The organism is Pseudarthrobacter sp. SL88 (assembly GCF_026672455.1).
In the GTDB taxonomy this organism is placed as follows: domain Bacteria; phylum Actinomycetota; class Actinomycetes; order Actinomycetales; family Micrococcaceae; genus Arthrobacter.
Map to the genome: position 1 here is coordinate 2223759 of NZ_JAPPRD010000001.1, position 57671 is coordinate 2281429.

The following is a 57671-nucleotide window of genomic DNA, read 5'->3' on the forward strand; positions in this document are numbered from 1 at the left end:
ACCAGTCCTTGACGCCCTTCTTCATGGCGTGGAGGCTCTTGTAGGTAAACTGGCCCGCCGGGCCGCCGTTCTGGAGTTTCTTCTTCCACCAGTCCAGCGCCACCTCGTAGGCAGGTGCTGCACGGAAGGAGTCGATGGTGGGGCGCAGGGACGCGAGATAATCGGCGAAACCACCCACCGTGGGTGCGTAGGAGCGGCCGTTGTCGTTGACGACAATGACCACGCGGCGCTTCTTGTCGGCCGCGATGTTGTTGATGGCCTCCCAGGCCATCCCGCCGGTCAGCGCGCCATCCCCCACGACGGCGACGACGTGGCGGTCGCCTTCGCCGGTGAGCTGCCGGGCGCGGGAGATCCCGTCGGCCCAGGACAGTGACGAGGACGCGTGCGAGCTTTCCACGACGTCGTGCTCCGACTCGGCCCGCGACGGGTACCCGGAGAGGCCGCCCTGCTGGCGCAGGGTGCTGAAATCCTGCCGCCCGGTCAGCAGCTTATGGACATAGGACTGGTGTCCGGTGTCGAAGACGATGCTGTCACGCGGTGAGTCGAAGATGCGGTGCACGGCCAGCGTAAGTTCCACGACGCCGAGGTTGGGTCCGAGGTGGCCGCCCGTCTGGGAAACGTTGGTAATCAGGAATTCCCTGATCTCCGAGGCCAGCTGTTCCAGCTGCTCTTCGGATAGATCGTTCAGGTCCTGCGGATTCCGGATGGTGTCCAAGATTCCCAATGACCCCTCCTTCGGGTGGTAGACGTGCCGTTTAACTCTAACGCCTTGGTCCGCGGACAAGGCCCAGCCGGACGGCCGAAGCCCCGGCTGGTCGGTGACCGGCCGGGGCTTCGGAGAGGCTCTGCCTGCTGGCAGGCTCCGCTAGTTCGCGGAGATCTGGCGCAGCACGTACTGCAGGATGCCGCCGTTGCGGTAGTAGTCCGCTTCACCCGGCGTATCGATGCGAAGGACGGCGTCGAAGGTCTTCGAAGAGCCGTCTTCGGCAATTGCCGTGACCTTGAGGGTCTTGGGTGTGGTGCCTTCGTTCAGGGCGGTGACGCCCTCGACCGAGAAGGTTTCCGTGCCGGTGAGACCCAGGCTGGCAGCGTTTTCGCCGGCCGGGTACTGCAGCGGCAGGACACCCATGCCGATGAGGTTGGAGCGGTGGATGCGCTCGTAGCTCTCGGCGATGACAGCCTTGACGCCCAGCAGCGCGGTGCCCTTGGCCGCCCAGTCACGGGAGGAACCGGAACCGTATTCCTTGCCTGCCAGGACCACCAGCGGGGTGCCGGCCGCCTGGTAGTTCTGCGAGGCGTCGTAAACGTAGGCCTGCGGGCCGCCGTCCTGGGTGAAGTCGCGGGTGAAGCCACCTTCGACGCCGTCCAGGATCTGGTTCTTGATGCGGATGTTCGCGAACGTTCCGCGGATCATCACCTCGTGGTTGCCGCGGCGGGAACCGTAGGAGTTGAAGTCCTTGCGCTCCACACCGTTGGCCAGCAGGTACTGGCCGGCCGGGGTGTCCGACTTGAAGGAACCGGCCGGGGAGATGTGATCGGTGGTGACCGAATCGCCCAGCTTCAGGAGCACGCGGGCGCCCGTGATGTCCTTGACGGGCTCCGGCTGCGCCTGCATGCCCTCGAAGTACGGGGGTTTCCGGACGTAGGTGGAGCTCGGATCCCAGGCGAAGGTGTCACCGGCGGGAGTGTCGAGCGCCTTCCAGCGGTCGTCACCCTCGAAGACGCCTTCGTAGCCCTTGGCGAACATTTCCTTGTCGATCGAGGAATCGATGACCTGCTGGACTTCAACCGGGTTGGGCCAGATGTCCTTCAGGAAGACATCGTTGCCGGCCTGGTCCTGGCCCAGGGCGTCGGTTTCGAAGTCGAAGTCCATGGATCCGGCCAGGGCGTAGGCGATGACCAGCGGCGGGGACGCCAGGTAGTTCATCTTCACGTCCGGGTTGATGCGGCCTTCGAAGTTGCGGTTGCCCGAGAGGACAGCAGCGACGGCGAGGTCGTTGGCCTGGATGGCTTCCGAAACTTCGGTCTCCAGCGGACCGGAGTTGCCGATGCAGGTGGCGCAGCCGTAGCCCACGATGTAGAAGCCGAGCTTCTCCAGGTACGGGGTCAGGCCGGACTTTTCGTAGTAGTCCGTGACAACCTTCGAGCCGGGGGCGACGGAGGTCTTGACCCACGGCTTGGACGTCAGGCCCTTGTCCACGGCGTTGCGTGCCAGGACGGCGGCGGCCAGCATGACGGACGGGTTGGAGGTGTTGGTGCAGGAGGTGATGGAGGCGATGGTGACTGCACCGTGGTCCAGTTCGAACTCGCGGCCATCAGCCATCTTGACCGGGACCGGCTGGGAGAGGCGTCCTGCTCCCCCGTGGCCTGCCGAGTACTTCGGCGGTTCGCGGTCCGTATCCGAGACGTGGGTCGCTCCGCCGGTGAAGGACGGTGCGTCCGAGGCCGGGAAGGTTTCCTCGAGCGACTCGTCCAGGGTGCCGGCGTTGGCGTCGTGGGAGACGTAGTTCTTCAGGTCGTGGCGGAACTCGTCCTTGGCCTCGGTCAGTTCGATGCGGTCCTGCGGACGCTTGGGGCCGGCGATGGACGGAACAACCGTGGACAGGTCCAGTTCCAGGTACTCGGAGAACTTGATGTCGCGTGACGGATCGTGCCAGAGGCCCTGTTCCTTGGCGTAGGCCTCCACCAGGGCTACGTTCTGGTCAGCCCGGCCGGTGAGGCGCAGGTAGTCCAGGGTGACGTCATCAATGGGGAACATGGCGGCCGTGGAGCCGAACTCCGGGCTCATGTTTCCGATGGTGGCGCGGTTTGCCAGCGGGACGGCTGCAACGCCTTCGCCGTAGAACTCCACGAACTTGCCCACCACGCCGTGCTTGCGAAGCATTTCGGTGATGGTCAGCACAACGTCGGTGGCGGTGGCGCCGGCCGGGATGCTGCCGCTGAGCTTGAAGCCGACAACACGCGGGATGAGCATGGAGACCGGCTGGCCGAGCATGGCAGCCTCGGCCTCGATGCCGCCGACGCCCCAGCCGAGCACACCCAGGCCGTTGACCATGGTGGTGTGGGAGTCGGTGCCGACGCAGGTGTCCGGGTAGGCACGCAGGGCGCCTACTACTTCGCGGGTCATGACCGTGCGGGCCAGGTATTCGATGTTGACCTGGTGCACGATGCCGGTTCCCGGGGGGACAACCTTGAAGTCGTCAAACGCGGTCTGGCCCCACCGAAGGAACTGGTAGCGCTCACCATTGCGCTGGTATTCGATCTCCATGTTGCGCTCCAGCGCGCCGGAGTTGCCGAAGGCATCGATCTGCACCGAGTGGTCGATGACCATTTCGGCCGGTGCCAGCGGGTTGACGCGCTTGGGGTCGCCGCCAAGTTCCTTGACGGCTTCACGCATCGTCGCCAGGTCCACCACGCAGGGGACGCCGGTGAAGTCCTGCATGATCACGCGTGCCGGCGTGAACTGGATTTCTGTATCGGGTTCCGCGTTGGGATCCCAGCCTGCCAGGGCGCGGACGTGATCGGCAGTGATGTTCGCGCCGTCCTCGGTCCTCAGCAGGTTTTCAAGCAATACCTTGAGGCTGAACGGAAGGTTTTCTGCACCTTCAACGGAGTTCAACCGGAAAATTTCATACTCGGTTCCGGCTACATTAAGTTTGCCTTTTGAACCGAAGCTGTCCACAGTGCTCATCGCAGGACTCCTCTCGCAACAGTTTCATCTTTGTCGCGCGGTTGACCGCCTGCTAGTTAGGTGGTCCTAATTAGCTCAGGACCCGAAAATGGCACACAGCCGCCCGCGAATACGGGGCGCGACGTGGGACTACTACGGCCATCGTAGTCGAAAACGCCGTGGCCATCATGGATGGTGCCGTCAGGAACGGGGCGTCAGCAGCGCCACCGTCTCCAAGTGGTGCGTGTGCGGGTAGATGTCGAAGGCCCGCAGGTGGGCGAGCTCCCAGCCCGCGTCCCGGAAGTAGGACACGTCACGGGCGAACGACGCCGGATCGCAGGATACGTAGGCAATGGCCCGCGGGTGCGCGTCCGCCAGTTGCCGTACAACAGCCTTGCCGGCACCGGCGCGGGGCGGGTCCAGGACCAGGGCGTCGAAATTCCGCGGTTTCTGGCGGAGGACACGCTCCACCCGGCCCTGGACAATTTCCACCTGCGGGGCAGCGTGCAGGTTCTTGCGCGCATCCCTGCTGGTTCCCGGTGCGCCCTCAACGGAGAGGACCGAGCCGGTCTCCCCCACGGCGTCGGCCAGCACCGCGGTGAACAGTCCGGCGCCGGCGTAAAGGTCCGCAACCACGGCACCGCGGTGCAGGAACCCGCCACCATGCAGGAAATCTGTGACAGCCCCCACAAGTGTCCCGGGCGCGTCGCGGTGGATCTGCCAGAACCCGGCGCCGGTGACCCGGTAGTCGTGTCCGGCCGCGGATTCCTGTACCCACGAACGGCCGCGCAACCGGGTCACCTCCCCCGAGAGGGGGTCGAGCCCGGCTGCCGACACGTCATCCGGCAGGGCCGCTGCAACGGCTGCCAGGCGTTTGGGTTTCGTTCCCTCCGCCGGAGCCAGCAGCACCAGCGGGCGGGAACCGTTGGCCGGGGCCGCGACTTCCACCCGTTCGATGCCCTGCAGGTCGATGTTCCACAGCTGCAGGGCATTGATGGCGTCCGTGGCGAGCGGCATCTCCCGAACCGGGAGGACCTGCGTGGAGCGGTGCGCGTGCATGCCCAGCTTCCCCGAGGGTGTCACCGAGAAGCTGGCCCGCGTGCGCCACCCAAGGCCCGTCCCGCCGTCGGCCGCTTCCCCCACGGCCTCCACGGCGCCGCTCCAGCTGGCCGGAGGCTGTCCCGCCCCGCCCAACCGCCTGAGCTGTTCGTCCAGCACCTCGGCCTTGAGCCGGAGCTGCCTGTCAAGGCTGATGTGGCCGAACTCCGCACCGCCCACCGGAGGATGCCCGTGCGCCCAAGCCCGGGTGGAATCGGCTGCATGCCAAAAGTGGTTCACACGGTCGGGTGACGCGTCCACTACGTCCACGACGTCGGCGCGCCAGAACTTCGCGTTGTCTCCTGCGTCGGTGAGGCGCACCCGGACCTTTTCCCCGGGGATGCCGTGGCGGACGAAGATGACGCGTCCTTCGTGGCGGGCTACGCAGTGGCCGCCGTGGGCGACGGGTCCGACCTCGACGACGAGTTCCTCCCCGGAGCGCGGATCTGTTGTGGCGCCGGCGGCGGCGGTGGAAGTTCTGGGGGTCATTGCACGTCCTGGAGGTTCTTGGCTTCTTCGGATGATTTGAGCTGCCATGGCACGCTGGCCACCATGACTCCGGGTTCGAAGTGCAGCCTGGTCTTGATGCGCAGGGCCGTCTGGTTGTGGACCAGCTGCTCCCACCACTTGCCCACCACGTATTCGGGGATGTAGACCACCACCAGGTCGCGCGGTGAGTCGAGGCGCATCTGTTTGATGTATTCCATGATGGGCGTGACGGTTTCGCGGTAAGGGCTCGCCAGCACCGTCAGGGGAACGGGGATGTCCAGTTTCTCCCAGTCGTTGACGGTGTGCGCGGTTTCGGCGGCGTCGATGTCGACGGTGATGGCATCCAGCCGGGACGGGCGCGACGCGCGGGCGTAGGCCAGGGCGCGGAGCACCGGCTTGCGCACGTGGGACACCAGGAGGACGGCGTGGACGCGGGTGGGCAGCGCGCGGGGCGAAGAGTCCTCGTCCACGGCCAGTTCCTTGGCCACGTTGTCGTAGTGGGCCCGGATGCTCCACATGATGAGGAACAGGATGAACATGGCGAGCAGCGCAATCCAGGCTCCCTGTTCGAACTTGGTGATGAGCACGATCACGAGGACCAGCGCTGTCATGCCGAAGCCGATGGTGTTGATGGTGCGGGACTTCACCATCCTGCGCCGCACGGCCTTGTCCTTGGCGAGCTTCAGCTCCCGGCCCCAGTGCCGGATCATGCCGAGCTGGCTGGCCGTGAAGGAAATGAAGACGCCAACGATGTAGAGCTGGATGAGCTTGGTGACATCGGCGTTGAACGCGATGATCAGCACCAGGGCACCGGCAGCCAGGGCCAGGACACCGTTGCTGAAGGCCAACCGGTCACCCCTGGTGCGGAGCTGGCGCGGCAGGTACCCGTCCTGGGCGAGGATGGAACCCAAAACCGGAAACCCGTTGAACGCAGTGTTGGAGGCGAACACCAGGATGACGCCGGTGGCGGCCACCACAATGTAGAACGGAATCGAGCCCGGGCCGAAAATCGTCTGGGCAATCTGGCTGATGGCCGGGTTCTGGATGTAGTCCTCGGGCAGCGGACTGCCGTTGAGAAGGAACTCCCTGGCCGGGTCCAGGACAATGTGGACCTTTGTTGCCTGCGCCAGGAACATGATCCCGGCCAGCATCGACGCGCCGATAACGCCAAGCAGAAGCAGCGTGGTGGCGGCATTCTTGCTCTTGGGCGGACGGAAATTCGGCACGCCATTGCTGATCGCCTCGACGCCGGTGAGGGCCGCCGCCCCCGAGGAGAAGGCCCGCAGCAGGAGGAAGGCGCCGGCAAGTCCCACAAGGCCCTCGTCGAAGCCTGCCGCAGGGACGATCGTGAAGGCGGCGGAGGGGGCCTCGCCCAACTGCCCGGTGGCCACTTGGTAGACGCCCACCGCCGTCATGCCAAAGATGGAGGCCATGAAGATATACGTGGGGACGGCGAAGACGCTGCCGGCTTCCTTGATGCCGCGCAGGTTGACCAGGGCCAGGATGATCACACCGATGGTGGCAATGGCGGCCTGCTGGCCGTGGAGCGAGGGCACCGCCGTCGTCAAATAAGCCGCCGCCGAGGACATGGACACCGCCACGGTGAGGACATAGTCCACCAGGAGTGCTGAGGCGACAGTGAGCCCGGCGTACTTGCCCAGGTTCTCATTGGCGATCTCGTAATCGCCACCACCGGACGGGTAGGCGTGGACATTTTGCCGGTAGGACGCCACCACGGTCAGCAGGACCACCATGACGGCCAGGCCAACCCACGGGGAAAAGGCCACGGCACTGACACCGGCAAGGGCCAGGGTGAGCAGGATTTCGTCCGGCGCGTACGCGACGGAGGACAGTGCATCAGACGCGAAGATCGGAAGGGCGATCTTCTTCGGAAGCAGGGTATGGGCCATCCTGTCATTCCGGAACGGCCTGCCCACCAGAACGCGCTTAACCGCGTTGAATATTGTCAGCACTCCACAAAGCTAGTCTGATTCCCGGATGATGTCATGACGGCAGCCGGGCGGCAGGAAGCAGGGGCGCTGCCGGTAGAGTTCTAGCTGCAGAAGCTGGACCGGAATACAGAGGAGATACGGTGGCGCATTTCGTGATCATGGGATGTGGCCGGGTGGGGGCGACACTGGCGCACACGCTCGAAGATGCCGGGCACTCAGTGGCCATCATCGACCAGGACGACCGCGCGTTCCGCCGGCTCCGGCAGGGGTTCACCGGGCGGAAGGTCACCGGCGTCGGCTTCGACCGGGAAACGCTCAAACAGGCCGGCGTGGCAGAGGCCTACGCCTTCGCAGCTGTATCAAGCGGCGACAACTCGAACATCCTGGCCACCCGGGTGGCCCGCGAGACCTTCCATGTACCGCATGTGGTGGCGAGGATCTACGATCCCGGCCGCGCCGAGATCTATCAGCGCCTGGGCATCCCTACGGTAGCGGCGGTCCGCTGGAGCGCCGACCAGGTGCTCCGCCGGATCCTTCCGGAGCAGCATCTTGCCGGCGACTACCGCGAACCCTCCGGACGCCTGGTGCTGGCGGAGCTGGACCTGGACGCCGGGTGGGTGGGCCACAGGATCAGCAGCATCGAGAAGGCTGCCGGCGTTCGCGTGGCGTTCCTCACCCGTTTCGGAGAAGGGATGTTGCCGGATGCCGGCACGGCCTACCAGGACGGCGACACCGTGCACGCCATGCTCCAGGTGGACCGCACCTCCCAGGTCGCCCAGGTCCTGGCCAAAGCCCCCGCTAAGGAGTTGCAGTGAAAGTCGTGATCGTTGGCGCGGGCAGCGTCGGATCGTCCATTGCCAGGGAATTGCTGTCCCACAAGCACGAGATCCTCCTGATCGACCTTAAGCCCGAGGTCATCGGCCGCAGCGGCCTTCGGGGCGCGCATTGGATGGTGGGTGACGCCTGCGAGCTGAGCACACTCCAAGGGGCGAAGGTTGAGGAAGCCGACGTGGTGGTGTCCGCCACGGGCGATGACAAGGTCAACCTTGTGGTCTCGTTGCTGGCCAAAACCGAGTTCGGCGTAGGCCGTACGGTGGGCCGCGTCAACAACCCCAAGAACGACTGGATGTTCAACGACTCCTGGGGCGTGGACGTTGCTGTCAACACCCCGCAGCTGATGACTGCACTGGTGGAAGAGGCCGTGGAAATCGGCGACCTGGTCCGGCTCCTGACCCTCCAGACGGGCGTTGCCTCGCTGGTGGAGTTCACGGTTCCCCACGACTCGCATGTCATCGGGAGCACCGTGGGCGACATCGAGTGGCCCGATGATTCCACCCTGGTGGCAATCCTGCGGGACCATGCGCCCATCACGCCCAGCCGGGATGACGTCATCGACGGCGGCGACGAACTGTTCTTCGTGACCACCATCGCGGCGGAGGACGAGTTGCGTGCCCTCCTCTCCCCCGATGCTGCCGAATCAGCGGCGCAGCCGGAGGAAGGCGGAACACCCGGCGGTCAGGTGCCGTCAGGCGCAGGTACAGCATCTGCCGGCGGGGATCACGGCGGCGCCGTGAGTGGCGGTGCGGAGGACGCCGATGCTGCCCCCGGGAACGGTGACGCCGCACCGGCTGATGCTGGGCGTCCCGGTACGGCGCGGGATTCCCGGCAGGCCCGGCAGTCGTCCCTGGAGGACGACGGGTTCGACGGGTAGCCGGACCGGCGCCTGTGCGTGGCCCGGCCGGGCCACCGGTGCCGGCCTGGGCTGTGGCGGGGGAACCCCGGCGAGCCTAGCCCTTCGGCGCCGTTTCGCTGCCTGCTGCATCCGCGGCGGCAGCGGGACGGGTGACCAGCCAGGCTATCCAGACGCCCAGGATGTACAGCGGGGCGCCCATGATCAGGCGCGTGGTGGCCAGGGCTGCGAGTCCCTCCGGTCCCATCAGGTACAGCGGGACCTGCACCAGGAGCCGCAGTGCCAGGACGCCGACAATGATCCAGGTGCCCAGCTGGTAGGCACGCACACGGGTCGGTTCCTTGCGCCAGTCCAGCCCTTCGTTGCGGATGAAGCCGAACAGCAGCCCTGCAACCGGCCATTTCACGAAGATCGAGATCACCATCGCAATGATGTATGCCCCGTTGGTGAAGAACCCGGGCAGGTAGAAATCCTCGGCTTTGCCCGTGGTGTTGGCAAGCCACGCGGAAATCCCGACGCCGACTACGCCGGCGAGAGCCTGGGTCAGCGGCCGCCGCTGCACCAGCCGCACCACAGTGAACACCGCCGCCGAAGCCAGCGCCGCCACCAGAGAGGGGGTGAGGTCCTGGGTCACCGTGAAGGCAATGAGGAAGACCAGCCCGGGCAGGATGCTCTCGGCGATGCCCTGGACCCCGCCTGCGCTCTTCAGGACGTCGACGCGCCCGTCGTGGGTCCTGTGCAGCCCCGCTTTGGCGGCGTAGTCGGCGGCCATGCCTGCCATTGGCGAGGACTCCCCGCTGTTCCGCGGGCTGTTGTCCCGGGTGTCATCGGCCTGGAAGTCGCTGGCCTGGTCCCTGGTGGACCGTGACTGACCGTCCTGCCCGCCGTTAGCTGCGGAGTTGCCGGTGGTGTCCGGGTGGGCCGCGCCGGGCGACGGGTCTGGCTGGTGCGCGGTCATTCGTTCTCCTGATGGGAAAGTATCTCGTAGCGCGGGTTGAAAATGGTGGGCATCCCCTCGCTCCTGGACAGCATGCCTTCGAGCTTGAGTTCGTTCCCGGCTTCAATGCCGGGAACCCGGCGCCGGCCCAGCCACACCACCCGCAGGCGCGCCCTCTCGGCGCCGGCCCGGACGGACCCTGGACGGAGCGCACCGGAGTCGGAGACGATAGCGCTGAAGGCTGCTGTCCGGTCAGCGGGAACGTAGGTGACGGATTCGATGCGGCCCTGGCACAGGACGCGCCCCTTGTCCGGCAGTTGGTCCAGGGGAACAGGAGCCCTGCCATGCGACGCCGGCGATCCCCCACCCATGGCTTCAGCCAATCTGGGTGATTTCGGGGCCGCGTTCCGGCTCCGAGAGGTTCGGAGCGCCCGGAGGCGGTGTGGTGGTGGCATCCTTGGGGAGACGCAACTGGAGAAGGTCGCGTGGTGGCATGGGACTGTCACCCCGGACCACCACCACCTTCCGGAACAGTGCTTCGAGCGGTTCGGCCGCGTCACGTTCAAGCGCAGCAGGTCCGCCGAGCACGCCACGAAGGAACCAGCGGGGGCCGTCGACGCCGATGAAGCGCGCCACGCGGAATCCCTGGCTGCCGTCGGGAAGACCAGCAGGAAGCTTTGCCACGAGTTCTGTTCCGAAGGGGCCTTCGATGTCCTCCACCTGGCCGCCCTGCGCACCCACCGACTGGCCAATCTGGCTGCGGATCTCTTCCCAGAGCTCTTCGGTCTTGGGCGCGGCAAAGGCCTGCAGCTGCAGGCTGGACCCGTTGAGGTCCAGGGTGACTGCCACCACCCGCTGGGTGGCTTCCTCAACCTCGAGGCGGAGCTGGAGGCCCTCGCTTGGGGTGATCAGCAGGGCGCCGAGATCCACATAACCGTCGCGGCTGCTGATTTCAGACTCATCCAAGGGGCCATTGGCTCGCTGGTCGGCTGCCTCCGCTTCGCCGTCTGCGGGCGCATCGTCAGCGAGCAACCCGTCCGGTGCGTCCGGTTGCTCCGTCTTGGCTTTCCTGCCGAACCCAAAGGCCATGAGGATGTTTCTCCTTTAATGTGAATGTTCCGGTCCGGCCCTGGGAGGTACCGTCGCCGTACTGCGTTGGCCGTGGCACCAGCTGCCACGGGCCGAATCAGGCTCCGGGCAGATTGAATCCGCCGGTGGAGCCGAAGCCCCCGGTGCCGCGCACGGAGCCGCTCAATTCCGTGACTGGAACGAACTGTGCATGCTCGACGCGTTGGATGACCATCTGGGCAATTCTATCGCCGCGCCGCAGCTCGATGGCCTGGCTCACATCAGTGTTCAGGAGCGTGACCGAAATCTCGCCGCGGTAGCCGGCGTCGACCGTTCCCGGGGCGTTGACGATGGTGAGGCCGTGCTTGGTGGCGAGGCCGGAACGGGGGTGGATCAGGGCCACGAATCCCTCGGGAAGGGCGATGGCTACGCCCGTTGGAACGAGCCTGCGCTCACCGGGCTGCAGGGTAACGTCCTGCCGCGCGCGGAGGTCCGCGCCGGCGTCGCCGGGATGGGCGTAGGAGGGCGCTTCCAGTTCCGGATCCAGCATCTTCAGCTGGACCTGCAGGGTGGGAGCGGAGGCCGGAAGTTCCGGCGCTTCATCGAAAACGGTGCTTGCTGCGGCGGGTTGATCAGTCACAGTCACTCACTCTAACCCGCGCCTCAGGATCAGACCTAGGGTGGGCCCCTGAAGGGCGAAGGCCCATGGCCGGGGAGAACGGCACGTGCGGTTTGCACGCCAAGATGAAATAGCCCGGCAAAGGTGGAAAGCTTGGCCTATGCCCGAAACAAGCTCCCCAGCCCCCACGCCCAGCCCGTCTACAGGGTCTTCGGCCACTTATAGGGAGAAGCTTTGGCCCAACGTGTGGATCTGGATCATTGCGGCTGGAATCTCGGCGGCGGGAATCCTGGTGTTCGCGCCGATCAGCATGTTTGCCGGCATCACTGCGGCAGTGGTCCTTTTCGCCATCATGGCGGTGCTCCTGATCCTGTCGACACCGACCCTCCTGGTCACCCCGGAAACCTTCACCGTCGGCCGCGCCACCATCGAACGCAGGTTCGTCGGCGCCGTCGAACACTTCAGCGGCGGGGAAGCAACGGCGGAGCGGGGCACCAGGCTCAACGGCCTGGCCTACCTTTGCATCCGAGGGTGGATCGACCCCGTAGTCAAGGTGGAGATCACCGATCCTGCCGACAAGACGCCCTACTGGCTGACCTCGACGCGGCACCCGGAAGAACTCGCGGCGGCCCTCAGCCGCAACTGATACGTCGGTTAAAGCCCGTGCGGGCCAGGGAACGGAACGGTTAGCAACGCAGGGACCTTCGCTCTCGGATAGAAACGCGGTGGCATCGCCGGAAACGCCGGAATATCGCGGCGCGCCCTGCCCCTTGAGGCAATTAACGCCCACCGGGTGGCAGAGTTTCGATTGATAGTGATGCCAGGGTGGAGGATTTGTATGCAGGATCTACGGCTTGTAGGCGTGCACGACGACGGGACTCACCTCCTGTTGAGCGGGGCCGGCGGCGAGATGTTCCGGCTGCCGATCGATGAAGCGCTCCGAACAGCGGGCCGGTCGGCTCCGAAGCCGACGCTGGAACGGCCTGCCATTCCGATGTCCCCCCGGGACATCCAGGCGCGGATCCGCGCCGGCGCCACGGCCGCAGACGTCGCACAACTTTCCGGGCTGCCGCTTGCAAAAGTCGAGCGCTACGAAGGCCCGGTCCTTGCCGAACGGGAATACATTGCGCAGCAGGCCCGCAAGGTCGAAGTAGCCACGCCCTCCCCCGGCCATGACGTATACAGGTCCGCTTTCGGCGACAACCCCGCCACCCTGGATGAAATGGTCTCGCACCGGTTGACCGCTCACGGCATCGACCCCTCAGCAGTGGAATGGGATTCCTGGCGCAGGCAGGACGGAACCTGGACCGTTACCGCCAGTTTCATGGCAAAGACGGATGGCACTGCCGGAATCGGCGAGGAACCTCCGGCTACGTGGACTTTCAACCCCGTCCGGAAGGCACTCCAAAACGCCAACCGCTGGGCCCAGCAGCTTAGCGAACTGGAGCCCCTGGATGGACCCGTTCCGGCCCGCCGCCTGTCGGCCGTCTCTGACCGCCCGTTCGATTTCGAAACCGACGCCGATGCGGTGCGGACTGGCCCGCAGGGTGTCGTTGCAGGTCCCGGCAAGGAAGCCGATGGGCTGCTCGACATGCTCCGTTCCCGCCGCGGCCAGCGCCTGGGCGTCGACGAGGACTCCGATGATGCCCTCGCCATGCTCCTGACCCAGGGTGTGCCGGCGGCGCACCCGCGGCCTTCGGAGGTTGTCCCTGAACCCGTGGCGGACGTTGAGGCCGGTGTCGAAGAACCGGACAACGCGCAGCAGGACGATGAACCGGATGCTCCCGCAGCAAAGGGCGACTCCTTCATCCGACGCCGCGACGCCAGGCCCTCCATGCTGTCCCGCCTGAGCCTGATCCCGCATCACCGTGACGTTGAGGACGACGTCCTGAAACTGCACGACGGCGTCAGCACGGAAACGCGCGAAGTCACCATCGTCGCGTCCCCGCAGAACAGCGCACCCTCGCAGAACGGCCAGCCCGCTCCCGAACGCCCCGCCGAGACAACCTCCGACGAGGCTCCCTCCCGGCGTGACGGCAGCACCAATGCCGGCTTGGACGAACTGCTGGGCGGCGGCCAGCGCCGGTTCGCGTCGAGGAACGACGACGGCCAGTCAAGCGTGAAGGGGCAGTCGCCGGAGGCTGAGGCGCCCGAGCGTCAGCCTGCCCGCCCCAAGCGGTCCAGTGTCCCGTCCTGGGACGAGATTGTTTTCGGCACCCGCAGCGAATAGCGGCATGTCGCGCAGCTCCTGTCCACATCCGGGCCCTTCGCTGTGCACAAGAGAAAACCAAGCCTCTGCTATGCCTGGTCCTTGTGGAGTTGGCGGCTGCTAGGCGTGGAGCAACCAGTCTGTGCGGTTTCCCCATGGATCGGCGGGCAGTATGAAGGGTGTTGCGTAGAAGGCCTCCCACAGCGGATCGTCCGGGGAGAGATCGCCGGGTTCGATGAGGTCTTCACCGAGTAGTTCCCTGTCCACTGTTTCGTCGTGGGGTGGGTCCGCGAGCAGGTGTTCCGGACAGACGACAATACCGGCAAGTATCTGCTCCTCCAACGACCACGACGCATCATCTGATCCGTGGGCAGTTCTTTCCTCCGGCAGTTGCTTTGGACGCGTTTGTTTCGCCGGTTCCTGCGCTTGGCCTATTCTTTCGGGCGCATCCGTCCCGCCCGACAAGATCACATCGTTGCCCACGCGCACGTCTGCGGTCACGCCGGGCTCCCCGACCCCGCCTACGTCCCCGTTCGCTGCAGGGTCTCCCGCCAGCGCACAGTCGCCAGCCGCGATGAAGTATTCGGTCAGGGCCCTGTCCTGTTCGAGTTTGAGGAGTCCGGGTGGCCAGTGTGGTGGTTGTGGGTGGGGGTGTTGGGCTGGGTAGTGGCGGCCTGCGGGTGAGGTCCAGCCGGGTGGTTCAGTCTCGGTGGCTGGTGTGGGGGTCCAGCGGCTGTGGTGTTTGAGGCGGTGGTGTTTGGGGCAGAGCTGTGCCAGGTTGCTGACACCTGTTGTCCCGTGGTGGTGCCAGGCGGTGAGGTGGTCGGTGTCGTTGTCTGTGCTGGGGTTGGTGCAGCCGGGGAAGGTGCAGTGCCCGTCGCGCATCCTGATCCAGCGTTTCATCGCCTCCGTGAGCCGGTAGCTTGTCCGGCCGATCTCCAAGGGCGCACCGTCGCGGGGATCGACGAGGACCCGGTAAAACGAGGTCGCCCCGTCGGCGACGAGTTTCCGTGCCATGGCCGCCGGGATGGGCCCGTACCCGTCCAAATCTGCCGGTTCATCAGTGATGCCCACCAGTGCGAACAGCGGGACGGTCACCAGGACGTCGGCTTTGGGCGTCGCTGGTTGTGAGAGGTCGTTGCCTGGTTCGCCGAGGAGGAGTCTGGCGGCGGTGTCGGGGCGGAGCTGGGTGAGGGTGCGGGTCTCGCCGGGGCCTTGGAGACCGCGGGCGATCGCTGTGGTCTTGTTCCAGATGGCGCAGGCGGTGTCAGCGGGCAGGATCAGGGTAATCGATGTCATCCCGTCGGCGTCTGGGCGGTATTCCATCCGCCGGTCCGCCACACACCTCGTATGCCGGGTTGCGAGGGAGGCGGGGTAGGTGCGTTCGCGCCAGGTCCTGACTTTCCGGCGGAACAGGTGCGGCACGAGGTCACCGGGTGCCAACCCGCGGGCGCGGTTGGGGGCGTCGGGGTCGAAGAAGTGGGCGACCAGCGCGGCAGCACCTTCGGTGGCGAGGCAGTCGGTTTCGTCGGCGACGATCACCGCGTGCCGCCACGACATCGACCCCGCAGCCAGCGCACCCGCGACCGCCGGCATCGCACAGACTTTGCGTGACTGGCTGATGAACGCCGTAGCGGCGCCAGGGCTGAGCGTCAGGACCCCGGCGACTTCCGCCGTCGTGGACATCTCCACGAACGCCCGCTCGGAGTCTGTGGCGTCCGGCGGCGCCATCGCCTCCTGAAACTCCACGAAATCCGCAGTGTCCGCTGCCATTCCGGCCGCGACCTGCGCCGCCAACTGCTTCCAGAACGCCAGCCGCTGCAGCCGCAGCTCAGACTTCCGCTCCAACACATCAACCGTTTCAGAGTCCAGGGCATGAGGGCCAGCCCGGCGTCCCTCAGGAAGAGCGCGTCAAGACTGGCCACAGAAGCCCGAAGACCCTCCATCACCACTGCCCCAACCACTGCGTTTCCCATACAGGCATCATCGCGCGAGGGTCTGCCATTGCTGCCGGAACGTACAGCCACCCCGGACGGACCCCACTCAAGGCGGTCCCGGTTCCGCGTCCGGGAAGGGCAACGGAAGGAGCTAGGCCCCGGTCCCCGCGGCCGGTCCCCCGGATCCGTGCCAGAGGCATGCGTCAACGTCGAACGGCAGGAGCTGGTCCTGCTCAGCCATCAGGTTGGCCCCGTGGGCGGTGACACGCCGCATGAAGTGCCGCCTGCAGAGAGTCTCATACCCCACCACCGGGACGTGGTGGCCAGCGGCAGCAACGGCTCCGTCCACTGCCATGTCCACGTCTCCCACCACTACCTGGGCGCCCTCGGTGACCATGACGCCGTCGACCGTCCTGGCATTGTGTGTGGCGCGGCGCCCGCACCAGCACAAAGCCTCAACCTGCAGGACCTGGACGCGGTCAGCGAGTTCGATCAGCCGCTGCGAGCCCGGAAACAGCCTGGTCCGGAAGTCGGCCGTGATCCCGAACGCGAAAACATCCACGTCGATCTCATCCACCACTTTGGCGAGCTGCTCTACCTGCTCGGGCGTGTAGAACTGTGCTTCATCGCAGATCAGGTAGTCGACGCGCTGGCCGTGGGTGCGCCGGCGCATGACTTCCTCCCAGAAATCCGTGCCGTCCACCACCTCGACGGCGTCCGTTTCCAGGCCCAGGCGGCTGGAGATCCGTGACTCACCGGCACGGTCGTTCCGGCTGAACCGAACGCCGCCGCGGCCCCTGACCCGGTGGTTGTGGTCCATCTGCAACGCGAGGGTGGACTTGCCGCAGTCCATCGTGCCGGAGAAGAAGACAAGTTCAGCCACGGCGGCGGCCACCCTTGCCGCCGCCAGCGGTCAGGCAGAGCAGAGGAACCTCGCGTTCCGCCTTGGTCAGAGACCCGTGCTGGCCCACCACTTCCATGGCGGTGGGGCGGCTGCGCCGGGTATCGTAGAGCGCCAGGGAATCCCGGGCTGCGATCATCACGTCGCCAATCCTGCCTTCGACGGCAGGCCGCACCGCACCGAAGAGGCCGGCGGCCACGGCTTCGTCCCGGGTGAAAGCCCAGACCTTGCTGCCGAACCGGTTCCGCCATGCGGTCAGCAGCCGGTCCCGGCCCGCTGTTCCGGCCGTCTCCTCGAGGTAGAGGTGGACCATGCGGGGTTCGCCGGCGGTGTGCCGTACGCCTTCCACCAGTGCGGGCTCGGCGGAGTAATCTATCCGGTGCGGTTCCGGCACGTCCAGCATTCCGTGGTCAGCGGTCAGGAGAATGGTGGTCCCGGCCGGAAGCGAGGTGCTGAGCCGCTTGACGGTGGCGTCGAGTTCCTCGAGCTGGTGTTCCCACTGCTGGGACTGGCAGCCGTAGCGGTGCCCGGCTTTGTCCAGTTCGTTCAGGTAGAAGTACATCAGCGATGGCCCGCTGCCGGACATGGCATCCGCTGCGGCTGCGGTGCGCGCATGGGATGTGGTGCCGGAGATGAACCGCCCACCGCGCAGGGCTGCACGGGTCATGGGCGAATCCGCGAACTGCGGCAGGCTGATGGTGGTGACGTCGGCATGTTCGGCCGCCCGTTCGAGCACCGTGGGGTGGGGCTGCCAGTCGTTGGGGTCTACTCCCGGGTCCCAGTTCCCCAGCAGGTTGACCACCTTGTCCTGTTGCGGGTCGAGCACGTCGTAGCCCACCATGCCGTGCTGGCCGGGCGGCAGGCCGGTGCCAAGGCTGGACAGGGCTGCGGCGGTGGTGGAAGGAAACGCGGAGTCGAGCCAGACGGGCACCAAGCCCTGCCCGGCCTGGATGACCGAGCGTAGGAACGGGGTGTGGGCGGACTTCTGCTTGAGCAGGTTCCGGCCCAGGCCGTCGGCCACCACAACGCAAACCCGCTGCGACGGCGGCAGCTTCAGCGTGTTCTCAAACCCGCCGATTCCGAGGCTGGCGGCGGCGCTGGTCAGCACCTCGGCGACGGAACGGTGTCCGTAGGCCGGTGCCGGGGGAAGGTCCGACGCCGGTCCGGCCAGTGCGGCGGCATTTGCAGGGGCGGCTGGGGGTACCTGGGGGCGCTCTTCGGGCATCAGCGCTGCTGGTGGCCGCGGCTGAGGCGCGTGCCGAACACGCCGGCGCGCGGCCGGGGCGGCAGTGACTGCACGTGGGGTACGGGCGAAGTGGACCCGGTATTGACGGCCCGCAGGGCCCGGGCAAAGAGCTTCGCGTCCTGGACTGCCTGCAGCCCGTCGGCCTCCGCGCTGATCCGCAGGACGATGTCCTCCTGCGCAATCGTGCCGGTATAGCCGTGGTCTGCTTCGCATTGGGGATCGCCGCAGCTGGCAGGGCCCATATCCAGGCGCTGGCCACCGGACCAGGCGATGGACAGTGTCAGCTCCCGCACGGGATCGGACGGCTTGTAGTTCTGCGGCTGGGCATACATGTAGCTGAGGACCACCGAACGGATCTGGGCCACGGGAACGGACTCCGTGGAGATCTGGGCAACGATCTGCTCGCCTGCCTCATCCAGCTGCTGGTCGTCCACGTGCGTGATCACCAGCATGTCCGCCGTGAGGACCAGCACCGTGATGTGCCGGCGGACCTCCGCACGGTCAAAGTGGGTTTCCAGGTGCACCAGGTGCGCCACGCAGTCGCGGCCGTCCAGGGCGTCATCCACCACATCTGCCACGAGGCGCGGATAGAAACCTGCCTTTTGGAGGGCACCTTCCAGGCTTTGGCCCTGGGAACCGTGGCTGTGTGAGCTGTGGTGGCGGATGGCCTGGTCTTCGTTACCGGGCGTTTCAGGCGCCGAGGCGGGAGGCTGGGAGCTCATTCCTCCATTTTCACAGATGCGCTGCTTACTTTGCCAACCGCCCGCTCCCCGCAGCGGACAAACGAACAGCAATCACAGGAGAAGCGAAGGACAAGTTAGCAATGTGGCAGCGCATGGGGAAAGGGATGCGGCAGAGACAAACCGGCAGATGACGCGGCCGGCAAGCCCGTGGATCGACGCAGTGTCAGCCCCGCATTGCCCGCCGTGCGCTGTCCGTGCGTTGTGCGGCGTTCCCGATCCGGACGTCGGCCGCCAGGATGGTTGCCCCGCTCGTCCCGCAGAGCACCGGGTTGAACTCCACCAAAGCGATTTCGGGGTGGTTGTCCTTCATCCAGGCCAGCCGGCCTGCCAGGTCCTCCAGGGCGGAAACGTCGACGGCGGGAAGGCCCTGGTAGCCAAAAAGCTTCCGCGCCGCCCGGGGCGCCCGGATGAAGTCGTGGACGTCCGCGGCGGACAGCGGCGGTACCCGGTGCGACCAGTCGTCCAGGAGGTTCACAGCGTCGCCCGCCAGGCCGAAGGAGATGACCGGCCCCAGCAGCGGGTCCTCAATGGCCCGGAACGTGCACGCCTGGCCTACCGGTGCCATGGACTGCACCTCCAGGGCCGGGTCGCCGTAGAGGGCAAGGGCACGGCGCATCTGGAGCACATCCCGGCGCAGCGACTCGGCGTCCTGGATGTCCAGGCGGACGCCGCCCAGATCGAGCCTGTGCCGCAGGGCGGGGTCCGTCGTCTTCACCGCCACCGGCCAGCCAAGAGCCTCGGCGGCTTCCACCGCTTCGTCAGGGGTGTCAAAGGCCGCAGACGGCAGTACGGAAATGCCGTAGTGCCCCAGCAGGGACGCGGCCGCTGCGGGGTCCAGCTGCTTGAGCTGCTCCCCCCTGACGTCGCGGAGCTGGACTTCGAGCTCGGCGCGGGCACGGGCGGGATCGCAGCCCGAAGGTTCCACGAAGTGGCCGTGGTCCCGTGACACCCATTCCGAGTACCTCACCACGGCGGCGAGCGCTGCCACGGCCGCGCCGGGGTTGGAGAAGCACGGTACGGCCTTGTCCGCGGCCCCCACCATGCCTTCAACGTAGACGGAGTCGTCAAGGATGCCGGTGAATGCCGCCACCACGGGCTTGCCGGCCTCGGCGGAGACGTCCGCCAGCGATTCCGCGATGCTGTCCACTGTGAGTCCGCGGGCCGGCAGGAGTGCTGCGACGGCGGCATGGACGTGCGCCGGGCGCAGCGCCTCGAGAAGCGCTGCGCGCAGGGCGGGCAAGGCCACCGAGCGGCCGGCATCGAGGTCTACCCCCGTCACCAGCTGCTCCACGCTGAGGCCGTGGTCTGCTGCACTGTCCGCCACTACCTTGCCCAGCGCCTGGGAGTTGCTGAGGATGGCCAGGCCGGGCCCGGCTGGCAACGGCTGGCCCGCGACGACCTGGGCCACGTCCGCCAGCTGCTCGATGGTTTCGACGCGGATGACGCCGGACTGGCGCAGCATGGAGTCCAGCGCCCCGCCTGGCGCCTGGGTGGTGCGGACGGCGTGGCCCGGCGGCAGGCGCAGGCCCATGGTGTCGGATTTGGCTACGATCACCGGTTTGGTGCGGGCCAGGCGGCGGGCGATGCGAGAGAACTTGCGGGGGTTGCCGATCGATTCCAGGTAGAGGCCCACGGCGGAGGTGTCCGCATCGTCTTCCCAGTACTGCATGATGTCGTTGCCGGATACGTCGGCGCGGTTCCCGGCCGAGAGGAACGTCGACATGCCGAGGCGCCGGCGGCTGGCCGCAGCGTACAGGGAGACGCCAATGGCTGCCGACTGGCTGAACAGCCCCAGCCCGCCACGGCGCGGCAGGGTGGGCGCCATGGAGGCGTTGAGACGGACCTCGGGGTGCGTGTTGATGATGCCCAGGGACGCCGGGCCGATGACCCGCATCCCGCTCGCGCGCGCCTGGCGCACAAGGTTCCGCTGCCGCTGGAGGCCGCGTTCGCCGTCGTCCGCGAAACCTGCCGAGGCGATCACCAGGCCTTTGACGCCGGCGGCGGCGCAGTCCTCCACCACGGAGGGAACCTCCTCGTACGGCACGGCGATCACAGCGAGCTGCACGGGCTTGGGTACTTCGGTCAGCCGCCCGTAGGACAGCATGCCGGCCAGTTCCAGCGCCTCGGGATTAATGGCGTAGACGGGCCCGGGAAAGCCGCCTTCCACGATGTGCTCCAGCAGTTGGTAGCCCACGGTCCCCCACTTGCGGCTGGCGCCGATGACGGCCACGGACGATGGCGTCAGCAGGTCCCGCACGCTCCTGGCCTCGGCGCGGTGCTCGCGGGATTCCATCACGGCCCGGGACTTTTCGGTGGGGTCGATGTTGAATTCGAGGCTGACGACGCCGTCGTCGAAGTGGCGTTTGACGTCATAGCCGGCATCCGAGAAGACCATGAGCATTTTGCGGTTCTCGGGCAGCACCTCGGCGCTGAAGCGCTGGATCCCGTTTTCGTGGGCGGCGGCGGCGAGGTGTTCGAGCAGGATGGAGCCGATTCCGCGGCCCTGGTGCGCGTCGGCGATGTTGAAGGCAACCTCGGCCTCGGTGGGATCATCCAGCCGGTCGTAGCGGCCGATCCCGATGATTTCCCCGCGCATGGTGATGACGAACGCCACCCGGTCCTTGTAGTCCACTTCGGTGAACCGCTTGAGCTCCTTGGCTGACAGCCGTGCCTTGAAGGCGAAGAAGCGCATGTAAATTGAATTCTGCGACTGTCCGGTATGGAAGGTCTGGATGGCCTCCGCATCGGACGGATGGATGGGCCGCAAATGGGCTGTCCCGCCGTCGCGCAGGACGACATCGGCTTCCCAATGTTCCGGATATTCGCCGTCCCCGGGCTGATCCACCATAGGCTTAGCCTAGCCAAAAACTGCCGCAGCGCAGCAGCACCCTGCCCGGCAACCCCAGTAACCGAAGGATTCACCACCCCCATGGCCCGCCGCCAAAGCCCAGCACCCGTCGCGGACACCACTCCCTTCACGGAGAACATCGTCGACATCGACGTCACTTCCGAGATGGAGGGTTCGTTCCTGGAGTACGCGTACTCCGTGATCTACTCGCGGGCATTGCCCGACGCCCGCGACGGGTTGAAGCCGGTGCAGCGACGCATCCTGTACATGATGAGCGATATGGGCCTGCGGCCGGACCGCGGGCACGTCAAGAGCGCCCGGGTGGTGGGCGAAGTCATGGGTAAGCTGCACCCGCACGGTGACGCCGCCATCTACGACGCCATGGTGCGCATGGCGCAGGACTTCTCGCTGCGTTTGCCCCTGATCGACGGGCACGGCAACTTCGGATCGCTCGACGACGGCCCTGCAGCTCCGCGGTACACCGAGGCGAGGCTGGCGCCCGCTGCCCTCACACTCACCAACCACCTCGATGAAGACGTGGTGGACTTCGTCCCCAACTACGACAACCAGCTCACTCAGCCGGACGTCCTTCCGGCGGCCTTCCCCAACCTGCTGGTCAACGGCGCCACCGGCATCGCCGTGGGCATGGCCACCAACATGGCCCCGCACAACCTGGTGGAAGTCATCGCCGCGGCCAGGCACCTGATCGCCAACCCGGACGCCACGCTCGAAGACCTCATGCGCTTCGTTCCCGGCCCGGACCTGCCCAGCGGCGGCCGGATCGTGGGCCTGGACGGCATCCGTGACGCGTATGCCACCGGCAGGGGGTCCTTCAAGACCCGTGCCAAGGTGGAAGTGGAGCAGCTCTCGGCCCGCCGCACCGGCCTGGTGGTCACCGAACTGCCGTACATGGTTGGCCCCGAAAAGGTCATCGAGAAGATCAAGGACGCCGTCAACGCCAAGAAGCTGACCGGCATCAGCGACATCGTGGACCTGACGGACCGCAAGCACGGACTGCGCCTGGTCATCGAGCTCAAGAACGGATTCAACCCCACGGCCGTGCTCCAGCAGCTCTACCGGTACACGCCGATGGAGGATTCCTTCGGCATCAACAACGTCACGCTGGTGGACGGGCAGCCGCAGACCCTCGGCCTGGTGGACCTGCTCTCCGTCTACGTCAACCACCGCATCGACGTTGTCCGCCGCCGCACCATCTTCCGGCTGGGCAAGAAGCAGGACCGGCTGCACCTGGTAGAGGGCCTCCTCATCGCCATCGTGGACATCGACGAGGTCATCCAGATCATCCGGTCCTCCGATGAGGCCGCCGCCGCCCGTGAGCGCCTGATGTCCATCTACGACCTCACCGAGATCCAGGCCAACTACATCCTGGAACTGCGGCTCCGCCAGCTGACCAAATACTCGCGGATCGAGCTGGAGAAGGAACAGGACCAGCTGCGCCGCGAGATCGCCGAACTCGAAGCCATCCTCAACTCCGAGGAACTGCTCCGTTCGCTGGTGTCCGATGAACTCGCAGCGATTGCCGAGGAACACGGCACCCCGCGCAGGACCATCCTGCTGGAGTCCGAAGCCGTTTCCCCCACCGTTGCGGCAGAACTTGCCGGCAGCAGGAAGGGCAAGCCTGCTCCCCTGGCCCTGGAGATCGCCGACGACCCCTGCTGGGCCATCCTGACCGCCTCGGGGCAGATCGGGCGAACCAGCAACCAGGAACCGCTGGCCGAGGCAGGCCCGCGGAACAAGCACGACGTGTTCACGTCGGTGGTAAAGACCTCGGCACGCGGCGAGATCGCTGCCATCACCTCCCAGGGCCGGATGCTCCGCCTCCAGGTGATGGACATGCCGGTCCTGCCACCCGTGGCAGGCCTGCCCAACATGGCCGGTGGTGTCCCGGCGAAGGACTTCCTGACGCTGCTGAAGGGCGAAACCCTGGTGGCATTCGCCCCGCTGGACGAGGTTTTGGCCATCGGCACCGCCCAGGGCGTGGTGAAGCGGGTCCAGCCGGATTACCCGTTGAACCGCGAGGACTGGGAAGTCATCGCGCTCAAGGACAAGGACTTCGTGGTAGGCGTGGCACCGGCTGCCGCTGATGATACCGAACTGGTGTTCCTGACGGCCCAGGCCCAGCTGTTGAAGTTTGCCGCCTCCGCCGTGCGTCCGCAGGGCCGGACGGCCGGTGGAATGGCCGGCATCAAACTTGCCGCGGGCGACCGCGTGACATTCTTCGGCGCGGTGCGCGCCCAGGACGAGGCCGCCGTCGTGGTGACCATTGCCGGCACCAACGGCGCCCTACCGGGGACTGCCCCGGGCACGGCGAAGGTGACCGCGTTCTCCGAATACCCGGTGAAGGGCCGTGCCACCGCAGGGGTGCGCGCGCACCGGTTCCTGAAGGGCGAGGACACGCTGCTGCTGGCTTGGGCCGGGCATGGTCCGGCCAAGGCGTCCTCGGCCGCAGGCGTAGCCAGGTCACTTCCGCAGGAGCACGGCCGCCGCGATGGTTCCGGTGTCCCCTTGTCCCAGGCCGTGGACGTGGTGGGGGCCGCGATGGCGTGGCCGGAGGCCGCCGAGGCGTAGTCCGCCCCGCCCGCCACCGCTGCGCCGGATCAGTTTTCCCTGCTCCAGTTGTACGGCGTGGTGGTGGAGACCTTGACCAGACCATACCGCTCAAGAATGGGGCGCGAGTATTCGGTGGAGTCGCTGTGGATCAGGGTCTTGCCGAGCCGCAGGGCGGACCGGGCACGCTGTGCGGTAAGGGCCCGGTAAATGCCCTGCCCGCGCCACGGCGCCAGGGTGGCCCCGCCCCAGATGCCGGCGAAGTCCGTCCCCGCCACCGGTTCAAGGCGCCCGGCACTGACGACGCAGCCCTCGTGGCCTGCTGCCCACAGCTCGGTTCCACCACCGGCGGACAACCGCCGCAGAAGGTCTTCGGCCCGCGCTTCCGAGATGCTGTCCCCGAAAGCGACATCCTGCATGGCGCTCACGGCGCGGACATCCGCTGGCCCGGTGACCTGTCGAAGCCACACTCCGGGTGGCAGGGGAACGTCCGCCACCAGGGCGGCAGCGGCGCCAATCATGATCGATTCGGCGTCGGCGGGCACGAAACCGTGGGCCAGCAGTGCCCCGTGCAGGCCTGGCGTGGCATCGTGCCCGCGGGTTTTCCACTCCACGGACTGGACCGCTGGGTCCGCGCGGAAGTGCGCCACGGCCTGGTCCACGCATTCCGCGACAGTGGCCGCGGACGCCCCGCCAAGGCCGGCGTAGGTGACGAACCCGCGGCCGCCGTCGAACGTGGCGAGCCGCAGCGGGCCGAGCGGGAGCACTGACCTGGCGCCGGCCACTTCGGGGGCGAGGCGCAGTTGGGAATCGTAGGCCGCGAGGAACCGTGCAGAGTCCGGGTGCTTGATTGCGTGTACTTTCCGGTGGGTCGATGGGCCCGGACCAGGCAACAGATGCTGAGCCTGCCGGCCTCTTGAGCTGGACATGCCGCATCCGGGTCCCGTGGCGCGGGCGCCGCGAACGGCCAATGTAACAGCTCTCCGCTTAGACTGCTCCCATGCCTATCGTGCCTGATGAGAAGGACTGGACCTGGGTCCTGGACCGCCCCTGCCCCGAGTGCTCGTTCGACCCCTCCACCACCACACCGGCAACGGTCCCCGGCACCATCGAAAACATGCTGCCCCGGTGGCGGGCCGTCCTGCGCCGGCCGGAGGTCGCCGAGCGCCCCGATGACAACACCTGGTCTGCGCTGGAGTACGCCTGCCACGTGCGCGATGTGTTCAGCCTGTTCGACCAGCGCCTGAACCTGATGCTGGACTCCGACGACGCAAAGTTTGAGAACTGGGACCAGGACCTGACCGCCATCGAGAAGGACTATGCCAACGCCGATCCGGCAGTGGTGAACACCGAGCTGGCCGCCGAAGGCCAGCAGGTGGCGGAGTCCTTCGCCGGGGTCCGCGAATCCGAATGGGACCGCAAGGGACTTCGCAGCAACGGTTCCGAGTTCACGGTCCTGACGCTCGCGCGCTACTTCCTGCACGACGTCATCCACCACCTGCACGACGTCGACGGATAGTTCCGCCGGCTCCCGGCCGCGCCGGCGTCAGGCCCGCAGCCCCGCGGCTGCCCGAACAGGCTCCCGGCGTTCCCCAGTCGGCGCGAGCGCCAACCGAACGTCCCCGGCCTGGATATCGGCGGCGTGGTGGGTTACCAGCACTACTGTCCGGTCCCGCAGGCCGTCCCTCAGGTCGTGCAGCATGGCCCTGGCCGATTCGGCGTCCAGGTGCGCGGTGGGCTCGTCCAGCAGGATCACCTCGGCACCGGTCATCAGGGTGCGGGCTACCGCGAGGCGCTGGCGTTCGCCGCCACTGAGGAAAGCGCCACCGGGACCGATCCGCGTATCCAGTCCCGCGGGCAGCCGTTCCATCAGGCCGATGAGGCCGACGGCGGCAATCACCGCTGCCATGTCCCGTTCGGTCGCGCTCTCCCCCGGTTTGTCCTGTCCAGGGGTGCCCTGTCCCCGGCTGTCCGGACCCGCCGCGGCGCGCCCCAGCAGGAGGTTACCGCGGATGGTCGAGTCGAAGAGGTGGGCCTCCTGCGGGCACCACGCCACCCCGCCGGACACCCGGGCACTTCCTGCGGCCGGCGGCAGGAATCCCAGCAGGACCGAGAGCAGCGTTGACTTCCCGGAACCAGACGGGCCTGTGACCGCCAGCCAATGCCCGGGCCCCGCAACCGCATTGAGACCGGTAAAGACCGGTTCGCCGCCAGGCCACGCCGCCGCGAGGTCCGCCAGCTCCAGCCCGGGACGGCCACCGTCACGCGCCGGCACTGGCTGCAGCCCGTCTGTGGTGCCGCCGTCGTCGTCCCGAACGCCGGACGCGTCCAGCGCCCCGGACGAAGCCACGCGCTGCAGGACCGCGCGCAGGGCCGGGAACTGGCGCACCGCAGTCGTCATCGCCGAGTAGGGTTCCACCAGGGCCAGCAGCAGCAGGACTACGACGGCGGCCGTGGCCGGGCCGATGCGTCCGTCCAGGACGGCGGGGGCTGCCAGCCACGCGCTGGCGAGCGCTGCGGCACCGCAGGCGGCAGCGGTGACCGCGTGGCCCAGGCCCTCTGCCCAGGCCGAACGCTGGGAGGCGTGGGTGGCACTGCGGTCTTCGCCGCGGAGTCCGTCCAGCACCCGCGGCGCCACACCGTTGGCGGACAGCTCCGCCCGGGCATCCAGCGCAGCCGAGATGCGGCGAAGCACGCCGGAGCGCAGCACCTGCTCTGCCGTCGCCGACTTCCGGTCGCCCCAGAGCGCAAGCGCGGGCGCCAGCACCAGGCTGGCAGCGGAGGCGGCTAGTACCGCAGGCAGTGCCGGCGGGACCACCAGCCAGGTGGTTCCCACCGCCAAAACGGCGACCGCCACGGCCGTGACGGGGGGCAGCACCACCCGGGGCAGGAGGTCCCGGACCGTGTCGACGTCGTCGATCACGGTGCCCAGCACGTTCCCGCCCTGGAGGAGGCGGCGCAGGGCCAGGGCCCGGCGGCTCAGTGACGCCCACAGCCTTCCCCTGAGCCTGGTCAGCGCGGCGAACACGGCATCGTGCAGCAGCAGCCGTTCCCAGTACCGGAGTACCGCCCTGCCGATGCCGAAGAAGCGCACGCCAACAATGGCGGTCAGCAGGTAGAGGATGGGTGGCTGCTCGCTGGCGCGGATAATCAGCCAGCCGGACAACCCGGACAACGCAACCGCGAAGACCGCTGCGAAGGTGCCCACGATGGCGGCCGCGGCGAACCGTCCCCGTACCGGTGCCAGCAGCTGAGCCAGCAGTCCCATGACGCTTCCGCCGGAACGGCCCGCGGTTCCGGCCTTGGCGTCGTCAGCGCGCGGGGACGCGGCGGGCGGTTTGGTGGCGGGCCGGTTGGCCGCGGGCGGCGCCGCTGAAGCCGCCGCGGGAAGGCCGGTTGCTCCGGCGGGAGAAACCCGTGCCGGCACGGTGTCCGTGTCCGGCTGGTGCGTAGATTCCGGCGCCGTGGCAGCGACCGGCACCAGCACGTCGGCGAGGCTGCGGGTCCGCTCTTCATGGGCCACCAGGATCACGGTGACCTGCCCGCGCAGCCCGTGGATGGCGTCTTCCACGGCCCGCGCTGAATCGCTGTCCAGGTGCGCGGTGGGCTCATCGAGCAGGAGCACTGTTGCTCCGGCGTCGATCCTCGCCAGCCCGCGTGCCAGCGCAACGCGCCGCAGCTCGCCGGGGCTCAGCTCCGCAGGGTGATTCGCGGCCAGGTGGCCGGCGCCCGCCCGGGTGAGGCAGGCGCGGGCGGTTTCCTCAGCCAGCGCACCGTCCCGGGCGTTGCGGGGGTTGGCACCGAGGTAGAGCATCACTTCGTCCAGCACCCTGTCGGCCACCAGCACGGGATGCTGCGGCACCCAGGCCACCGCGTTCCGGTCCAACCCGGCCACGGTCCCGGTAACGGATGCCCCTGCCCCATCCCCGATGGTGCCGGCCAGGACGCCCAGTACCGTGCTCTTGCCGGCACCGCTGGGACCGTCCAAGGCGGTGATCCGGCTCTGCGGCGCCTCAAACGTCAAGGGTCCGACGGCGGCGCGGGACCTTCCGCGGTAGGTCACGGTGAGGCCGGTGACGGTGAGCGGTGCTCCTGGCCTTCCCGCCGGCACGGCAGGCAGCGGCTTCGCCTCGGGTGCGTCCGTGACCGCGGTGACGCCGGCCAGGGCTACCCGGCCGTCGTCGCTGGCGTGGTGCGCCGTGCCCAGCTCACGAAGCGGCAGGTAGCAGTCCGGCGCGAGGATCAGGGCCAGCAGCCCGGCTTCGAGTGGCATGTCGCCGTGCACCAGGCGCACGCCGATGAACACGGCAACCACGGCCACGGAGATAGTGGCAATGAGTTCCAGCGCCAGGGCGGAGAGGAACGCGGTCCGCAGGGTCCCCATGGTGCGCGAGCGGTATTCCTCGGAGATCTCCTCGAGGGCTTTGCGCTGGGCCGTGGCCCGGCCCAGGCCCACCAGGACGGGCAGTCCCTTGGCGAGTTCCAGCATGTGTGCCGAAAGCCTGGCCAGCGACGCCTGTGCCTCGCGCACGTTGTCTTCCGTGTATCGGCCGATCAGCACCATGAACAGCGGGACCAGGGGCACGGTCAGGACGATCACCAGCGCGCTGACCCAGTCCGCGAAAAGGATCCTCGCACCGAGCAGCAGCGGCACGGCGGCGCAGTTCACGAGCGCCGGCAGGAACTGGGTGTAGTAGCTGTCCAGCGCGTCCAGGCCGCGGGTGGCCAGCACGGCGAGGCCACCGTCCGCCGGACCGGTTTCGCGTACCCCGTTGCGCAGCGTCCGCTCCAGGAGCCCGGCCCGCAGTTCCTCCTTGATGCCAAGCGCGGCGCGGCGGGCGGCCACGGCCTGCCCCCATACGGTGATGGACCGCAGGACGACGCCGGCCATACCCAGCGTGATCTGGTCCGGATGTACGGCTTCCCCGGCCGCCAGTCCTGCAAGAGCGGCCGCCACCGCCTGGCCCATCAGCACGAGCGAGAGTGCCTTCAGCGCTGCGAGCAGGCCAAGCCAGTAGACAGCGGAGCGGGTGGCGGGTCCCGGCGGGAGCATGGGCCGCACGTCAGCCCTTGGTGGTGAACGCCTTGACGGCGATGGCAGGCAGGAAGCTGTGGGCCTCCGGAATGGAATCGGTGCTGACCCTTCGGCGGAACACCCAGTAGGTCCATGCCTGGTAGGCAATCACGAGCGGAAGTCCGAACGCGGCCACGATGGTCATGAGCCCCAGGGTGTAATCCGAGGACGAGGCGTTGGAGATGGTCAGGTCAAAGGCGGTGTCCAGGGTGGAGGGCAGCACCACGGGGAACACGGCGCCGAAGATGGAGGCCGTGCCGAGCACCAGGAAAGCGCCGAGCGCCAGGAACGCCCTGCCTTCGGCGCCGGCGCGGGCCAGTACCCAGGCGGTGGCGGCGGCGGCCACCGCGAGCACCACGAGGGCCCAGGTCCAGGGTTTGCCGTCCAGGAACTGGATGCTGAGCGCCCAGGCCGCGATGGGAAGGATCAGCACCGGAAGCAGGCGCACGAACCAGGCGCGGGCACGGTGCCGCACCTCGCCGTCGGTCTTCAGTGCAAGGAAGGCCAGCGCGTGGACCAGCGAGAAGCCCACCACGGCCACGCCGCCCAGTACGGCGTAGCCGCTGAACCAGGCAAAGGGGCCGCCTTCGCGGTCGCCGTTGGCATTCAGGGGCAGGCCGGTGGTGGTCAGGGCCAGCGCGGCTCCAACCCCGAAGGCGGCGAAAAAGGATCCCAGGGCAATGGCCCAGTCCCACCGGGCACGCCAGCGGTCCGTATCCACTTTGCCGCGGTACTCGAAGGCTACGGCGCGGAAGATCAGCGCAACGAGGACCACCAGGAGGGGCAGGTAGAGGGCCGAGAACAGGGAGGCGTACCAGAGTGGGAACGCCGCAAACGTGGCACCGCCGGCGGTCAGCAGCCAGACCTCGTTGCCGTCCCAGACTGGGCCGACCGTGTTCAGCAGGACCCGGCGTTCGGTGTTGTTCCGCGCGAAGATCTTCATCAGCATCCCCACGCCGAGGTCAAAGCCCTCAAGGAAGAGGTAGCCGGTCCACAGCACCGCAATGGCGATGAACCAAATGGTGGGCAGCAGTTCCATTGTCGAATTCCTCTGCTCTTAGTACGCGAAGGCCAGGACGTCGTCGGCGGGCTTGGCGCCGCCCGGTCCGCCGGAGCCCGGCGTTTCGTCCTCGTTCTCGTCGGCGGGGACATGGGCCAGTTCGGGCATGGCGGACACCACACCGCCGCGGATGTACTTCACCAGCAGCTTGACCTCCACCACCAGCAGCACGGCGTAGACCGCTGTGAGGGTGACCAGGGAAGCCATCAGCTCGCCCGCGGAAACCCCGGGTGAGACGGCCGCGGCCGTGAACATGAACACCTGGTCGATGCCGCTGGGATCGGGGTTGGGGGCAACCACGAACGGCTGCCGGCCCATCTCGGTGAAGATCCAGCCAGCGGCGTTGGCGCCGAACGGGGCAAGGATGCCGAAGACGGCAAGGCGCATAAGCCACGGCGATTCCGGCACTGTGCCCTTCCGGGTCAGCCACAGGGCAACCACGGCCGCCAGCGCGGCGAGTCCGCCGAAGCCGATCATCATCCGGAAGCCCCAATAGGTGACTTCCATGACCGGCAGGTACTCAATTTCCTGGCCGGCACGCTCACCGTAGATGGGGTTGTCCGGCAGGTGGGTGCCGTAGTTTTCCTTGTACTCGGGCAGCAGCGTGTTCACGCCCTTCACCTCGGTGGTGAAGTCGCCCTTGGCCAGGAAGGACAGGATTCCGGGGACCTCGATGACGGCCACGATGTCGTCACAGTTCTGGGATCCGATGTTGCCGATGCTCAGCACGGAGAACCCGGTGCCGTCGTGGCAGGCCGCTTCCGCTGCAGCCATCTTCATGGGCTGCTGTTCGAACATGAGCTTGCCCTGCAGGTCCCCGGTGAGAGCGGTTCCTGCGAAGGAGATCATGGCTACCACCGCGCCGATGCGCAGGGACCGGATCCAGACGCTGTGGTCTGCCCGGTCACGGCCGGGGATCGTGGTGGACTCGCCGGGAATGACCTTGCCGTCGGCACCCGTGGTGTCGATGCCGTCGCGGCGCCGGCGCCACAGGTGGTACCAGGCAATGCCGAGCAGGAAGCCACCGGCCACCGCAAGGGCGCCGAAGATCGTGTGCGGGACGGCAACGAGGGCGGTGTTGTTGGTGAAGACGGCCCAGGCGTCGGTCATGACCGGACGCCCGTCGATCATTTCGACGCCCACCGGGTGCTGCATCCAGCTGTTGGCCACGATGATGAAGTAGGCGGAGAAGACCGATCCGATCACCGCCACCCAGAGGCAGGCCAGGTGGATGCCCGGTTTCAGCTGCTTCCAGCCAAAAATCCACAGTCCCAGGAAGGTGGACTCCACAAAGAAGGCCAGCAGGGCTTCCAGGGCCAGCGGCGCGCCGAACACATCGCCGACGAACCGGCTGTATTCGCTCCAGGCCATGCCGAACTGGAACTCCTGGACGATGCCGGTGGCCACGCCCATGATGAAGTTGATGAGGAAGAGCTTGCCCCAGAACTTGGTCATCCGCAGATACTCAGGCTTGCCGGTGCGGTGCCAGGCCGTCTGGATGACGGCCACCACCAGGCCCAGGCCGATGGTCAGCGGGACCATCATGAAGTGGTAGACGGTGGTGATGCCGAATTGCCAGCGTGCGATTTCCAAGGCGTCCAACGCGGGTCCCTACTCTAGGCCAACTCAAACTTCTACGTTTCGTAGAAGTTCAACTTCTACAGAGTGTAGAACAACTTGCTGTCCGACGGAAAACGCCCCGCCCGTTACCAGCATGGCGCCAAACCGCCCAGCGCGCCACGTGTTCTACCCAACGTAGAAAGTCCGGCGGTTTCAGGGTAAATTTGAACCTGCAGTTGTTTAACCGTTGAGCAGTCACCGGCGCAGGACGCGCACGGTGCGGGGACATAAAGGAAAAGTGCAATGGCTAGTCTTGGTGAACTGGAACGGGCAGTGATGGACCTGCTCTGGGCGGGCCAGGAAGCAGCCACGGCCAACACTCTGCGGGACCAGCTGGCCCGCACATCCGCCGCGCAGGGCGGCCCCGGCCACGAGGGCAAGGAACTCGCGGTGACCACCGTGCTGACGGTGCTGTCGAGGCTGGAAAAGAAGGGCCTCGTGGAGCGGGAACGTGGAACCCGTCCGCACCGCTACCAGGCGGTATCCAGCCGGGCGGACCACACGGCCGAGCTCATGCATGAGGTGCTGGGATCGGCTCCGGACCGCGAAGCAGTACTGGCCCGGTTCATCGGATCAGTCTCCGAGGGTGAAGCCGAAACGCTGCGCAAACTGCTGGGCCACGTCTAGCCCACCATGTTCTGGGCCTCATACCTGCTGGCGGTCCTGGCGATCATACTGGCGTGGCCGGTACCCATCCTGCTGTCGCGCGCGCAGTGGCCGGCACGGTCGCCGTTTACGGCGATGCTGCTCTGGCAGGCCATCGCCCTGGCAGGTGGCCTGTCGATGATCGGCGCCATGCTGGTGTACGGCCTGGAGCCCATCGGGGACAACCTGATCGCCGGGCTCCGGTCCCTGGCAGGCATGGTGCTCTTCAACGCCCCCACCACGGCCCTGGGCTTCTGGCACATCTTCGCCCTGTCGGCAGCAGCCCTGCTGACGGCCCACCTTGTCTTCACCCTGCTGCTGACGTACTACAGGATCCAGCGGCAGCGGCGGCGCCACCGGGAACTGCTGGCCCTGCTGGCGTCCCCGTCAGGCCAGGACACCGCCACGCTGGTCATCAGCCATGACTCCCCGGTGGCCTATTGCCTGCCTGGCGGAGCACGGTCTGTCACGGTCCTCTCCGACGGCCTCATGGCGGCCCTTGAGCCAGCAGAGCTCCAAGCCGTCCTGACCCACGAAAACGCCCACCTGAGCCAGCGGCACCACCTGCTGCTGTGGGCGTTCGCTGCGTGGCGCCAGGCCCTCCCCTGGCTGCCCACCACGCGTTTGGCGCAGGAATCCGTGAGCTCACTGATCGAAATGCTGGCCGACGACGTTGCCCTTCGAACAGCCAGCAAAGCCACCCTCATCAAGGCAATCGCCATCGTGGCCAGCGGTTCGGCTGCCGGAACCAACGGGCACGGCACCGGCCAGGCCGCTCCCGGGATGGCGCTGTCCGGCCTTGAGGCCGCCGCGGGTACTGCCGGCTCCGACTCCACCCGCACTACTGCGTCCCGGGTCAGCCGCCTGCTCTCGCCACAGCCCGAACTGCCGCGCGCTGCACGGAGCCTGGTCCTCACCGCGTCCGTGCTGTTGCTGGCGCTCCCCACCGCCCTGCTGGTGGTGCCCGGCCTGCTGGGCTGAACCTCCCGCCGTCGGGCGTTGCGGGCGGATGCCCGGCCCACCACCCTGCGTCAGGCGTCGATGCGCTCCCGGTCCAGGCTTGCGGCGCCCGCGATGATGAAGTCCTTGCGCGGGGACACGTCAGAGCCCATCAGCAGGTCAAAGGTCTTCTCGGCCTCCTCCAGTTCCGCGATCCCCACTTTGCGCAGCATCCGGTGCCGGGGGTCCATGGTGGTCTCGGCCAACTGCTCGGCGTCCATTTCGCCCAGGCCCTTGTACCGCTGGATGGGCTCCTTGTACCGCTTGCCTTCCTTGGCCAGCCTGGCCAGCAGCACGTGCAGCTCGGCCTCGGAGTAGGTGTAGATCATCTCGTTGGCCTTCTGGCCGGCGTTGACCACCTCCACCCGGTGCAGCGGCGGGACGGCGGCGAACACCCTGCCCTTCTCGATCATCGGCCGCATGTAGCGGAAGAACAGCGTCAGCAGGAGCGTTCGGATATGCGCTCCGTCCACGTCGGCATCGGTCATCAGGATGACCTTGCCGTAACGGGCCGCACTGATGTCGAAGCTGCGTCCGGACCCTGCACCCACCACCTGGATGAGGGCCGCGCATTCGGCGTTGGAGAGCATGTCCCCCACAGAGGCCTTCTGCACGTTGAGGATTTTGCCGCGGATGGGCAGCAGCGCCTGGAAGTCGGAGGATCGTGCCAGCTTGGCAGTTCCCAGCGCCGAGTCGCCTTCCACGATGAAGAGTTCGGAACGTTCGACGTCGTCCGTGCGGCAGTCTGCCAGCTTGGTGGGCATCGAGGAGGTTTCCAGCGCGTTCTTCCGCCGCTGGGTCTCCTTGTGCACACGGGCCGAGATGCGCGATTTCATCTCGCTGACGATCTTCTCGAGCAGCAGCGCCGACTGCGCCTTGTCGTTGCGGTTGGAGGAGTTCAGCTTGGCAACGATCTCCCGTTCCACCACCTTGGCCACGATGGCACGGACGGCGGAGGTGCCGAGGATTTCCTTGGTCTGGCCTTCGAACTGCGGCTCGGCAAGGCGGACGGTCAGGACTGCCGTCAGGCCGGCAAAAATGTCGTCCTTTTCGATCTTGTCGTTGCCGGCCTTGAGCTTGCGGGCGTTGGTTTCCACGGCCTTGCGGAAGGTCTTCACGAGCGCCTGCTCGAAGCCTGACTGGTGCGTTCCACCCTTCGGCGTGGAGATGATGTTGACGAAGCTGCGGACGGTGCTGTCATAGCCGATGCCCCACCGCAGGGCCACGTCCACCTCACAGTCGCGTTCCACCTCTGCCAACTGGCTGTGGCCGCGCTCATCGAGGACCGGGACGGTTTCCTTGAACTTGCCCGAACCGTGCAGCCGCCAGACGTCGGTCACCGGCGGGTCTGCGGCCAGGAAGTCGACAAACTCGGAGATGCCGCCGTCGTGGTGGAACACCTCCTCGTGCGGACCGGCCTCGCCGGGGGTTCCGGGAACCCGGCGTTCATCGCGGACGGTCAGCTTCAGGCCCGGCACCAGGAAGGACGTCTGCCGTGCGCGGGCTGCCAGTTCGTCGTAGGAAAACTTGGCGTCCGGCGTGAAGATCTGGCGGTCCGCCCAGTAGCGGATGCGGGTGCCGGTGATTCCGCGCTTGGCCTTGCCGACGATGTCGAGCACCGAGTCGTCAACGAACGGGGTGAACGCAGCGGCAGGATCGATCTTGCTGCCAACATCCTTGAAACGGCCGGGTTCTCCCCTGCGGAAGGACATCCGGTAGGTCTTGCCGCCCCGGTCAACCTCTACGTCCAGCCGGGAGGACAGCGCGTTAACCACCGAGGCGCCCACACCATGGAGGCCGCCGGAAGCCGTGTAGGACCCGCCGCCGAACTTGCCGCCGGCGTGCAGCTTGGTAAAGACCACTTCGACGCCGGTAAGTCCCGTCTTGGGTTCCTTGTCGATGGGGATGCCGCGGCCGTCGTCGTGGATCTCCACGGAGTTGTCCGCATGCAGGATGATGCGGATGTCGTGGCCAAAGCCGGCCAGGGCCTCATCCACGGAGTTGTCGATGATTTCCCAAAGGCAGTGCATCAGGCCGCGCGAGTCCGTTGAGCCGATGTACATGCCCGGGCGCTTGCGGACGGCCTCCAGGCCTTCCAGGACAGACAGATGCCGGGCGGTGTACTCAGAGCTTGGTGCCACTGGTGATGAACTCCTTCAGGGACGGAACAGCAGGCGCATAAAGCGCTCCCTCTAGGGTAGTCGGCCCGGTACCGGAGCTGCGGTTGCCACTCCTTGCAGCCCGTGTGCACCGCGCCACTCAGCCGCCGCGTGCCCGGCGGGGGCCAATCTTGACCGAAACTTGCGGATACGCGGACAGCGAACTTGGTCCATCCTTGCGACGGTTTGGATACGAATACTGGTTATATAGACGTACAGATCTACTAAGGAGGCCGATTATGACAACAGCAGTGGCAGACCGCACACTCAACGCACTCGACCGGTGCGACCGTTGCGGAGCTCAAGCGTATGTCCGGGTTGTACTCGAGTCCTCCGGCGGTGAGCTGCTGTTCTGCGGCCACCATGCCCGTGCCGTCGAAGCGACGCTCAAGCCCCTGAGCTCGGATTGGCACGATGAGACGGCCAAGCTTCACCAGAAGGAAGCCGTGGAAATCGACTAGGGACAGCACAACGTCCAAAGGGTGGGATCCCTCCGAATGGAGGGGTCCCACCCTTTTGCTTTAACGGCGCGTTGCTGCGATGCGGGCTCGGCCGAACCGGGGCGGGTACCGCCGAACGGCCGAACCGGGGCGGGTACCGCCGAACGGGGCCGGTTCAGCCGAATGAGGCCGGAACCGCCAGCGGGCCGGCCCGGATCCATGATGGATGGATCCGGACCGGCCCGCTGACATGCCTTGCTGCCGGAGCCTTCAGGCCCGGCCGGCGCGTGATGCCTAGTCGAGGTAGTCGCGCAGCACCTGTGAGCGTGACGGGTGGCGCAGCTTGGACATGGTCTTCGATTCGATCTGGCGGATCCGCTCGCGCGTGACTCCGTAGACCTTGCCGATTTCGTCTAAAGTCTTCGGCTGTCCGTCGGTCAGGCCGAAGCGCATGGCCACCACGCCGGCTTCGCGCTCGGACAGGGTGTCCAGAACGGAGTGCAGCTGCTCCTGCAGCAGCGTGAAGCTCACGGCGTCGGCAGGAACCACGGCTTCGGAGTCCTCGATGAGGTCGCCGAACTCGGAGTCACCGTCCTCTCCCAGCGGGGTGTGGAGGGAGATGGGTTCACGGCCGTACTTCTGGACCTCGACAACCTTTTCAGGAGTCATGTCCAGTTCCAGTGCCAGTTCCTCGGGCGTGGGTTCGCGGCCCAGGTCCTGCAGCATCTGGCGCTGGACGCGGGCCAGCTTGTTGATGACTTCCACCATGTGCACCGGGATACGGATGGTACGGGCCTGGTCGGCCATGGCACGGGTGATGGCCTGGCGGATCCACCACGTGGCGTACGTGGAGAACTTGAAGCCCTTGGTGTAGTCGAACTTCTCCACGGCGCGGATCAGGCCCAGGTTGCCTTCCTGGATCAGGTCCAGGAAGAGCATGCCGCGGCCGGTGTAGCGCTTGGCCAGCGAGACCACCAGGCGGAGGTTGGCCTCCAGCAGGTGGTTCTTGGCGCGCTTGCCGTCGTGGATGATGAATTCGAGTTCGCGCTTGTACTTCGGCTCCATGGAACCGTCGTCAGCGGCGATCTTCTCTTCGGCGAACAGGCCGGCTTCGATCCGCAGCGCAAGGTCCACTTCCTGCTCAGCGTTGAGCAGTGCCACCTTGCCGATCTGCTTCAGGTAGTCCTTGACGGGGTCGGCCGTCGCGCCGGCCGACATGACCTGCTGCACGGGGGCGTCGTCGTCGTCGGCGTCAGAGTAGACAAAGCCCTTGCCGCTGCCTACGGCACCCTTGGCAGTGGTGGCTTCGCTTTCTTCAGCAGCCTCGGCGCCTTCCAGGAGGCTCTCGTCGAGTTCCTCCTCGGCGTCCTCAGCCTCGTCAGCGTCGTCGGCAGAGGCCTTGTTGGCGGCCTCGGCGGCTGCCTTTGCGCCGGGCTTGGGCCCGCGCTTCTTGGGCTCGGGCTTGCCGTCCGCACCGGAGGAAGCCTTGTTGGCTGCCCGCGTAGCGGCCCGCTTGGCGTTGGTCGCAGCCTGCTTCTCCTCGGCGGACACATTGTCCTGGGCGGCGGGGTCCTTCTTCGTGGAAGACGGGGTCACAGAAAACCTTTCTTGCGGTGGTCTGTGGAATCGCCATACGGGCAACACCACTATGACCCTGTCAAGTCCGTGATGTAAATCAAGCGCCACCACGGCCGGCAGAGTCTGTTAAGACAACTACCGGAGCGGCCATATTGTTCCCCGAAGGGCAATACTGCTGGTGCTCAATACACGGACCCAACCGGGTCTCGGCATCCATTGTCTCATGTTTCGCCGCACCGGGCCTCCCCCGGCTCCCACGGGCCGCTTCCGTACGTGCCGTCCCTATCCACGGTCAACCCTCATGCAGCGGCTCCGGGACCGAACTTTTGCCACGCGGATTCCTTCCTGGCCGCCCATCCGCAAATGGATCCTCGTCCCACCAGCTCCAGGATCAGTTCCGCAAGCCGGTACCCGGGTTCGGCGCTCAGTGCGTCACTCAGGTGCCGGGCGGCATAGGAGCCGCGGCCACGGCACCATGAGATCCAGCCGCGGCCGGTCAGCGCCGCTGCGGCCGCCTGGCCGCCCAACGCGGCCAACTCCGCCAGGATGCAGTCCAACCCGTCCATGCCTGCCCAGTCCGGGACGGCCGGAGCCATGCCCATCAGGACCGCCCCGTAGTTGGGCACTTCCCCGTCGACGGCCACCGGTTCCGTACTGTGCGCCGAGTAAAGCCGTTCAAGCCCCCAGCGCTCCCCTGCGGTGCTGCCTGGCCCACCCGCCCCGCCGTGCGCACCGGCGCCATTGCCCGGCACCAACAGCGGGCTGATCGCCTCCAGCTGAAGGGCATCGTCGAAGAGGTAAAAGCCTTCAACGCCGGTCTCGGCCGCTTTCCTCCCTGCTGCGCTCATCACCAGCACAGCGTCCCGCCAATGCGGGACCAAAAGGGAGGCGCACAGGAAGCCGTCGCGGTCCACATCCGGTACCCAGGGCAGCCCGGCAGGCCGGGCGAGCAGGTCCCCCCACACATCCAGGACCAGCCGGAACTGTGCCAGGCTGCGGCTCCGCGGCGACAGCCCGCGTTCCCACTCTTCCTCAGCCTCCATGGCGGCGGCCCGGTGCATGGCGGGAAGCGGCCGGGCAGCGGTGTCCTGCCGTTCCGGAGCCGGCCCCACGCTGCTTCCGCGGTACACCATTTCGGCGTTGAGTGCGCTGTCGCGGATTTCCTGGACGGGGCGTCCGGGGCATGGGCAGCACTCGGCATCAAGGCAGAAAGCGCCACGCCAGTAGTCCCCGCCGACGTACCAGGCGTCCCGGACCGGCATGCCGGCCTGATCCAGCACGGGCGCCAGGCCGGCCAGCAGCCCTCCATAAGTGCCTGCGGCCAGGTGCGTGTCGCTGGTGAAGACGGCCAGCAGCGTACCGTCGGCACTCGTGTCAGCATCAAGGTAGCCGCGTACCGCCTGCAGATAGTGCTCCGGCGCGGCGGCCCCGCCAGGTGCCGGCAGGTCGAGCCGAAGCGTGGCACCAAGCTGCCTGCCGTGCATGGTCCTGGCCACGAGGCTGTCGGAAGGCCAATAGCCCAGCGAATGGGGAATGAAACCGAGGATGTCCGCGGGTCCGGTGACGGTGAGTCTTTCGGGAGCTGTCATGGCTCCACGATCCGCCGGGCAGCCATCACTGGGAAGGCGTGGCCCTGCCTAAGTGGACAAGTCCAGCCAGGCGCCGTCCGCAGGCGGCCCCGTCCACCAACAACACCCAAAAAACCGCCGCCCAGTGACGGCCGATACCGGTTGTGGAGGACTGGTCAGTCGCCGGAGGGAGTGTTCTGGCTGCGCCGCGCCAGGTTCTCGCGGCGCTGCCTGGCGAGGGCAGTCCGCAACGGCGGAACCACCACGCCCTGCTCGGCCATCCGGCGCCGGACCTTACGCCGGCAGCCAATCACTGCGGCGGCGCCGAACCCGAGGAGGAGGAACTGGAGGCTGAGGGCGATGCGGAAGGGATCGAGCCCATAGAGGACTCCGTTGGAGAATCCACTGGCGTACAGGAGGTCCAGCACGAGGCCGATCAGGAAGATGGCCGTCAGCGCAGCGATAAAGCCGCCAACGTTGACGATCCCGGTGGCGGTGCCGATGCGGTGCGCGGGGTTGAAGGTCCGGGCAAAGTCGAAGCCGATCATGGACCCGGGACCGCCGATGGCCAGGGCCACCACCAGGATGGCCAGCAGCCAAAGCGGGGCGCGGCCCGGGATGAGCAGGACCGCTGCCCACGCGGCCGCCGTCACCGCCGCAATGAGCAGGACCATCGTGGAGCGCCGCAGCGGGTGCCGGGAGACGAAGCGGCCAATGAACGGACCCACCGCCATCGCCGCAGCCACGTAGAGCGCCATGAGGGCTGCAACTGTGCCGGCATCCAGGCCCTGTCCGGAAATCAGGAACGGGTAGCCCCACGTCATGGCGAACACGGTTCCGCTGAACTGGATGGTGAAGTGGCTCCACATTCCCAGCCGGGTGCCGGGCTGGCGCCATGCGCGGGCCAGGGACACGCCCGTTGCCTTCAGCCCCTGCTGCGATGTGGGCCGTTCGACGCCGGGCGGAACGTCCTTCAGGAGGACCACCACCAGCACCGCGGCGACAGCGGACATGCCGGCGAGCATCAGGAACGCGGGCGTCCAGCCGGACGAGTGCAGGACGAAGGCGAAGGGGATGACGCTGATGAGCTGGCCCAGCTGGCCGGACATGCCGGTCAGCTGGGTGACGAGCGGAACCCTGGCCGGCGCGAACCACAGAGGGATCAGCCGGATCACGGAAATAAAGGTCATCGCATCACCGGCGCCCACCAGGACGCGGCCCATGACACCGCCGGGAATGCTGTCGGCAAAGGCGAGCTGAAACTGGCCCAGGCCCATCAGGACCGCGCCACCGGCGATCATGGCCCGTGACCCGAACCGGTCCACCAGGAGCCCCACGGGGATCTGCAGGGCGGCATAAACCAGCAGCTGCAGGACGGTGAAGAACGAGATTGCCGACGCGCTGGCATGGAACCGCTCGGTGGCCTCAAGTCCCACCACGCCGAAGGACGTGCGCTGGGACACGGCCACCAGGTACCCGAAAACACCGACGGTCCAAATCAGCCAGGCGCGGGGTGCAGTCACGTCTTCATTATGCCCGCATGCCACAGGCCCCACCGCAACACGCGCCGCCGGCTACTGCCCGGGGTTCTCCCGGGCGAGGTACGCCTCGACGGCGGCACCCAGCACATCGGCGTCGGGAAGCTCGTCGTTCTCGTCGGCGAGCAGTGAGCGGCGGACGATGCCGTCAGACTTTTCGTCGTAACGGGTTTCCAGCCGTGAAACCACCTGCTGGACCTCGTCCGAGGCCTCGATCTGCTCGGCAATCTGGCGGCTGACGTCGCGGCCCGATTCGCGCAGCCGGTCCGTCGGCAGCATGAGGGATGTGGCCGCCCCCAGGTACTCCAGGCCGGCAACCGCGGCGGTGGGGTATTCGGCTTCAGCCAGGTAGTGCGGCACGTGGATGACGTAGCCGGCAACGTTGCGGTTCGCCTCGACGAGGCGCAGTTCCAGGATGTGGCCGACGGCGGCGGGCACCTCCACCGTTGGCTTCCACACGGAGATACCCTCGATGAGCTCGGGCCGGTTTCCGTGCACTGTTACACCCACCGGGCGGGTGTGCGGCACTGGCATGGGAATCGAATGGATCCACGTGACCAGGTTGACGTCCAGCTTCTCGACGATGCCCACCACGGCACGGGCGAAGCGCTCCCACTGGAGGTCGGGCTCGAACCCGGCCAGCAGCAGGAAAGGCTTCCCCAGCCCGTCAACCAGCCGGTAGAGCGCCAGCCGCGGCTCCTGGTAATCCTGGATATGGTCTTCGACAAAGCTCACGTGGGGCCTGCGGGACCGGTAGTCGATCAGCTGGTCGGCGTCGAAGACGGCGACGGGCTGGGCATCAAGGGAGTCCAGCAGTTCGGCATTGATCTGCTTCACCACATGGCCGGCGTCCGCGAAGCCGGTAAACCCCATCACCAGGTTCAGGCCGCGAAGCTCCGGGCTGTGGAACAGCTCGATGTTGCTCGCATAGAGAGCGTCGGGGTCCAGCAGGGAGCCGGAGATCCTTTCAAGCACGCCATGGTCCTTTCACGGGTTGGGGTGGTCAATAGTCCTAACGCATCCGGCGGACCGGACATTCCGCGGGACCGTGTGGTGCACATCTCAGGAAATTCTCCCGCCGTGCCACCAAAGGGCTACGATCGGAACTGGCCTGCCAGCCGGGCCTGCTTTCGCCCGGGCCGCGTCCGGAACGGCCGCCTCCGGGCCACCATGGCGGGAGCCAAACATGCATCCCCGCCCGATCTTTTCGAGAATTGAGGACTCATCCCTGTGGTCAAGAATACTGAAATCAACCTTAGTACCGTCTCCCGGGACCTGAAGAAGAGCCCCAGCGACGCCGTGGTCATCGGGGTGGGGCAGGGAACTGACGGGCCGGTCCTGCTGGACAACCCGTTGACGGCGAAATCGGCCGAGGCCCTCGCCGATTCACTCAAGGCGCTGGGCATCACCGGCGCGGCAGACCAGGTGGTCCGGATGCCCGGCCTGCCGGAAACCGGTGCCGGCATCCTGGTACTGGCGGGCGTGGGCAAGGTGCAGGCAGGCAAGCCACTCGCCGCAGAATCGCTTCGCCGTGCCGCCGGTTCCGCGGTCCGCCAACTCGCCGGGCTGGCAACGGTGGCGCTGGCGTTCCCGACGACGTCAGTCGCCGACGTCGAGGCCGTCGCCGAGGGTGCGGCGCTGGGTGCCTACTCCTTCACCGAGTTCCGGTCCTCCAGGGACGGGCTCAAGGATCCGGTCCGCAACGCACTGATTTTCACCGACGTGGTGGAGCAGAAGGAACTCGGCACTGCCCTGAAGCGCGCGGGCCTGGTAGCCAAGGCTGTCAACGCCACGCGTTCCCTGGTCAACACCCCGCCCAGCCACCTGTACCCGGAATCGTTCGCCGAGGCAGCCAAGGACCTGGCCAAGGGCCTGCCCGTCAAGGTGACGGTCTGGGACGAGAAGCGCCTGGAAAAAGAGGGCTTCGGCGGCATCATGGGCGTCGGCAAGGGCTCCACGCGCCAGCCGCGCCTGGTCAAGGTGGAGTACTCCCCCGCCAAGGCTGCGTCCAGCATCGCGCTCGTGGGCAAGGGCATCACGTTCGACACCGGCGGCATCTCGATCAAGCCGGCCCTCGGCATGGGCGACATGAAGAGCGACATGGCCGGTGCCGCCGTCGTCCTTAACACTGTCCTGGCCCTCGCCGGACTGGGCCTGCCGGTCAAGGCCACCGCGTGGCTCTGCATTGCCGAGAACATGCCGTCCGGTGCTGCGTCCCGTCCCGCCGATGTCCTCACGATGTTCGGCGGCAAGACCGTGGAAGTGCTTAACACGGACGCCGAAGGACGCCTGGTCATGGCCGACGGAATCGTCGCAGCCAGCCGCGAATACCCGGACGCCATTATTGACGTCGCAACCCTCACGGGTGCGCAGCTCATCGCCCTGGGCAACCGGACCGCGGGCGTCATGGGCTCGGACAGCGTCACCGGCGCCCTCAAGTCGGCTGCGGACCGCGCCGGAGAACTGGTGTGGCCCATGCCTCTGCCCGAGGAACTGCGCCCCACCCTGGATTCCCAGGTGGCGGACCTGGCCAACATCGGCGAACGGCACGGCGGCATGATGACCGCGGCCGTGTTCCTGCGCGAATTCGTGGGCCAGGACAAGCAAGGCGAACAGATCCCCTGGGCGCACATCGACATCGCCGGCCCGTCCTTCAACAACGGCAGCCCGTACGGCTACACACACAAGCAAGGCACCGGCTGCACGGTCCGGACCCTGGTGGCCTACGTCGAGGACATCCTGGCCGCAGCCTGACGCCGCGACGCGGCAGGGGTCCACGCGGCCCTGCGGTACGGGTGATCCCTGTGCCACAGGGCCGCGTGACACTGGACACAAGCGCTCCACAAACGCTGCGCCAAGGTGGAGCATGGATAGGTGGTTCGCTAAGGTGAACCACGGTAGTCACAAATGCAAGAGAACTGACCTGCTGACATAATCACGGCAGTGCAATTCCAAGACCAGATGATGCGCGCAGAACGCGTCATCGTTCACGCGAGGGAGCGTTTAAGTGGCCGATCAGGCAACTGCGCAAGAATTCGACATCCTGGTACTCGGTGGCGGCAGCGGCGGATACGCCGCGGCGCTCCGGGCAGTACAGCTCGGCCTCACCGTCGGCCTCGTGGAGAAAGCCAAGCTGGGCGGCACCTGCCTCCACAACGGCTGCATCCCCACCAAGGCCCTGCTCCACTCTGCCGAACTGGCCGACCACGCCCGCGACTCCGCCAAGTACGGCGTGAACGTCACCCTTGACAGCATCGACATGACCGCCGTCAACGCGTACAAGGACGGCATCATCGCCGGCAAGTACAAGGGCCTCCAGGGCCTCATCAAGTCCAAGGGCATCACCGTCATCGAGGGTGAAGGAAAGCTCCAGGGCACCGACACCGTCGTGGTCAACGGCACCGCCTACAAGGGCAAGAACATCATCCTGGCCACGGGTTCCTACTCCCGCACCCTGCCCGGCCTGGAAATCGGCGGCAAGGTCATCACCTCCGACCAGGCCCTCACCATGGACACCATCCCCAAGAGCGCAATCATCCTGGGCGGCGGCGTCATCGGCGTCGAATTCGCCTCGGTCTGGAAGTCCTTCGGCGTGGACGTGACCATCGTGGAAGGCCTGCCCTCCCTGGTTCCCAACGAGGACGCCACCATCATCAAGAACTTTGAGCGCGCCTTCAAGAAGCGCGGCATCAAGTTCTCCACCGGCGTGTTCTTCCAGGGCGTCGAGCAGAACGCCGACGGCGTCAAGGTCACCCTGGTGGACGGCAAGACGTTCGAAGCAGACCTCCTCCTGGTCGCTGTGGGCCGTGGCCCCGTCACCGCCAACCTTGGCTACGAGGACGCAGGCATCACCATTGACCGCGGCTTCGTCATCACCAACGAGCGCCTGCACACCGGCGTCGGCAACATCTACGCCGTGGGCGACATCGTCCCCGGCGTCCAGCTGGCACACCGCGGCTACCAGCAGGGCATCTTCGTGGCCGAGGAAATCGCGGGCCTGAAGCCCGTGATCGTCGAGGACATCAACATCCCCAAGGTCACCTACTCTGAGCCCGAGATCGCCACCGTCGGCTACACCGAAAAGGCTGCCAAGGAAAAGTTCGGCGACGACCAGGTCCAGACCCAGGAATACAACCTGGCCGGCAACGGCAAGAGCTCCATCCTGGGCACCTCCGGCCTGGTGAAGCTCGTCCGCCAGAAGGACGGCCCCGTAGTGGGCGTCCACATGATCGGTGCCCGCATGGGCGAGCAGGTTGGCGAAGCCCAGCTGATCGTGAACTGGGAAGCGTACCCGGAAGATGTGGCCCAGCTGCTGCACGCACACCCCACGCAGAACGAATCCCTTGGCGAGGCCCACCTGGCTCTGGCCGGCAAGCCGCTTCACGGCTGATTCCCCACAGCATTACCGAGCCCGGTGCACCCGGTCCCGCAGACCGGGTGCACTAGGCTTCCAACAAGGCAGCAATCATTCGCACTAAAGATCAATAAGGAGAACGGGGACGACATGTCTGAATCCGTTAACTTGCCCGCCCTCGGTGAGAGTGTCACCGAAGGAACCGTCACCCGCTGGCTGAAGCAGGTAGGTGACCGGGTAGAGGTGGACGAGCCGCTGCTCGAGGTCTCCACCGACAAAGTCGACACCGAAATCCCCTCTCCTGTCGCTGGCGTGATTGAGGAAATCCTGGTCGCCGAGGACGAGACCGCAGAGGTCGGCGCACCGCTGGTCCGCATCGGTGACGGCTCCGGCGGCGGTTCCGCACCCGCCGAAGAAGCGCCCGCAGCTGCGCCGGCGGAAGAGGCGCCCGCGGCTGAACCCGCCCAGGAAGCTCCCGCCGCACCCGCAGAAGAAAAACCGTCCGCTCCAGCCGCCGAAGCACCTGCTGCCGGCGGTGGCGAAAGCCACGACGTCACCCTCCCTGCCCTGGGCGAGAGCGTCACCGAAGGCACGGTCACCCGCTGGCTGAAGGCCGTGGGCGACGCCGTTGAGGTCGACGAGCCGCTGCTCGAGGTTTCCACGGACAAGGTCGACACCGAAATCCCGTCCCCCGTTGCAGGCACCCTGCAGGAAATCCGCGTGAACGAGGACGAGACCGCAGAGGTCGGTTCCGTGCTCGCCGTCATCGGCTCGGGCGCTGCGGCAGCACCGGCGGCCGCCCCGGCCGCCCCCGCCCAGGAAGCACCCAAGCAGGAAGCACCCAAGCAGGAAGCCCCGAAGGCCGCTCCGGCGCAGGAAGCACCGGCAGCAGCGCCTGCACCCGCAGCCGCCCCCGCTCCGGCATCCGCACCTGCACCGCAGGCCGCCCCGGCAGCAGCCGAGGCACCGGCGGCAGGCGGCGAGTCCGGTTACGTCACTCCCCTGGTCCGCAAGCTGGCCAACCAGCACGGCGTGGACATCTCCTCGCTGTCCGGTACCGGCGTCGGCGGCCGCATCCGCAAGCAGGATGTCATTGCCGCCGCCGAGGCCAAGGCCGCACCAGCGGCAGCTCCCGCTGCAGCACCGGCCGCAGCCGCACCGGCAGCCGGCAGCGGCCAGGTTTCCTCGCTGCGAGGCACCACCCAGAAGGCTCCGCGCATCCGCCAGGTCATCGCCCGCCGCATGCGCGAATCCCTCGAGGTGTCCACGCAGCTGACACAGGTCCACGAAGTGGACATGACCAAGGTTGCCAAGCTCCGCCTCAAGGCCAAGAACTCGTTCCAGGCCCAGAACGGCACCAAGCTGACCTTCCTGCCGTTCATTGCCAAGGCCGTGGCCGAAGCCCTCAAGCAGCACCCCAAGCTCAACGCTGCGTACGACGAGGACAAGCAGGAAATCACCTACCACAACGCCGAACACCTGGCGATCGCCGTCGATACCGACAAGGGCCTCCTGGTTCCGGTCATCTCCGACGCCGGCAACCTGAACCTGGCTGGCCTCGCCGGTAAGATCGCCGATGTCGCTGGCCGTACCCGCGCCGGCAAGATCGGCCCGGACGAACTGTCCGGCGGTACGTTCAGCATCACCAACATCGGTTCGGTGGGCGCCCTGTTCGACACCCCGATCATCAACCAGCCGCAGGTTGGCATCCTGGGTACCGGTGCCATCGTCAAGCGACCCGTAGTGGTCGCTGACGAAAACGGTGACGACTCGATCGCCATCCGCTCCATGATGTACCTGTCGCTGACGTACGACCACCGCCTGGTGGACGGCGCTGACGCCGGCCGGTTCCTCCAGACCCTGAAGGCACGCCTCGAAGAGGGCGCCTTCGAAGCGGACCTGGGCCTCTAAGCCCAGGACGCAGTCCGCAGCGGCTGTCCGGCATCCGGTGGTGATCCACTGGGAGTCCGGCCGGCCGCTGCGGCATTTAAGCGCTACTGCGGCAGGCACGCGCTGCGGAAGGCACGCATCCGCCGGTTACTACAGAGCGTAGAAGAATCTGGATAGACTGATCCCATGAACATCGTTTATAACGTCATGGTCTTCCTGCACATCGTCGGCGCCGCCATGATCGTCGGCATCTGGATCGGGCAGATGAAGAAGCCCACCGTCCACCCGCGCCAGTTCGATGGTGCTGCCCTGCAGCTCCTCACCGGTGTGGCGATGATGGGCCTGATCCCCGCCCTGGACATGGACGCCAACTACGCCAAGCTGGGCATCAAGCTCGTCATTGCACTGGTGGTTGCCGTCCTGGCCTTCATTGGCAGCCGCAAATTCAAGAAGGGCGAACCGGTCTCCATCGGCCTGGCCCACAGCGTGGGCGGCCTGGCACTGCTGAACGTCGCCATCGCGACGCTCTGGCGGTAGCTGCCCCGCACCTCCACTTGCCACAGACGACGGCGGCGCTCCCCCTGCGCGGGAGCGCCGCCGTCGTGCGTTGTTCAGGCTGGTCACAATCCTCTCTCAGCGGACAACCCGTGCACCGGTGCTGCCAAATCCCTAGGATGGGGAACGGCGGGCTGCGGCGGATGCCGGCGCCCGGATCGAATCAATGTTGAGGAGTGACATGGCTACAACACGCAACGCGCACACGGTATGGACGGGCAGCCTGACTGAGGGCTCCGGCAACACCACCCTGGACAGCTCAGGCCTGGGCACGTTCGATGTCACCTGGAAGGCCCGCACCGAAGCGGCCGAGGGCAAGACCAGCCCCGAGGAACTCATCGCAGCGGCACACTCGGCATGTTTCTCGATGGCCTTCAGCCACGAACTCAGCCAGGCCGGTTTCACCCCGGAAGAAGTCAACACCAAGGCGGAGGTGGGCTTCCAGCCGGGCACCGGCATCACCGGCAGCCACCTGACCCTGAATGCCCGCATCCCCGGCATCTCCGAGGAAGACTTCCAGCGCATCGCCGAGGCAGCCAAGAAGGGCTGCCCGGTATCGCAGGCGCTGGCCGGCATCGAGATCAGCCTGGACGCCACGCTCGCTTCCTGACCCGAATAACGCCAAAAGCCCTGTTCCTGCCGGTTCGTCCGGCGGGAACAGGGCCTTTTGCGCTTCGGCTGCAGGCAGCAGCCCGTCAGGTTAGGCCTTGGCCTGGCTCCGCGCCGGGAGCGGCGCAGGACGCAGCCGGCGGTAGCCCTCACGGAGCGGCGGACGGTCCGTGGGCAGTTCCTGGACCATTTCCTTGAGCGCGCCAATGCCGTACTCCAGCTGCGGATCGCGGCCGGCGGCGTAGGCATGCGGCGGGAAGGTCACTTCGATGTCCGGGTCCACGCCATAATTCTCCACGCTCCAGCCGACGCCGCCGCCGAACCAGGTGGCGTAGCGCGGCTGGGTTACGCCGGTTCCGTCAGCCAGGGCGAAGCGGTTGTCGATGCCCACCACGCCGCCCCAGGTGCGCGTTCCGATGACCGGGCCAATTCCCCGCAGCTTGGATACCTGGGTGATGATGTCGCCGTCGGAGCCGGCGAATTCGTCCGCGAGGATGATCACCGGTCCCCTGGGTGCGTGGTGGGGGTAGGTGCGCGGCTTTTCCCCGCGCGGCATGCTCCACCCGGTCACCTTGCGGCCAATCAGTTCGGCCACCAGCTGCGACGTGTGTCCGCCGCGGTTGCGCCGCACATCCACGATCAGCCCGTCCAGCGCGGTCTCGGTGTCCAGGTCCCGGTGCAGCTGGGCCCAGCCGTTGGCCATCATGTCCGGGATATGCAGGTAGCCGAAGGCGCCGCCGGATGCTTCCCGGACGGTGCGGCGGTTCGAGGCAACCCATTCCTGGTACCGCAGCCGCTCCTCGTCCTTGACGGGAACGACGGCGACGCGGCGCTGGGTGCCGGCGGTATCGCCGTGCCCGGCACCGTTCAGCAGGGTCAGTTCGACGGCGCGGCCCGCAGCACCGACCAGCTGCATGGCCGGCGTGACGGATTCAGCCAGCGGCACGCCGTCGATGGCCAGCAGGATGTCGCCGGCTTTTGCGTCGACCCCGGGACGGTTCAGTGGTGAGGTGGCCAGCGGATCCGAAGACTCGCCGGCGAGGATCCGGGTGATTTCCCAGCCCGACGCGGTATGGGCCAGATCGGCTCCCAGCCGGCCCTGACCGCGGCTCCCGTTCTCCGTCACGGCCGCTGGGCGGACGTAGGCATGCGACGTGCCCAGCTCGCCGTGGAGCTCCCACAGCAGGTCAACGAGGTCGTCATGCGAGCCCAGCCGGTCCACCAGGGGACGGTACCGGTTGCGCATCGAGTCCCAGTCCTGGCCCGCCATGTCTTCGGCCCAGAAGAAGTCCCGCTGCAGGCGCCAGGCCTCGTCGAAAGCCTGCCCCCAGACGCTGACGGGGTCCATCATCACTCGGATGCGCCCCAGGTCCACCTTGACCAGCTTGCCGGATTCCTCATCCGCCTTGGCATCGGACGGAACCACAGTGACCTGTTTGTCGGCAATGACCACGGCCTTGGTCCGGTCGCCCGAGAGCCGGTAGCTGTCCAGGGACTCCACCAGGGTTTCCTGCTTGCGGCGGCCGAGGTCGTACCGCACCAGGCTGGGACGGGTGTCCTTGTCCTCCTGGCTTGCCTTGCCGTCGCCGGTGACGCCGGAGAGGGCAGCGTCAAGCCACAGAAGCGCGCCCTTGGTTGCCGAGAGACCGGTGTAGTTACCCTGCGGAACCGGAACACCGATGACCCGGTGGGCCAGGCCCTCGGAATCCACGCGGACCGCCGGCGGCCCGTCCTGTGCGTCCGCATCAGCGGCATCGGGCCAAGCGGCGTCTGCACCGGCTGCCCCGGGCGCCACGTCCGGTCCGAACGGCGATGGCGTACCGGCGGCGAGGGCCACGAGGTAAGGCTTGATGGGGCTGGGGAAGGACAGATCGAAGGAGTGGCCGTCGTAGACGGGGTCGAAGCTGCGGTTGGAGAGGAAGGCCAGGTACTTCCCGTCCGGGGTGAACGCCGGCGACCTGTCGCAGAACCGTCCGTCGGTAACCTCCACGGGATCGGAGCCCGGGGCAGCGATGCTGGCAGCCCGCAGCCGGCTGCGCGAGCCGAAGGAGGTGACAGGCTCGGACCAGACCAGCCAGGCGGAGTCGCCGGACCAGGCGAGGTCGGAGATGGTTCCCTCACCGATGCTGGCCACCCGGGTCAGTTCGCCCGAGGCGGCGTCGGCGAGGTACACGTCGCCGAACGACGTCCCCAGGGCCAGCCACCGTCCGTCGGGGCTCGCCTCAAGGGCACTTACGCGCGACGGCGTCGGAACGGCAATCTGCGTGGCAGCGGGAGCCGAGGCGGGTGCGGCAGGTTCGCCGGTCCCCTCCTCCGCGGCCACCTCCGGCTGCTGTTCGTCGCTGCCACCCGTGCGGGAGTTGGCCGGCACAACGGGCGAAGATTGCGCAGATCCCGCCAGCACCGCGGCGCCGGCCGCAGGCACGGGCTGGGGCAAAGCAACGGCATCCGCCCGCCCGGAGCCTGAACCGGTGTCTGCTTCCACGGGATTGGCTGCCTCCGGCGTGTCGCCGGCGGACGGCGTTGCCGGCTCGGCGCCTGCGGGCATGGCCGGGTGGTCGATGGCTGCCACGATGTCCCTGATGTGCAGGGCTTCGATGCCGCCGTGGTCCGCAATGTAGGCGATGCGGCCGTCGCCGAGCGGCCGGGGAAGGCGGCCGCGCACGCCCGGTGTGGCCTCGATAATGCGCGAAGGCCCGTCCTTGTGGCGGAGCCAGTGGATGGTGCCGTGCGCCTCCACCGCGCTGGCTGAACCGGTGGCATCGGGCACTGCGGTACCCAGGTGCTTTGAAGTCTTCAGGAGGGCGGGGCGGCGGGACTGCGAGGCGGACCCGAGGGTGATATCAAGGCGGACGGCCTCGGACCCAAGGTCCTTCAGTACCCACAGTTCACCGGCGGATTCGAAGATGACCCGGCTGCCGTCCGTGGCGGCGTGGCGGACGTAGAAGTCCTCGTGGTCGGTGTGCCGGCGCAGGTCCTTGCCGTTGGGAAGGACCGAATAGAGGTTGCCGTAGCCCTCGTGGTCGGAGAGGAAGGCCACCCGGCCGTCCACCCACAGGGGATCGGCAAAATTTCCTTCCAGGTCCGGCAGCAGCCGTTCGAATTCGCCGTTGCCGTCAGTATCGATCCACAGCTTCCCTGCCGTGCCGCCGCGGTACCTCTTCCACCAAGCGGGTTCGCGGGACAGCACGCTGGCCACCACGACGGGGCGCTCATCTCCCACTTCCGGGCCGAAGGCCACCGACTCCACGGGACCAAACGGCAGTTCCTCCGCCCAGCCGCCTTCGAGCGGCACGCTGTACGCATGTGTGTGGCGGCTTTCGGCCTGCCGGAACGCGCTGGTCACCACCACGGCGCCGCCGGCGGTGAAGCCCTTGACCCGGGTGGTGCTGTGGCCGAAGTAGGTCAGCTGCCGGTAACCGCCGCCGTCGACGTCCGCCGCGACCACTTCCGGCGCCGTTCCCTGGACCACCGTCCACACCAGCTTCTTGCCGTCCGGGGTGAAGCGCGGGTTTCGGGCGGGCAGCTGGAGCGAGGAGACACGCCACGCGCGGCCCCCGTCCAGTGGCGCAATCCAGACGTCATCCTCGGCCACGAAGGTGACCAGATCGCCGTGAAGATGCGGAAAACGGAAGTAGCTCGAAGAGGTCATCGTTCGATCATAGTCATCCCTTACCCGGCGCCGCGGGACGTGCCTTGGGGCCGGGTCCGTGGTGTGATGGAGCATGCGCATCCTTATGTCCGGGGCCTCGGGAATGATCGGCACGTCCATGTCCGCCACCTTCAGGGAGGCAGGGCATGACGTCGTGTCCCTGGTGCGCCGGGAACCGAAGACGGCCGCCGAAGTCCGCTGGGATCCGGCCGCCGGGGAACTGGATCCCCGGGCACTTGAGGGCGCGGATGCCGTCGTCAATCTTTCCGGTGCCGGAATCGGCGACCGCCCGTGGACGCGCAAGCGGGTTGAAGAGTTGTTCAGTTCGCGGCTCCGGTCTACGGAAACCCTGGTCCGGGCGATGCAGCAGGTGGACAGCCCGCCGCCCACCTTTATCAGCCAATCAGGCTCCGGGTATTACGGCGACGCGGGATACACCGTGCTTCGCGAAGATGCGTCCGCGGGGTCGGGCACCCTGTCCCGCATCTGTGTCGAATGGGAACAGGCCGCTGCCGCCGCCCCGCCAGGCGTGCGGACTGTCACGCCCCGCACCGGCGTTGTCCTCAGCCGCTCAGGCGGCGCCTTGGGCAGGCTGCTTCCCCTCTTGCGCCTCGGCATCGGCGGACCGTTCGGGGACGGCCGCCAGTACTGGCCCTGGATCTCCCTGCCGGATGTGTCAAAGGCTTTCCTGTTCCTGCTGGAATCCGACATCCGTGGCCCCGTTAACCTGTGCGCCCCCGAGCAGGCTGACGTCAACAGCATCGTGGCCGCACTGGCCCATGCGCTGCACCGGCCTGCTGTCCTGCGGGTCCCGGGCCCGGTGTTGCGCCTGCTGATGCGCGACCTGGCCGAAGAGCTGCTGCTGGCCAGTCAGAGGATGGAGCCTGCCGTGTTGTCGGCGGCCGGTTTCCGCTGGGAACATCCTGGTTTGACGGAGGCGGCCGCCTGGGTTGCCGGCAACGACAAGGCCGCGTACCCGGCCTGACGCTAACCTGGTGAGCCTGGTGCGGGCTGCAGCGGCGGGGCGCGGTTTCAGGAGCCGGGGAGGATCTCGCTGATCCGCCACTTGCCGTCCTCTGCAATGAGGACCAAACGCAGGGGCTGGCCGGGTGCAGCAGCACCTTTTGCGGCAACAGTTCCTGTGGTGTCCTTCTCTTCCCAGGCTGATGTGGCGGCGGTGGCCTGGACAACCGCGCGCGAATCCGTTGGACCCGGTTCTGTCCGGATGTCCGAGAGCGTGCTGATGAAGCCTGAAAGCACCCTGCCCGAAGCTGACAGCCTCTCCGCAGTGAGATGGTCGGCAGCGGCCGCCGGCGACCCGGAGGCGTTGACTTCCGCCAGCAGGTCCACCTGGCCGCTGCGGAAAGCGTGGTCACGCAGCGCCGCAAGGCCACGCAGGGCGTCCGCAGGTTGTGCGGACGCCGCCAGGGCCCTGGCCTCGTCCAGTGCGGCAGGGCCGCCTGCCTGAACCGCAGCAGAGTCTCCGGCAGTGGCGGAAGCTGCCTCTGCCGCAGCCCTGCCGTCGCCGGCGGGATCCAGGGTGCCCAGGGCCACCTGGGACAAGGGAGTCAGCCACAGGACCATCGCCGCACCGGCAGCCGCGCCTGTTGCGAGGACGGTCCGGCGCTGGCGAGCACCGGTTGGAGTCACACTGCGGTGAGCCCCGTTCCGGCGCCCGCCTGCGTGCTTCCGGGAACGCACAGGAGCACCACCCGTGTCCTTCCGCCGTGCTGGTTCGCCCGTTGCGGCGGGGACTGCCGTCAGCCGCGGCGGCGTGGCCACCCGCCGGCGCAATGTCCCCAACCGTTCCTTCAGCCGGCCCGGTGAGGGCGGCGGCACGTGCCTGCGCGTCAGGAGCTCCGGGATGACGGTGGGATGGACGGCGGCAGAAAGGTCCACCGGCACAGGCGCGGCGCTGCGGTAGACAGCGGTTGCCAAGGCACCGGCGGTGGGACGGAGCCTGCGGTCTTCGCTGAGACCTGCTTCCAGGGCTGCAGCGAGGTCCACAGGTACACCGGGAACCAAGAGCGGCAGCGGTGGCCGGTCTGCCGTGCGTGGGGGCGCGGCACCGGTGAGGCAGAACCATCCGAGGGCCGCCGCCGCATAGACATCCCTCTCGGGTTGCAGCCCTGCGCGGACCGCATCCACCGGTGCAGGATCCACGAAGCCGGGTGTGCCGTGGCCTGCTCCGCCGGCGGGGTCCCCCAGCATCCGGGCGATTCCCAGGTCCGACAGCATCGGCTTGCCCTGGCCGGTGAACAGCACGTTGCCGGGCGAAACGTCCCCATGCGTGAATCCTTTCCCATGGAGATAGGACAGCGCCTGGGCGATGGGAGTCAGTACCGTTACGGTTTCACCGACGCTGAGCCGGCCGCGGGAGCCAAGGAGCTGACCCAGGGAGCCACCGGACGCGTAGTCCATGATGAGGGCAGTCGGAGCCTGTCCTTCCGCGTCGCCGGGCGGCCCGGGGTGCAGGCTGACGGCGTCGTGGGCCCTGACCAGGTGCTGGTGGTCCAGGACGGAGAGGATCCGGATTTCCCTTCTCACCGCGTCCTCCGACGTCTCTCCCCGGCCGCGTGACTCACCGGAGCCGGGGTGGAAGCACTTTACGGCGTATTTCCTGCCCGTGGCCTGCTCAGCGGCAAGCCAGACGGACGCGCTGCTTCCCCGGCCCAGGAGCCGGTCAACCGCAAAACCCGGGACGTCGGGAGCCTGCAAATCATCCATGTCCCATGTCTAGCGGAATCCGCAGACGGCTGCAGAAGTTATCCACAGCCGGAGCTGGCCTTCAGTCACATTGTGGGCGCAGGTGAAGGCCGCTGGTGAGCTTAGACACTAAACCCAGTCCGCGGCGCTGCGGGGTCTAAGCTGGAAGGCATGACTCTTGAGTTTTCAGGGCTGGGTCTAGCCCCGGAGTTCGTTGATTACCAGCACGCCTGGGACCTTCAACGCGAACTTCACGGAAAAGTGGTGGCCGATGAGGCACCCAGCACCGTGCTCCTGCTGGAGCACGCAGCCGTTTACACCGCAGGCAAGCTGACCGAGGACCACGAACGGCCTTTCGACGGGACTCCCGTGGTGGCCGTGGACCGCGGCGGCAAGCTCACCTGGCATGGTCCGGGCCAGCTCATCGCGTACCCCATCCTGAAACTGAGGAACCGCGCCGGGATCCGTGACTATGTGGAGCGGCTCGAAGCCGTCATGATCGCCGTCATGGCCGATTACGGCATCCGTGCTGAACGCATCAAGGGCCGCGCCGGTGTATGGGTCAAGGCCGACGCCAACGGGCCCGACCGCAAGATCGCCGCCATTGGCATCCGTGTCCTCAACGGCGTGACCATGCACGGTGTCGCCATCAACTGCAGTAACGACCTCGCCCCCTACGGGCAGATCATTGCCTGCGGCATCACCGACGCCGGCGTTACAACCATGTCCCGGGAAACCGGGAAGGACATCCGCCCCGCCGACATCGCCGAACGCTTCGTGGAAGAATTCCGCAAGCACGAAGAAGCACTCGTTTCAAGCCCCGAAGGAGCTCTACTGTGACATTGGCACCCGAAGGCCGGAAGTTGCTGCGGATCGAGCAGCGCAACGCGGCTGTCCCGGTGGAACGCAAACCGGAGTGGATCAAGGCCAAAGTCCAGATGGGCCCGGAATTCGTCCAGCTCAAGAACCTGGTCAAAAAAGAAGGCCTGCACACCGTCTGCGAAGAAGCCGGCTGCCCCAACATCTTCGAATGCTGGGAAGACAAGGAAGCCACCTTCCTCATCGGCGGCTCCGAATGCACCCGCCGCTGCGACTTCTGCCAGATCGACACCGGCAAACCCTCCCCCGTGGACCGGTTCGAACCCACCAAAGTGGCCCGCTCCGTCCAATCCATGCAACTGCGCTACGCCACCGTCACCGGCGTTGCCCGCGACGACCTCGAAGACGAAGGCGTCTGGCTCTACGCCGAAACCGTCCGCAAAATCCACGAACTGAACCCCGGCACCGGCGTCGAACTCCTCATCCCCGACTTCTCCGGCAACCCCGGCCACATCGCCGCGATCTGCGACTCCAAACCCGAAGTCTTCGCCCACAACGTCGAAACCGTCCCCCGGATCTTCAAGCGCATCCGCCCCGCGTTCCGCTACGAACGCTCCCTCGACGTCATCACCCAGGGCCGGAACCTGGGCATGGTCACCAAATCCAACCTCATCCTCGGCATGGGCGAAACCCGCGAAGAAATCTCCGAAGCCCTCCGCGACCTCCACCAGGCCGGCTGCGACCTGATCACCATCACCCAATACCTCCGCCCCTCCGAACGCCACCTCCCCGTAGACAGGTGGGTCAAACCCCAGGAATTCGTCGACCTCCAGCACGAAGCCGAAGAGATCGGCTTCCTCGGCGTCATGTCCGGCCCCCTGGTCCGCTCCTCCTACCGCGCCGGCCGCCTCTGGGCCACCGCCATGCGCAAAAAAGGCCGCGACATCCCCGCCGAACTCGCCCACATCGCCGACGGCATCCAGGACTCCGGCACCACCCGCCAGGAAGCCAGCACGCTCCTGGCCGCCCGTTCCTGACCCGGCAGCCACTGCCACCCAGGGCCGGACACCGGATCTTTCCGGCGTCCGGCCCTTCGGCTTTGGTCACGTAGAATTGAGGCACTATGGCGAAATCCCCTGACTCCAGCAACTCCACCCCGGCGGACTCCAGCGCGGCAAAGCGCGGACTGTTCTCCCGCAAGCCGAAAGAGGCGAAGGCCAAAAAGCCCAGCCGCCTCAAGCAGATCGGTGAGGTCTTCAACATGACCCGCCGCCACGACCCCATGGTCCCGTGGCTGATGCTGCTGGTCTTCCTGGGCGTTGTGGCCGTCAGCTTCCTGGTGGGTTTCTGGCTTGAGAACTGGATCACCGGCCTGATCATCGGCATCCCGCTGGGCCTGCTCGGCGCCACGCTGATCCTGTCCCGGCGCGCGGAACGGGCGGCTTTCGCCCAGATCGAAAACCAGCCCGGGGCCTCAGGCGCCGCACTGGGTACCCTCCGCCGCGGCTGGATCACCGAGGAACAGCCTGTCGCCGTCAATCCGCGCACACAGGATGCCGTCTTCCGCGCCATCGGCCGGCCCGGCGTCGTACTGGTCAGCGAAGGCCCCACGCTCCGGGTGAAGCCTCTGCTCGATGCCGAGCGCAAGCGCCTTGCCCGGATCCTGCCCAACGTGACGGTGCACGTCATCGAAAGCGGCCGCGGCGAGGGCCAGGTGCCCATCAGCCAGGTGGCAAAGAAGATGGGCAAGCTGAAGAAGGAACTGACCAAGCTTGAAGTGAATGCCGTTTCCAAGCGGATCGCATCCCTGGGGAACCGGCTGCCCATCCCCAAGGGCATCGACCCCTACAAAGCCCGCCCCAACCGCGGACGCTAGGCCTAAACAGCGCCCCGGCCACCGGATCCTTCCGGCAGCCGGGGGCGTTTTTCTTGAACAGGCCATTTCCGTTGGCCAGCAAGATACCCCGCGCCCAAGCAGTTAACGGCGCCCCGCCAACCAACGATGACGACCGCCTTACAGGACAGGACAACCCATGCCCCTTCGCAACGTGGCCATCCGCGCTTTCCGTATCCTCGCCGTCGCCGAGGCTTTCAGCTGGGCAGCCCTGCTGATCGGCATGTACTTCAAATGGATTGCCGGCACCACCGAGATCGGTGTGCAGGTGGCCGGACCTATCCATGGAGCTCTGTTTGTTGGCTACGGCGTGGCGGCCCTGGTGCTCTGGCGCCTGCAGCGCTGGCCGTTCACCGTGGCGCTTTTTGCCGGGCTCTCAGCGGTCTTCCCGTTCGCCACCATTCTCTTCGAACGCTGGGCCGATAAGCGCGGTTTGCTGGCTGCTGCCGACGCCGTCGCACCGGCCCCGGAAACCAGCCGGTCCAAGGTGTCGGAAGAAAGCCAGGCCTAGCGCCAGCCCCCCACCCGCGTCTGCT

43 protein-coding genes and 1 pseudogene (2 of these 44 cut by a window edge) are annotated in these 57671 nt (G+C 67.0%); 19 read left to right on the top strand and 25 right to left on the bottom strand.

Annotated features, from left to right (window positions below; translation table 11 throughout):
• From dxs to OVA06_RS10195, 4 genes are all read right to left on the bottom strand, one after another.
• On the bottom strand, positions 1 to 724 hold the 5' end (the start) of the coding sequence (gene dxs, locus OVA06_RS10180) for a 1-deoxy-D-xylulose-5-phosphate synthase (RefSeq protein ID WP_056084688.1). 1250 nt of this gene lie to the left of the window's left edge; 724 of the gene's 1974 nt are visible here — the first part of the coding sequence; it begins with the start codon at positions 722 to 724; its stop codon lies off the left edge, out of view.
• 141 nt (positions 725 to 865) lie between these two features.
• Complete coding sequence (locus OVA06_RS10185; RefSeq protein WP_268158054.1) at positions 866 to 3691, bottom strand: aconitate hydratase; 2826 nt, start codon at positions 3689 to 3691, stop codon at positions 866 to 868.
• 180 nt (positions 3692 to 3871) lie between these two features.
• Positions 3872 to 5257 (bottom strand): class I SAM-dependent RNA methyltransferase, encoded by a 1386-nt coding sequence (locus OVA06_RS10190; RefSeq protein ID WP_268158056.1) that lies wholly within the window; start codon positions 5255 to 5257, stop codon positions 3872 to 3874.
• On the bottom strand, positions 5254 to 7230 hold the full coding sequence (locus tag OVA06_RS10195; RefSeq protein ID WP_056084698.1) for an APC family permease: 1977 nt from the start codon (positions 7228 to 7230) through the stop codon (positions 5254 to 5256). Before OVA06_RS10195 ends, OVA06_RS10190 begins: the two co-directional genes overlap by 4 nt.
• 119 nt (positions 7231 to 7349) lie before the next feature.
• On the opposite strand from OVA06_RS10195, the gene OVA06_RS10200 reads away from it, so the two are divergent.
• On the top strand, positions 7350 to 8024 hold the full coding sequence (locus OVA06_RS10200; protein WP_056084700.1) for a potassium channel family protein: 675 nt from the start codon (positions 7350 to 7352) through the stop codon (positions 8022 to 8024).
• A pseudogene (locus OVA06_RS10205) lies at positions 8021 to 8722 on the top strand (potassium channel family protein); the annotation flags it as partial. The gene OVA06_RS10200 and the pseudogene OVA06_RS10205, both read left to right, overlap by 4 nt.
• A gap of 274 nt (positions 8723 to 8996) precedes the next feature.
• On the opposite strand, the gene OVA06_RS10210 reads toward OVA06_RS10205, so the two are convergent.
• From OVA06_RS10210 to dut, 4 genes are all read right to left on the bottom strand, one after another.
• Positions 8997 to 9857: a DUF3159 domain-containing protein gene (locus tag OVA06_RS10210; protein ID WP_268158059.1), complete on the bottom strand. Its 861-nt coding sequence runs from the start codon at positions 9855 to 9857 to the stop codon at positions 8997 to 8999.
• Complete coding sequence (locus tag OVA06_RS10215) at positions 9854 to 10207, bottom strand: hypothetical protein (protein ID WP_268158062.1); 354 nt, start codon at positions 10205 to 10207, stop codon at positions 9854 to 9856. Before OVA06_RS10215 ends, OVA06_RS10210 begins: the two co-directional genes overlap by 4 nt.
• Before the next feature lie 4 nt (positions 10208 to 10211).
• Positions 10212 to 10925: a DUF3710 domain-containing protein gene (locus OVA06_RS10220; protein ID WP_056084706.1), complete on the bottom strand. Its 714-nt coding sequence runs from the start codon at positions 10923 to 10925 to the stop codon at positions 10212 to 10214.
• Between the two features lie 97 nt (positions 10926 to 11022).
• A complete protein-coding gene (dut, locus tag OVA06_RS10225) occupies positions 11023 to 11544 on the bottom strand; it encodes a dUTP diphosphatase (RefSeq protein ID WP_056084709.1) in 522 nt (173 codons plus the stop codon).
• A 139-nt stretch (positions 11545 to 11683) separates the two neighbouring features.
• Here dut and OVA06_RS10230 point away from each other — a divergent pair, with 139 nt between their 5' ends.
• Together OVA06_RS10230 and sepH are read left to right on the top strand one after the other, a co-directional pair.
• The gene (locus OVA06_RS10230) at positions 11684 to 12169 is read left to right on the top strand and encodes a DUF3093 domain-containing protein (RefSeq protein ID WP_268158064.1); all 486 of its coding nucleotides are present in this window, start codon (positions 11684 to 11686) and stop codon (positions 12167 to 12169) included.
• Between the two features lie 192 nt (positions 12170 to 12361).
• Positions 12362 to 13753 carry a septation protein SepH gene (sepH, locus tag OVA06_RS10235; RefSeq protein WP_268158066.1) on the top strand — a complete coding sequence of 464 codons (1392 nt, stop codon included), beginning with the start codon at positions 12362 to 12364 and terminating at the stop codon, positions 13751 to 13753.
• Between the two features lie 99 nt (positions 13754 to 13852).
• On the opposite strand, the gene OVA06_RS10240 is transcribed toward sepH, so the two are convergent.
• The 5 genes from OVA06_RS10240 to OVA06_RS10260 all read right to left on the bottom strand — a co-directional run bounded on the left by OVA06_RS10240 (position 13853) and on the right by OVA06_RS10260 (position 21407).
• Positions 13853 to 15580, bottom strand: coding sequence for a DUF222 domain-containing protein (locus tag OVA06_RS10240; RefSeq protein ID WP_442793538.1), 1728 nt, complete (start codon positions 15578 to 15580; stop codon positions 13853 to 13855).
• A gap of 240 nt (positions 15581 to 15820) precedes the next feature.
• A complete protein-coding gene (locus OVA06_RS10245) occupies positions 15821 to 16552 on the bottom strand; it encodes a thymidine kinase (RefSeq protein ID WP_056084845.1) in 732 nt (243 codons plus the stop codon).
• On the bottom strand, positions 16545 to 17795 hold the full coding sequence (locus tag OVA06_RS10250) for an alkaline phosphatase family protein (RefSeq protein ID WP_268158069.1): 1251 nt from the start codon (positions 17793 to 17795) through the stop codon (positions 16545 to 16547). The genes OVA06_RS10245 and OVA06_RS10250 overlap by 8 nt, the downstream gene beginning before the upstream one ends.
• Positions 17795 to 18538, bottom strand: a complete 744-nt coding sequence (locus OVA06_RS10255) for a DUF5998 family protein (protein ID WP_056084721.1) — start codon at positions 18536 to 18538, stop codon at positions 17795 to 17797. The genes OVA06_RS10250 and OVA06_RS10255 overlap by 1 nt, the downstream gene beginning before the upstream one ends.
• A gap of 184 nt (positions 18539 to 18722) precedes the next feature.
• Positions 18723 to 21407 (bottom strand): bifunctional acetate--CoA ligase family protein/GNAT family N-acetyltransferase, encoded by a 2685-nt coding sequence (locus OVA06_RS10260; protein ID WP_268158071.1) that lies wholly within the window; start codon positions 21405 to 21407, stop codon positions 18723 to 18725.
• Positions 21408 to 21488: 81 nt separating this feature from the next.
• On the opposite strand from OVA06_RS10260, the gene OVA06_RS10265 reads away from it, so the two are divergent.
• Positions 21489 to 23996, top strand: coding sequence for a DNA gyrase/topoisomerase IV subunit A (locus tag OVA06_RS10265; protein ID WP_268158073.1), 2508 nt, complete (start codon positions 21489 to 21491; stop codon positions 23994 to 23996).
• Positions 23997 to 24025: 29 nt separating this feature from the next.
• Here the strand turns inward: OVA06_RS10265 and OVA06_RS10270 are convergent, their stop codons facing one another.
• Positions 24026 to 24826, bottom strand: a complete 801-nt coding sequence (locus tag OVA06_RS10270; RefSeq protein WP_268160748.1) for a GNAT family N-acetyltransferase — start codon at positions 24824 to 24826, stop codon at positions 24026 to 24028.
• A 149-nt stretch (positions 24827 to 24975) separates the two neighbouring features.
• Between OVA06_RS10270 and OVA06_RS10275 the strand changes: the two genes are divergently transcribed.
• Positions 24976 to 25494 carry a DinB family protein gene (locus tag OVA06_RS10275; RefSeq protein ID WP_056084732.1) on the top strand — a complete coding sequence of 173 codons (519 nt, stop codon included), beginning with the start codon at positions 24976 to 24978 and terminating at the stop codon, positions 25492 to 25494.
• Positions 25495 to 25521: 27 nt separating this feature from the next.
• Here OVA06_RS10275 and cydD read toward each other — a convergent pair whose 3' ends face one another.
• From cydD to OVA06_RS10290, 3 genes are read right to left on the bottom strand one after another with little or no spacing between them, the layout of a single operon-like run.
• On the bottom strand, positions 25522 to 29037 hold the full coding sequence (gene cydD / locus OVA06_RS10280) for a thiol reductant ABC exporter subunit CydD (RefSeq protein WP_442793539.1): 3516 nt from the start codon (positions 29035 to 29037) through the stop codon (positions 25522 to 25524).
• A gap of 1 nt (position 29038) precedes the next feature.
• Positions 29039 to 30088 (bottom strand): cytochrome d ubiquinol oxidase subunit II, encoded by a 1050-nt coding sequence (gene cydB / locus OVA06_RS10285; protein ID WP_056084738.1) that lies wholly within the window; start codon positions 30086 to 30088, stop codon positions 29039 to 29041.
• Between the two features lie 18 nt (positions 30089 to 30106).
• A complete protein-coding gene (locus OVA06_RS10290; protein ID WP_056084741.1) occupies positions 30107 to 31711 on the bottom strand; it encodes a cytochrome ubiquinol oxidase subunit I in 1605 nt (534 codons plus the stop codon).
• A gap of 261 nt (positions 31712 to 31972) precedes the next feature.
• Here OVA06_RS10290 and OVA06_RS10295 point away from each other — a divergent pair, with 261 nt between their 5' ends.
• Complete coding sequence (locus OVA06_RS10295; RefSeq protein ID WP_015936823.1) at positions 31973 to 32356, top strand: BlaI/MecI/CopY family transcriptional regulator; 384 nt, start codon at positions 31973 to 31975, stop codon at positions 32354 to 32356.
• A 6-nt stretch (positions 32357 to 32362) separates the two neighbouring features.
• On the top strand, positions 32363 to 33355 hold the full coding sequence (locus tag OVA06_RS10300) for a M56 family metallopeptidase (RefSeq protein ID WP_056084743.1): 993 nt from the start codon (positions 32363 to 32365) through the stop codon (positions 33353 to 33355).
• A 50-nt stretch (positions 33356 to 33405) separates the two neighbouring features.
• Here OVA06_RS10300 and OVA06_RS10305 read toward each other — a convergent pair whose 3' ends face one another.
• Positions 33406 to 35514, bottom strand: coding sequence for a DNA gyrase/topoisomerase IV subunit B (locus OVA06_RS10305; protein WP_056084746.1), 2109 nt, complete (start codon positions 35512 to 35514; stop codon positions 33406 to 33408).
• A 257-nt stretch (positions 35515 to 35771) separates the two neighbouring features.
• On the opposite strand from OVA06_RS10305, the gene OVA06_RS10310 reads away from it, so the two are divergent.
• Positions 35772 to 35993, top strand: a complete 222-nt coding sequence (locus OVA06_RS10310) for a DUF7455 domain-containing protein (RefSeq protein WP_015936820.1) — start codon at positions 35772 to 35774, stop codon at positions 35991 to 35993.
• 273 nt (positions 35994 to 36266) lie between these two features.
• Here OVA06_RS10310 and OVA06_RS10315 read toward each other — a convergent pair whose 3' ends face one another.
• From OVA06_RS10315 to OVA06_RS10330, 4 genes are all read right to left on the bottom strand, one after another.
• Positions 36267 to 37568, bottom strand: coding sequence for an RNA polymerase sigma factor (locus OVA06_RS10315; RefSeq protein ID WP_056084749.1), 1302 nt, complete (start codon positions 37566 to 37568; stop codon positions 36267 to 36269).
• Positions 37569 to 37849: 281 nt separating this feature from the next.
• Positions 37850 to 39139 (bottom strand): DUF4192 domain-containing protein, encoded by a 1290-nt coding sequence (locus OVA06_RS10320; RefSeq protein ID WP_268158082.1) that lies wholly within the window; start codon positions 39137 to 39139, stop codon positions 37850 to 37852.
• Between the two features lie 155 nt (positions 39140 to 39294).
• Positions 39295 to 40641: an MFS transporter gene (locus OVA06_RS10325; protein WP_268158084.1), complete on the bottom strand. Its 1347-nt coding sequence runs from the start codon at positions 40639 to 40641 to the stop codon at positions 39295 to 39297.
• A 51-nt stretch (positions 40642 to 40692) separates the two neighbouring features.
• The gene (locus OVA06_RS10330) at positions 40693 to 41631 is read right to left on the bottom strand and encodes a proteasome assembly chaperone family protein (RefSeq protein ID WP_056084759.1); all 939 of its coding nucleotides are present in this window, start codon (positions 41629 to 41631) and stop codon (positions 40693 to 40695) included.
• Positions 41632 to 41886: 255 nt separating this feature from the next.
• On the opposite strand from OVA06_RS10330, the gene OVA06_RS10335 reads away from it, so the two are divergent.
• The 5 genes from OVA06_RS10335 to OVA06_RS10355 all read left to right on the top strand — a co-directional run bounded on the left by OVA06_RS10335 (position 41887) and on the right by OVA06_RS10355 (position 48065).
• On the top strand, positions 41887 to 43410 hold the full coding sequence (locus OVA06_RS10335) for a leucyl aminopeptidase (protein WP_268158088.1): 1524 nt from the start codon (positions 41887 to 41889) through the stop codon (positions 43408 to 43410).
• A gap of 253 nt (positions 43411 to 43663) precedes the next feature.
• Positions 43664 to 45046, top strand: a complete 1383-nt coding sequence (gene lpdA / locus OVA06_RS10340; protein ID WP_056084765.1) for a dihydrolipoyl dehydrogenase — start codon at positions 43664 to 43666, stop codon at positions 45044 to 45046.
• Positions 45047 to 45160: 114 nt separating this feature from the next.
• Entirely contained in the window at positions 45161 to 46921 is a 1761-nt protein-coding gene (sucB, locus tag OVA06_RS10345; RefSeq protein ID WP_268158091.1) for a 2-oxoglutarate dehydrogenase, E2 component, dihydrolipoamide succinyltransferase, read from the top strand.
• A gap of 165 nt (positions 46922 to 47086) precedes the next feature.
• A complete protein-coding gene (locus OVA06_RS10350) occupies positions 47087 to 47437 on the top strand; it encodes a hypothetical protein (RefSeq protein WP_015936812.1) in 351 nt (116 codons plus the stop codon).
• 199 nt (positions 47438 to 47636) lie between these two features.
• A complete protein-coding gene (locus tag OVA06_RS10355; protein WP_015936811.1) occupies positions 47637 to 48065 on the top strand; it encodes an OsmC family protein in 429 nt (142 codons plus the stop codon).
• A gap of 90 nt (positions 48066 to 48155) precedes the next feature.
• Here OVA06_RS10355 and OVA06_RS10360 read toward each other — a convergent pair whose 3' ends face one another.
• Positions 48156 to 51716 (bottom strand): S41 family peptidase, encoded by a 3561-nt coding sequence (locus OVA06_RS10360; protein WP_268158096.1) that lies wholly within the window; start codon positions 51714 to 51716, stop codon positions 48156 to 48158.
• Between the two features lie 73 nt (positions 51717 to 51789).
• Here OVA06_RS10360 and OVA06_RS10365 point away from each other — a divergent pair, with 73 nt between their 5' ends.
• Positions 51790 to 52701 carry a TIGR01777 family oxidoreductase gene (locus tag OVA06_RS10365; protein WP_268158098.1) on the top strand — a complete coding sequence of 304 codons (912 nt, stop codon included), beginning with the start codon at positions 51790 to 51792 and terminating at the stop codon, positions 52699 to 52701.
• A gap of 47 nt (positions 52702 to 52748) precedes the next feature.
• On the opposite strand, the gene OVA06_RS10370 is transcribed toward OVA06_RS10365, so the two are convergent.
• On the bottom strand, positions 52749 to 54443 hold the full coding sequence (locus OVA06_RS10370; protein ID WP_268158100.1) for a serine/threonine-protein kinase: 1695 nt from the start codon (positions 54441 to 54443) through the stop codon (positions 52749 to 52751).
• A gap of 150 nt (positions 54444 to 54593) precedes the next feature.
• Here OVA06_RS10370 and lipB point away from each other — a divergent pair, with 150 nt between their 5' ends.
• From lipB to OVA06_RS10390, 4 genes are all read left to right on the top strand, one after another.
• A complete protein-coding gene (lipB, locus tag OVA06_RS10375) occupies positions 54594 to 55262 on the top strand; it encodes a lipoyl(octanoyl) transferase LipB (RefSeq protein WP_261620711.1) in 669 nt (222 codons plus the stop codon).
• Positions 55259 to 56278 carry a lipoyl synthase gene (gene lipA / locus OVA06_RS10380; protein WP_268158102.1) on the top strand — a complete coding sequence of 340 codons (1020 nt, stop codon included), beginning with the start codon at positions 55259 to 55261 and terminating at the stop codon, positions 56276 to 56278. The genes lipB and lipA overlap by 4 nt, the downstream gene beginning before the upstream one ends.
• A gap of 86 nt (positions 56279 to 56364) precedes the next feature.
• Positions 56365 to 57117 carry a DUF4191 domain-containing protein gene (locus OVA06_RS10385; RefSeq protein ID WP_268158105.1) on the top strand — a complete coding sequence of 251 codons (753 nt, stop codon included), beginning with the start codon at positions 56365 to 56367 and terminating at the stop codon, positions 57115 to 57117.
• A 157-nt stretch (positions 57118 to 57274) separates the two neighbouring features.
• Positions 57275 to 57646: a DUF3817 domain-containing protein gene (locus OVA06_RS10390; RefSeq protein WP_261621166.1), complete on the top strand. Its 372-nt coding sequence runs from the start codon at positions 57275 to 57277 to the stop codon at positions 57644 to 57646.
• 24 nt (positions 57647 to 57670) lie between these two features.
• Here the strand turns inward: OVA06_RS10390 and OVA06_RS10395 are convergent, their stop codons facing one another.
• Position 57671 carries a 1-nt sliver of an RDD family protein gene (locus OVA06_RS10395; RefSeq protein WP_056077435.1) on the bottom strand. The gene runs 437 nt beyond the window's last position, so a 1-nt sliver of its 438-nt coding sequence is all that appears in the window; its start codon lies off the right edge, out of view; only part of the stop codon is in view: it crosses the right edge, with 1 base visible at position 57671.

What these genes read in the sequence shown, in the direction of transcription:
- OVA06_RS10185 (WP_268158054.1), bottom strand. Translation starts at nt 3,691, where the DNA reads ATGAGCACTGTGGACAGCTTCGGTTCAAAAGGCAAACTTAATGTAGCC.
- OVA06_RS10190 (WP_268158056.1), bottom strand. Translation starts at nt 5,257, where the DNA reads ATGACCCCCAGAACTTCCACCGCCGCCGCCGGCGCCACAACAGATCCG.
- OVA06_RS10210 (WP_268158059.1), bottom strand. Translation starts at nt 9,857, where the DNA reads ATGACCGCGCACCAGCCAGACCCGTCGCCCGGCGCGGCCCACCCGGAC.
- OVA06_RS10215 (WP_268158062.1), bottom strand. Translation starts at nt 10,207, where the DNA reads ATGGGTGGGGGATCGCCGGCGTCGCATGGCAGGGCTCCTGTTCCCCTG.
- OVA06_RS10220 (WP_056084706.1), bottom strand. Translation starts at nt 10,925, where the DNA reads ATGGCCTTTGGGTTCGGCAGGAAAGCCAAGACGGAGCAACCGGACGCA.
- OVA06_RS10230 (WP_268158064.1), top strand. Translation starts at nt 11,684, where the DNA reads ATGCCCGAAACAAGCTCCCCAGCCCCCACGCCCAGCCCGTCTACAGGG.
- sepH (WP_268158066.1), top strand. Translation starts at nt 12,362, where the DNA reads ATGCAGGATCTACGGCTTGTAGGCGTGCACGACGACGGGACTCACCTC.
- OVA06_RS10250 (WP_268158069.1), bottom strand. Translation starts at nt 17,795, where the DNA reads ATGCCCGAAGAGCGCCCCCAGGTACCCCCAGCCGCCCCTGCAAATGCC.
- OVA06_RS10255 (WP_056084721.1), bottom strand. Translation starts at nt 18,538, where the DNA reads ATGAGCTCCCAGCCTCCCGCCTCGGCGCCTGAAACGCCCGGTAACGAA.
- OVA06_RS10260 (WP_268158071.1), bottom strand. Translation starts at nt 21,407, where the DNA reads ATGGTGGATCAGCCCGGGGACGGCGAATATCCGGAACATTGGGAAGCC.
- OVA06_RS10265 (WP_268158073.1), top strand. Translation starts at nt 21,489, where the DNA reads ATGGCCCGCCGCCAAAGCCCAGCACCCGTCGCGGACACCACTCCCTTC.
- OVA06_RS10275 (WP_056084732.1), top strand. Translation starts at nt 24,976, where the DNA reads ATGCCTATCGTGCCTGATGAGAAGGACTGGACCTGGGTCCTGGACCGC.
- cydB (WP_056084738.1), bottom strand. Translation starts at nt 30,088, where the DNA reads ATGGAACTGCTGCCCACCATTTGGTTCATCGCCATTGCGGTGCTGTGG.
- OVA06_RS10295 (WP_015936823.1), top strand. Translation starts at nt 31,973, where the DNA reads ATGGCTAGTCTTGGTGAACTGGAACGGGCAGTGATGGACCTGCTCTGG.
- OVA06_RS10300 (WP_056084743.1), top strand. Translation starts at nt 32,363, where the DNA reads ATGTTCTGGGCCTCATACCTGCTGGCGGTCCTGGCGATCATACTGGCG.
- OVA06_RS10310 (WP_015936820.1), top strand. Translation starts at nt 35,772, where the DNA reads ATGACAACAGCAGTGGCAGACCGCACACTCAACGCACTCGACCGGTGC.
- OVA06_RS10320 (WP_268158082.1), bottom strand. Translation starts at nt 39,139, where the DNA reads ATGACAGCTCCCGAAAGACTCACCGTCACCGGACCCGCGGACATCCTC.
- sucB (WP_268158091.1), top strand. Translation starts at nt 45,161, where the DNA reads ATGTCTGAATCCGTTAACTTGCCCGCCCTCGGTGAGAGTGTCACCGAA.
- OVA06_RS10350 (WP_015936812.1), top strand. Translation starts at nt 47,087, where the DNA reads ATGAACATCGTTTATAACGTCATGGTCTTCCTGCACATCGTCGGCGCC.
- OVA06_RS10355 (WP_015936811.1), top strand. Translation starts at nt 47,637, where the DNA reads ATGGCTACAACACGCAACGCGCACACGGTATGGACGGGCAGCCTGACT.
- OVA06_RS10360 (WP_268158096.1), bottom strand. Translation starts at nt 51,716, where the DNA reads ATGACCTCTTCGAGCTACTTCCGTTTTCCGCATCTTCACGGCGATCTG.
- OVA06_RS10365 (WP_268158098.1), top strand. Translation starts at nt 51,790, where the DNA reads ATGCGCATCCTTATGTCCGGGGCCTCGGGAATGATCGGCACGTCCATG.
- OVA06_RS10370 (WP_268158100.1), bottom strand. Translation starts at nt 54,443, where the DNA reads ATGGATGATTTGCAGGCTCCCGACGTCCCGGGTTTTGCGGTTGACCGG.
- lipB (WP_261620711.1), top strand. Translation starts at nt 54,594, where the DNA reads ATGACTCTTGAGTTTTCAGGGCTGGGTCTAGCCCCGGAGTTCGTTGAT.
- OVA06_RS10385 (WP_268158105.1), top strand. Translation starts at nt 56,365, where the DNA reads ATGGCGAAATCCCCTGACTCCAGCAACTCCACCCCGGCGGACTCCAGC.
- OVA06_RS10390 (WP_261621166.1), top strand. Translation starts at nt 57,275, where the DNA reads ATGCCCCTTCGCAACGTGGCCATCCGCGCTTTCCGTATCCTCGCCGTC.